This is a genomic window from Rheinheimera pacifica (assembly GCF_900108485.1).
GTDB lineage: Bacteria > Pseudomonadota > Gammaproteobacteria > Enterobacterales > Alteromonadaceae > Alishewanella > Alishewanella pacifica.
Genome location: NZ_FNXF01000002.1, coordinates 1 through 56,809, shown reverse-complemented (window position 1 = coordinate 56,809; position 56,809 = coordinate 1). Strand labels below are relative to the sequence as shown.

Annotated in this window: 54 protein-coding genes (1 of these 54 cut by a window edge); 20 read left to right on the top strand and 34 right to left on the bottom strand. The window is 50.7% G+C overall.

Features of this window, described 5'->3' with window-relative positions; all coding sequences use genetic code 11:
• Nucleotides 1-438, bottom strand: the 5' portion of a protein-coding gene (locus BLW68_RS02800) for an acyltransferase family protein (RefSeq protein WP_092790008.1). 780 nt of this gene lie to the left of the window's left edge; 438 of the gene's 1,218 nt are visible here — the first part of the coding sequence; the start codon lies at nt 436-438; its stop codon lies beyond the left edge, outside the window.
• 105 nt (nt 439-543) lie between these two features.
• Between BLW68_RS02800 and BLW68_RS02795 the strand changes: the two genes are divergently transcribed.
• Complete coding sequence (locus BLW68_RS02795) at nt 544-1,425, top strand: LytR/AlgR family response regulator transcription factor (RefSeq protein WP_092790006.1); 882 nt, start codon at nt 544-546, stop codon at nt 1,423-1,425.
• A gap of 27 nt (nt 1,426-1,452) precedes the next feature.
• Here BLW68_RS02795 and BLW68_RS02790 read toward each other — a convergent pair whose 3' ends face one another.
• The 5 genes from BLW68_RS02790 to BLW68_RS02770 form a co-directional block, all read right to left on the bottom strand.
• Nucleotides 1,453-2,115 (bottom strand): DUF4097 family beta strand repeat-containing protein, encoded by a 663-nt coding sequence (locus tag BLW68_RS02790; protein ID WP_092790004.1) that lies wholly within the window; start codon nt 2,113-2,115, stop codon nt 1,453-1,455.
• Nucleotides 2,116-2,274: 159 nt separating this feature from the next.
• Entirely contained in the window at nt 2,275-2,679 is a 405-nt protein-coding gene (locus tag BLW68_RS02785; protein WP_092790001.1) for a GFA family protein, read from the bottom strand.
• 123 nt (nt 2,680-2,802) lie between these two features.
• Nucleotides 2,803-3,609, bottom strand: coding sequence for a hypothetical protein (locus tag BLW68_RS02780; RefSeq protein WP_092789999.1), 807 nt, complete (start codon nt 3,607-3,609; stop codon nt 2,803-2,805).
• A 91-nt stretch (nt 3,610-3,700) separates the two neighbouring features.
• Entirely contained in the window at nt 3,701-4,552 is an 852-nt protein-coding gene (locus BLW68_RS02775) for a PA4780 family RIO1-like protein kinase (protein WP_092789997.1), read from the bottom strand.
• An 83-nt stretch (nt 4,553-4,635) separates the two neighbouring features.
• On the bottom strand, nt 4,636-5,034 hold the full coding sequence (locus tag BLW68_RS02770; protein ID WP_092789996.1) for an MAPEG family protein: 399 nt from the start codon (nt 5,032-5,034) through the stop codon (nt 4,636-4,638).
• A 156-nt stretch (nt 5,035-5,190) separates the two neighbouring features.
• On the opposite strand from BLW68_RS02770, the gene BLW68_RS02765 reads away from it, so the two are divergent.
• Both BLW68_RS02765 and BLW68_RS02760 read left to right on the top strand, forming a co-directional pair.
• Entirely contained in the window at nt 5,191-5,979 is a 789-nt protein-coding gene (locus BLW68_RS02765) for a polysaccharide deacetylase family protein (protein ID WP_092790638.1), read from the top strand.
• A gap of 100 nt (nt 5,980-6,079) precedes the next feature.
• Nucleotides 6,080-7,972, top strand: coding sequence for a methyl-accepting chemotaxis protein (locus BLW68_RS02760; RefSeq protein WP_092789995.1), 1,893 nt, complete (start codon nt 6,080-6,082; stop codon nt 7,970-7,972).
• Between the two features lie 98 nt (nt 7,973-8,070).
• Here BLW68_RS02760 and BLW68_RS21535 read toward each other — a convergent pair whose 3' ends face one another.
• The 5 genes from BLW68_RS21535 to BLW68_RS02730 all read right to left on the bottom strand — a co-directional run bounded on the left by BLW68_RS21535 (nt 8,071) and on the right by BLW68_RS02730 (nt 11,284).
• The gene (locus tag BLW68_RS21535) at nt 8,071-8,202 is read right to left on the bottom strand and encodes a hypothetical protein (protein WP_281246192.1); all 132 of its coding nucleotides are present in this window, start codon (nt 8,200-8,202) and stop codon (nt 8,071-8,073) included.
• A 59-nt stretch (nt 8,203-8,261) separates the two neighbouring features.
• Nucleotides 8,262-8,867, bottom strand: coding sequence for a hypothetical protein (locus BLW68_RS02755; protein WP_143039913.1), 606 nt, complete (start codon nt 8,865-8,867; stop codon nt 8,262-8,264).
• Between the two features lie 385 nt (nt 8,868-9,252).
• On the bottom strand, nt 9,253-9,747 hold the full coding sequence (locus tag BLW68_RS02740) for a hypothetical protein (RefSeq protein WP_092789988.1): 495 nt from the start codon (nt 9,745-9,747) through the stop codon (nt 9,253-9,255).
• Nucleotides 9,748-9,926: 179 nt separating this feature from the next.
• Nucleotides 9,927-10,667, bottom strand: coding sequence for an endonuclease (locus tag BLW68_RS02735; protein WP_092789986.1), 741 nt, complete (start codon nt 10,665-10,667; stop codon nt 9,927-9,929).
• 116 nt (nt 10,668-10,783) lie between these two features.
• Nucleotides 10,784-11,284: an Mpo1 family 2-hydroxy fatty acid dioxygenase gene (locus BLW68_RS02730; protein ID WP_092789984.1), complete on the bottom strand. Its 501-nt coding sequence runs from the start codon at nt 11,282-11,284 to the stop codon at nt 10,784-10,786.
• 254 nt (nt 11,285-11,538) lie between these two features.
• Between BLW68_RS02730 and BLW68_RS02725 the strand changes: the two genes are divergently transcribed.
• Nucleotides 11,539-12,963 (top strand): alpha-amylase family glycosyl hydrolase, encoded by a 1,425-nt coding sequence (locus BLW68_RS02725; RefSeq protein ID WP_092789982.1) that lies wholly within the window; start codon nt 11,539-11,541, stop codon nt 12,961-12,963.
• Between the two features lie 11 nt (nt 12,964-12,974).
• Here BLW68_RS02725 and BLW68_RS02720 read toward each other — a convergent pair whose 3' ends face one another.
• A complete protein-coding gene (locus tag BLW68_RS02720; RefSeq protein WP_092789980.1) occupies nt 12,975-16,178 on the bottom strand; it encodes a DEAD/DEAH box helicase in 3,204 nt (1,067 codons plus the stop codon).
• A gap of 205 nt (nt 16,179-16,383) precedes the next feature.
• Here BLW68_RS02720 and BLW68_RS02715 point away from each other — a divergent pair, with 205 nt between their 5' ends.
• Nucleotides 16,384-16,950 (top strand): SRPBCC family protein, encoded by a 567-nt coding sequence (locus tag BLW68_RS02715; RefSeq protein WP_092789978.1) that lies wholly within the window; start codon nt 16,384-16,386, stop codon nt 16,948-16,950.
• 4 nt (nt 16,951-16,954) lie between these two features.
• Here BLW68_RS02715 and BLW68_RS02710 read toward each other — a convergent pair whose 3' ends face one another.
• From BLW68_RS02710 to BLW68_RS02700, 3 genes are read right to left on the bottom strand one after another with little or no spacing between them, the layout of a single operon-like run.
• On the bottom strand, nt 16,955-18,595 hold the full coding sequence (locus tag BLW68_RS02710) for a FimV/HubP family polar landmark protein (protein WP_092789976.1): 1,641 nt from the start codon (nt 18,593-18,595) through the stop codon (nt 16,955-16,957).
• Between the two features lie 18 nt (nt 18,596-18,613).
• The gene (locus BLW68_RS02705) at nt 18,614-19,408 is read right to left on the bottom strand and encodes an outer membrane lipoprotein-sorting protein (RefSeq protein WP_092789974.1); all 795 of its coding nucleotides are present in this window, start codon (nt 19,406-19,408) and stop codon (nt 18,614-18,616) included.
• Entirely contained in the window at nt 19,401-21,701 is a 2,301-nt protein-coding gene (locus BLW68_RS02700) for an efflux RND transporter permease subunit (RefSeq protein ID WP_092789972.1), read from the bottom strand. Before BLW68_RS02700 ends, BLW68_RS02705 begins: the two co-directional genes overlap by 8 nt.
• A 184-nt stretch (nt 21,702-21,885) precedes the next feature.
• Between BLW68_RS02700 and BLW68_RS02695 the strand changes: the two genes are divergently transcribed.
• On the top strand, nt 21,886-23,388 hold the full coding sequence (locus tag BLW68_RS02695) for a YifB family Mg chelatase-like AAA ATPase (protein ID WP_092789970.1): 1,503 nt from the start codon (nt 21,886-21,888) through the stop codon (nt 23,386-23,388).
• Between the two features lie 214 nt (nt 23,389-23,602).
• Here the strand turns inward: BLW68_RS02695 and pyrC are convergent, their stop codons facing one another.
• Entirely contained in the window at nt 23,603-24,634 is a 1,032-nt protein-coding gene (gene pyrC / locus BLW68_RS02690; RefSeq protein WP_092789968.1) for a dihydroorotase, read from the bottom strand.
• A 145-nt stretch (nt 24,635-24,779) separates the two neighbouring features.
• Between pyrC and BLW68_RS02685 the strand changes: the two genes are divergently transcribed.
• Nucleotides 24,780-26,573, top strand: coding sequence for an SLC13 family permease (locus BLW68_RS02685; RefSeq protein ID WP_092789966.1), 1,794 nt, complete (start codon nt 24,780-24,782; stop codon nt 26,571-26,573).
• A gap of 51 nt (nt 26,574-26,624) precedes the next feature.
• Complete coding sequence (locus BLW68_RS21060) at nt 26,625-26,780, top strand: hypothetical protein (protein ID WP_156420328.1); 156 nt, start codon at nt 26,625-26,627, stop codon at nt 26,778-26,780.
• Here the strand turns inward: BLW68_RS21060 and BLW68_RS02680 are convergent.
• Nucleotides 26,777-27,970, bottom strand: a complete 1,194-nt coding sequence (locus tag BLW68_RS02680) for a Bcr/CflA family efflux MFS transporter (protein WP_092789964.1) — start codon at nt 27,968-27,970, stop codon at nt 26,777-26,779. The genes BLW68_RS21060 and BLW68_RS02680 overlap by 4 nt on opposite strands.
• A 238-nt stretch (nt 27,971-28,208) precedes the next feature.
• Between BLW68_RS02680 and BLW68_RS02675 the strand changes: the two genes are divergently transcribed.
• Nucleotides 28,209-28,883 carry a DUF3334 family protein gene (locus BLW68_RS02675; RefSeq protein ID WP_068236101.1) on the top strand — a complete coding sequence of 225 codons (675 nt, stop codon included), beginning with the start codon at nt 28,209-28,211 and terminating at the stop codon, nt 28,881-28,883.
• A 17-nt stretch (nt 28,884-28,900) separates the two neighbouring features.
• On the opposite strand, the gene BLW68_RS02670 is transcribed toward BLW68_RS02675, so the two are convergent.
• The 4 genes from BLW68_RS02670 to BLW68_RS02655 are packed head-to-tail and all read right to left on the bottom strand — an operon-like array spanning nt 28,901 to nt 32,065.
• On the bottom strand, nt 28,901-30,139 hold the full coding sequence (locus BLW68_RS02670) for an ATP-binding protein (RefSeq protein ID WP_092789963.1): 1,239 nt from the start codon (nt 30,137-30,139) through the stop codon (nt 28,901-28,903).
• 2 nt (nt 30,140-30,141) lie between these two features.
• Complete coding sequence (locus tag BLW68_RS02665; protein ID WP_092790636.1) at nt 30,142-30,834, bottom strand: response regulator; 693 nt, start codon at nt 30,832-30,834, stop codon at nt 30,142-30,144.
• Entirely contained in the window at nt 30,834-31,214 is a 381-nt protein-coding gene (locus tag BLW68_RS02660; RefSeq protein ID WP_092789961.1) for a DUF3019 domain-containing protein, read from the bottom strand. The genes BLW68_RS02665 and BLW68_RS02660 overlap by 1 nt, the downstream gene beginning before the upstream one ends.
• Complete coding sequence (locus tag BLW68_RS02655; protein WP_092789959.1) at nt 31,214-32,065, bottom strand: MipA/OmpV family protein; 852 nt, start codon at nt 32,063-32,065, stop codon at nt 31,214-31,216. The genes BLW68_RS02660 and BLW68_RS02655 overlap by 1 nt, the downstream gene beginning before the upstream one ends.
• A gap of 316 nt (nt 32,066-32,381) precedes the next feature.
• On the opposite strand from BLW68_RS02655, the gene BLW68_RS02650 reads away from it, so the two are divergent.
• The 4 genes from BLW68_RS02650 to BLW68_RS02635 all read left to right on the top strand — a co-directional run bounded on the left by BLW68_RS02650 (nt 32,382) and on the right by BLW68_RS02635 (nt 39,344).
• Nucleotides 32,382-33,413: a LacI family DNA-binding transcriptional regulator gene (locus BLW68_RS02650; protein WP_092789957.1), complete on the top strand. Its 1,032-nt coding sequence runs from the start codon at nt 32,382-32,384 to the stop codon at nt 33,411-33,413.
• Nucleotides 33,414-33,535: 122 nt separating this feature from the next.
• On the top strand, nt 33,536-35,839 hold the full coding sequence (locus BLW68_RS02645; protein ID WP_092789955.1) for a toxin-antitoxin system YwqK family antitoxin: 2,304 nt from the start codon (nt 33,536-33,538) through the stop codon (nt 35,837-35,839).
• Between the two features lie 132 nt (nt 35,840-35,971).
• Nucleotides 35,972-38,125 carry a TonB-dependent siderophore receptor gene (locus BLW68_RS02640; RefSeq protein WP_092789953.1) on the top strand — a complete coding sequence of 718 codons (2,154 nt, stop codon included), beginning with the start codon at nt 35,972-35,974 and terminating at the stop codon, nt 38,123-38,125.
• Between the two features lies 1 nt (nt 38,126).
• Nucleotides 38,127-39,344 (top strand): PepSY-associated TM helix domain-containing protein, encoded by a 1,218-nt coding sequence (locus BLW68_RS02635; RefSeq protein ID WP_092789952.1) that lies wholly within the window; start codon nt 38,127-38,129, stop codon nt 39,342-39,344.
• Here BLW68_RS02635 and dauA read toward each other — a convergent pair.
• Nucleotides 39,332-41,080 (bottom strand): C4-dicarboxylic acid transporter DauA, encoded by a 1,749-nt coding sequence (gene dauA, locus BLW68_RS02630; protein WP_092789950.1) that lies wholly within the window; start codon nt 41,078-41,080, stop codon nt 39,332-39,334. The two genes, BLW68_RS02635 and dauA, sit on opposite strands and share 13 nt — an antisense overlap.
• Nucleotides 41,081-41,236: 156 nt before the next feature.
• Here dauA and BLW68_RS02625 point away from each other — a divergent pair, with 156 nt between their 5' ends.
• The gene (locus tag BLW68_RS02625; RefSeq protein ID WP_177172143.1) at nt 41,237-42,088 is read left to right on the top strand and encodes an endonuclease/exonuclease/phosphatase family protein; all 852 of its coding nucleotides are present in this window, start codon (nt 41,237-41,239) and stop codon (nt 42,086-42,088) included.
• Nucleotides 42,089-42,136: 48 nt separating this feature from the next.
• Here the strand turns inward: BLW68_RS02625 and BLW68_RS02620 are convergent, their stop codons facing one another.
• Nucleotides 42,137-43,849: an alpha-amylase family glycosyl hydrolase gene (locus BLW68_RS02620; RefSeq protein ID WP_092789946.1), complete on the bottom strand. Its 1,713-nt coding sequence runs from the start codon at nt 43,847-43,849 to the stop codon at nt 42,137-42,139.
• A gap of 219 nt (nt 43,850-44,068) precedes the next feature.
• Between BLW68_RS02620 and BLW68_RS02615 the strand changes: the two genes are divergently transcribed.
• Nucleotides 44,069-45,535, top strand: a complete 1,467-nt coding sequence (locus BLW68_RS02615; RefSeq protein ID WP_092789943.1) for an MFS transporter — start codon at nt 44,069-44,071, stop codon at nt 45,533-45,535.
• A gap of 5 nt (nt 45,536-45,540) precedes the next feature.
• Here BLW68_RS02615 and BLW68_RS02610 read toward each other — a convergent pair whose 3' ends face one another.
• Nucleotides 45,541-46,701 carry a GGDEF domain-containing protein gene (locus BLW68_RS02610; RefSeq protein WP_092789941.1) on the bottom strand — a complete coding sequence of 387 codons (1,161 nt, stop codon included), beginning with the start codon at nt 46,699-46,701 and terminating at the stop codon, nt 45,541-45,543.
• Between the two features lie 99 nt (nt 46,702-46,800).
• The gene (locus BLW68_RS02605) at nt 46,801-47,082 is read right to left on the bottom strand and encodes a hypothetical protein (RefSeq protein WP_092789939.1); all 282 of its coding nucleotides are present in this window, start codon (nt 47,080-47,082) and stop codon (nt 46,801-46,803) included.
• A gap of 155 nt (nt 47,083-47,237) precedes the next feature.
• Here BLW68_RS02605 and BLW68_RS02600 point away from each other — a divergent pair, with 155 nt between their 5' ends.
• Nucleotides 47,238-47,666, top strand: a complete 429-nt coding sequence (locus BLW68_RS02600; protein WP_092789937.1) for a DUF2231 domain-containing protein — start codon at nt 47,238-47,240, stop codon at nt 47,664-47,666.
• Complete coding sequence (locus BLW68_RS02595) at nt 47,663-48,985, top strand: PQQ-dependent sugar dehydrogenase (protein ID WP_092789935.1); 1,323 nt, start codon at nt 47,663-47,665, stop codon at nt 48,983-48,985. Before BLW68_RS02600 ends, BLW68_RS02595 begins: the two co-directional genes overlap by 4 nt.
• On the opposite strand, the gene BLW68_RS02590 is transcribed toward BLW68_RS02595, so the two are convergent.
• The gene (locus BLW68_RS02590; protein WP_092789933.1) at nt 48,960-50,237 is read right to left on the bottom strand and encodes an FAD-dependent oxidoreductase; all 1,278 of its coding nucleotides are present in this window, start codon (nt 50,235-50,237) and stop codon (nt 48,960-48,962) included. The two genes, BLW68_RS02595 and BLW68_RS02590, sit on opposite strands and share 26 nt — an antisense overlap.
• A gap of 285 nt (nt 50,238-50,522) precedes the next feature.
• On the opposite strand from BLW68_RS02590, the gene BLW68_RS02585 reads away from it, so the two are divergent.
• Nucleotides 50,523-50,969 carry an SRPBCC domain-containing protein gene (locus BLW68_RS02585; protein ID WP_092789931.1) on the top strand — a complete coding sequence of 149 codons (447 nt, stop codon included), beginning with the start codon at nt 50,523-50,525 and terminating at the stop codon, nt 50,967-50,969.
• Nucleotides 50,966-51,283: an ArsR/SmtB family transcription factor gene (locus BLW68_RS02580; RefSeq protein ID WP_092789929.1), complete on the top strand. Its 318-nt coding sequence runs from the start codon at nt 50,966-50,968 to the stop codon at nt 51,281-51,283. Before BLW68_RS02585 ends, BLW68_RS02580 begins: the two co-directional genes overlap by 4 nt.
• A gap of 31 nt (nt 51,284-51,314) precedes the next feature.
• Here BLW68_RS02580 and BLW68_RS02575 read toward each other — a convergent pair whose 3' ends face one another.
• From BLW68_RS02575 to BLW68_RS02565, 3 genes are all read right to left on the bottom strand, one after another.
• Nucleotides 51,315-51,821, bottom strand: coding sequence for a YdeI/OmpD-associated family protein (locus tag BLW68_RS02575; RefSeq protein WP_092789927.1), 507 nt, complete (start codon nt 51,819-51,821; stop codon nt 51,315-51,317).
• Between the two features lie 120 nt (nt 51,822-51,941).
• Nucleotides 51,942-52,769, bottom strand: a complete 828-nt coding sequence (locus BLW68_RS02570; protein ID WP_092789925.1) for a bifunctional transcriptional activator/DNA repair enzyme AdaA — start codon at nt 52,767-52,769, stop codon at nt 51,942-51,944.
• Nucleotides 52,770-52,780: 11 nt separating this feature from the next.
• Complete coding sequence (locus BLW68_RS02565; RefSeq protein WP_092789923.1) at nt 52,781-53,545, bottom strand: SDR family oxidoreductase; 765 nt, start codon at nt 53,543-53,545, stop codon at nt 52,781-52,783.
• A gap of 222 nt (nt 53,546-53,767) precedes the next feature.
• Here BLW68_RS02565 and BLW68_RS02560 point away from each other — a divergent pair, with 222 nt between their 5' ends.
• Nucleotides 53,768-53,905 (top strand): DUF3096 domain-containing protein, encoded by a 138-nt coding sequence (locus BLW68_RS02560; protein ID WP_092789921.1) that lies wholly within the window; start codon nt 53,768-53,770, stop codon nt 53,903-53,905.
• A gap of 72 nt (nt 53,906-53,977) precedes the next feature.
• Here BLW68_RS02560 and BLW68_RS02555 read toward each other — a convergent pair whose 3' ends face one another.
• From BLW68_RS02555 to BLW68_RS02535, 5 genes are all read right to left on the bottom strand, one after another.
• Nucleotides 53,978-54,337: a nuclear transport factor 2 family protein gene (locus BLW68_RS02555; RefSeq protein WP_092790634.1), complete on the bottom strand. Its 360-nt coding sequence runs from the start codon at nt 54,335-54,337 to the stop codon at nt 53,978-53,980.
• 111 nt (nt 54,338-54,448) lie between these two features.
• Nucleotides 54,449-55,486, bottom strand: a complete 1,038-nt coding sequence (locus tag BLW68_RS02550) for a fatty acid desaturase (protein WP_092789919.1) — start codon at nt 55,484-55,486, stop codon at nt 54,449-54,451.
• A 134-nt stretch (nt 55,487-55,620) separates the two neighbouring features.
• Nucleotides 55,621-55,911 (bottom strand): type II toxin-antitoxin system RelE/ParE family toxin, encoded by a 291-nt coding sequence (locus BLW68_RS02545; RefSeq protein WP_092789917.1) that lies wholly within the window; start codon nt 55,909-55,911, stop codon nt 55,621-55,623.
• A complete protein-coding gene (locus tag BLW68_RS02540) occupies nt 55,912-56,181 on the bottom strand; it encodes a type II toxin-antitoxin system Phd/YefM family antitoxin (protein WP_092790632.1) in 270 nt (89 codons plus the stop codon). It lies immediately after the preceding gene.
• Nucleotides 56,182-56,235: 54 nt separating this feature from the next.
• Nucleotides 56,236-56,649 carry a DUF5655 domain-containing protein gene (locus tag BLW68_RS02535; RefSeq protein WP_092789915.1) on the bottom strand — a complete coding sequence of 138 codons (414 nt, stop codon included), beginning with the start codon at nt 56,647-56,649 and terminating at the stop codon, nt 56,236-56,238.
• Nucleotides 56,650-56,809: the final 160 nt, after the last annotated feature.

The following is a 56,809-nucleotide window of genomic DNA, read 5'->3' as shown; positions in this document are numbered from 1 at the left end:
CAGGCCAATAGGGCTGTGATGATCTCTTAATAACTCTGTATTGGGGTTAATATACTGCCACCAAAAGCTCAGATAACCCGGTTCAATCAACTGCTGCGATAGCGCTTCAAAATATACCTGCGGCACTACCACAATAAACATGCCGCATAAAAGCGGAATAAGTAAGCGGTTACTGCGCAGGCCAAACAGGCCTAACCGGCTGCTGCGTTGCTGCGCCAAGGCCAGCGCCATAGCACTGATAAAAAACAACAGCGACATACGCCATTGGTTGGTTAAGATCATCAGGTTTTGCAGCGCTTCACTGGTCACGTCACTTTTAATATGCCAGCCCCAGTCGGCAACATAGTACATGCCAATGTGATACAAGATCAGCAGGCCAAAGGCCAGCGTGCGCAGCCAGTCCAGGTCGTAGTGGCGCTGATAAGGTGTGGTTGTCATGAGTGTGCTCCGTTATTACTGTTGCGCTATAGTGCGTTGCTGCACTAGCATGAGAAACCGCAGAATGACTCACCGGCGGCGTTTGGGGATAACAGGTGGCACAGTGTGACGAACGGTAAAACAAAAAGTCTGTTTGCGCGGTTTGACAGGCATCCGCAATTATTCAGCTATCTGCTACTGGCAGCATATTTTTTTATTAATGCCGCTATTAACGCCAGCTCTGTCTGGATGGAACACAACAGAAGCAGCAACAATACGCTGCAGTTGTGGGAGCCCATAGTGTGGGAATACAGCAGTGCTGTAAGCACCTTATTGCTGTGCCCGCTATTTTTCTGGTGGTTTAGCCGCCACCCGCTGCAACTAACAGGTATACGCCGCCAGTTACTGCTGCATTTGTTCGGCAGCCTGGTGTTTTCTGTCTGCCATGTGGCCATTATGGTAGGCCTGCGCGAGCTGATTTACTACTGGCACGGCTGGAATTACAACTTTGGCCCACTGCTGCGCGAGTTTTTCTATGAGTACCGTAAAGATGCCTGGGGCTATCTGTTCTTTTTACTGGGATACCAGCTGGCGCAGTTTGTTTACAGCCGGATCAAAGGCGAGGCGCATCAGTTAGATAATGCTGAAGACAGTGGTGCCACACAGTCGCTAAAAGCACCTGAGCATTTTCTGGTAAAAAAGCTGGATAAAGAGTTTTTAATCCGGGTAGATGATATTGAATGGCTGGAAGCGAGCGGTAATTACGTTAATTTGCATAGTAAAGGCCGTATTTATCCGTTGCGTGCTACGTTAAGTAATACACTGGCTCAACTTAGCAGCAAAGGCTTTAGCCGTATTCACCGTAGTTTGGCAATCAACCACAATGCGATAGACAGTATTAGTTATGACAGCAGCGGTGATGGTGATATTTTGCTAAAAAGCGGCCAGCAACTGGCGTTGTCACGCCGTTATAAAGAGGCGTTCAGAGCAGCATTGCAGCCAGACTGACATCAGATCTGGCTGCAGGTATTACTATTAACGGCCGTCGTTAATCTGTTGTACCACTTTAGCCTGCATAGCCGGGTTTTCGATTTGCAGTTCTACCTCTTGCTGCAGAATAATATTACCCTCTACCACAGCATCAGCGCCGATATACAGGGTTGGCTTATTGCTATTATTCCAGCCAAAAAAGGCTTTTTTCTTACCACGCGGTTTGTATACCACATCACCTTTTACTACCGTCTTGCCAGTTAGTTTAATATCACCATTTACTGTTGTTACATCGCGGCCTGCCTGGCTGTTGTCCAGCACAATATCGCCATTCACAGTGGTAACATTGCCACCAATTACCGCATTACTACCGGGCAAAATTTTACCGTTAACGGTGCTTAGTTCATCTGCTACCTGTAAGCCGCTGCCACTTTCTATACTGCCGTTTACGGTGCTGGCGCTGTGCAACTTTACGTTGTCACGTAGCGCTATGCTGCCGTTTACCGTAGAAACGGTTTTGGCACTGCTGTTACTGGCCATTTTTACACTGCCATTTACCAGGGAAATGTCGTCATAGTGCTGGTTGCTGCCCACTGAAGCTGAGCCCAGTACTTTATCAATACTGCCATGCTCTGCGGCATAAGCATTAACCAGACAACCTGATGCGATAACTAAACTTACAGTGGCAACAATTTGAGATAATTTCATGGTGATGTCCTTTTTATAGTTAGGTTGCCATAGGTTTTGCAAAAGCTTTGCCAATTTTAATTTATTGAAATATATAGAGTTATTTTATTTCGGTTCGGCTGTAAACAGTCATTTTCGCCACATTGTAGCGAAAATGACTAAGTGCTGAGGGCGGTGGTTTTACAAATGCCGGGTTTCGGCCGGTGGTTGCCACCACAGGTTGTCGCGGCCATTGGCATAACGCACCTCCGCGCGGATAAGTTCTTCAGGCGTAGCAGTGTCCAAAGTAGCCAGCTGTATTGAAACGAAGTCACCGCCGATTTCTTCGACATAGCCTTTGCTAAACGGATGAATACCACAGTGACGACAAAACAGATGATGGCAGGACTTGCCGCCAAACTGATAATCGCTCAGCGCGTCCTCACCGCTTATCAGGCGAAAATCGGCTGGTTTAATTACAGCATTCCAGTTGCGCATCTTGGTACATAAAGAGCAATTACATTTGCCGCTGCCGGCTGTTAAATCAATATCCGCTTCAAAACGCACTGCGCCGCAGTGGCAACTGCCGGTATAAGTTTGTTTCATGTCTGGTCCTTCTGTCAGGTTTAGGTGGGCGGCTCTTTCATGGGAAAGGACCTCAGCCGGGTTTAATCTTAACGCCACCGTACTGACAGAAGTTGTCAGTAGCCGTTAAGGTTTATAAATCGGCTAGGTTGAGCTGATGCTATAGTGGCGAAAAGCAATATATTTGCTCATAGCAAAATGCAGGGTGAATTTACCATGTGCCGATTTACCGGCATGGCCCAGCAGAATAAAATCGGCGCCGCTTAGCGCATCCAGGTCGGCCAGGTTAAAGCGTTTAACCAGGCTGCGGCGCAGATCGGCGTCGATAAACACACTCGGTTCTTTGCGGTAGTCACCAATATTCAGCCACAGCTCGTCATCATCCGGGTTGTCAAATTCGCGCTCGTTAACGTTGTTGATCCGGCCCCAAAAAATATACAGCGCCTCTAAATGCTTATCGCTGATATCATTCACATGCACTACATAATCGGCCAGTTTACCGGCAATCAGCTCACGGCCGGAGGCGGCCAGTAGTTGTACTTTCTGACCCTGCGCAGCAAAATCCGCATTGCGGCATAAATGGCTTAATAACTGACGCAGCGCGCTGTTAACATCATAGCCGTCGCTGCCACCCAGTTGCGGCGCTTTAATGCTTTGCCATAAACCGGCCGGAGCATATCGTGCGCTGGGTTCACGTACGGTATCTGCTTTCTGGCCCGGGTTTACGTCATTCTCTGCGTTCAGGCGCAAGGTGGCCGCTTCGCAACCGTCTTGGTGGTGCGCGCCAAAGCAGGCCGCACGGTTTAGGCTGTCGCTGTTAACCGCTTTAATAAACCAGGCTTTTTCACTACACAACGGGCATAGCAACAGGCCACGGTAGTGCTCTGCAGCGCTAAGGTAGTCTGTAGTGTTAATTAAACGCTGGTCGGTAAGAAAACGGGCCTGCTGCAAAAGTGTATCCTGCGCTTAAATGGGTTAGTTAAGCTAAACATAAATACAGTGGCAGGCAACAGCTTTGTTGGCCCGGGTTCAGGCGGGTGTGTTAATCGTCTTGCTCAAGCGCCCGGGCTTTGCGCTCTTCAGCTTCGGCAAAGGCGGCTTTTATTTGCTCCAGTACCGCGTCGACATCGGTTTCGCTGGTGTCGGCAATAAACTCGCCGCTTAGTTCTACTGCGGGGTGTAGTTCACCGGCTTCATACAGCGCCCAGATTTCTTCGGCGTATTGGGTGCTAAGTAGTGCCGGGGCATATTGGCCGTAATAGTCGCGCATATTGTTTACATCGCGGCAGAACATCCATTTGGCATTGTTATTGGCGGCGGCATCAACGGCTTGCGGCAGGTCAATTACTACCGGGCCGTGGTCATCCACCAGCACGTTAAATTCGGATAAATCGCCGTGCACCAGGCCTTCGCACAGCATAATGACAATGTAGTGCAACATGGTGGCGTGGTCGGCGATGGCTAAGTCGGCATCCATCGCCACATCGGCTAAACGTGGCGCTACCATGCCTTCATCGTCGCACACCAGCTCCATTAGCAATACGCCGTCGTAACAGCCATAGGGCTGCGGCACACGTACACCGGCTTTAGCCAGTTTAAACAGGGCATCTACTTCGGCATTCTGCCAGCTTTCTTCTTGTTGCTGACGGCCAAACTTAGAGCCTTTTTCCATTGCACGGGCACGGCGGGTGCTGCGTACTTTACGGCCTTCCTGATATAACACCGCTTGCTTAAAGCTGCGTTTGTCGGCTTCTTTATACACTTTAGCGCAGCGGATATCTTCGCCACAGCGGACGATATACACAGAGGCTTCTTTGCCACTCATCAGCGGCCGGATAACTTCATCCACCAGGCCTTCATCGACCAGCGGCTGAATACGTTTTGGTATTTTCATTGCGCCGTTATACCTTAGTTAACGGCGCATAGAAATAGCTGAAAGGGGCTCTGACCTGAAAATAATTGCTGCACCGCTGCCAATTATCTGGCTATGTAGAAACGGACAAAATACAGCACAATAATAGCCAGCGCAGACAAAGCAATAACGCCGAATGTCACTAGCATGCCAAACACACGAAATTTAAACGGTTCTTTTATCTGACGCACGCCCCAGGCGTGGCTTAACCGGGCCAATAGCAGCGTAATACCCAGTAGATGCAGATACAGCGGAGCTAAACCGCTGTACTCGGCCAGAAACATCAACAACAGAGCAAAGGGTACATACTCAGCAAAATTAGCATGTACCCGGATAGCGCGCTCCAGGCACAGTTCACCTTTGCTGCCTATACCTATCTGAAAACGGCGGCGCTTCGCCACCACGTTAACACTCAGCACCAGAAAGAACAGGCCGAGTATTGCGGCATATAAAGCAGTTGTCATAGCGTATCCTCAGAAATTATAAAGCCCGTTACGGGCACGGGCTTTAGCATAGCGTTGTTTTAGCCAATTTACAGCATCTTACTGTGGGTGGCGAAATAGTGTAGCAGCCGACAATACGGTATGCTTATTTATAGTCGCTACTGGATCGGGGGCAGTATGCAAAAAATATATCTGGTGCTGGTGTGTGTATGGCTGACAGGCGCGGCTGGTGTGGCAGCAAAGCCTTTTAGCTGGCCAAATGGCGCTAAAGCGGCTGTAAGCCTGGCGTATGATGATACGCTGGCCTCACAGCTGGATGTGGCACTTCCTGCACTAAATGCACAGGGCCTGAAAGCCAGTTTTTACCTGCAGTTGTCCAGCCCACTGTTAACTGCGCGTTTAAGCGAGTGGCGCGCGGCAGCGGCACAGGGCCATGAACTGGGTAACCATACGCTGTTTCATCAATGTTCTGCGGACAAGCCCGGCCGCGAGTGGGTTGCAGCAGAAAATAACTTAGATACCCTCAGCGCCGTGCAACTGGTGCAACAAATTCGTTTAGCTAACAGCATGTTATTTGCCATTGACGGCAAAACCGAACGCACCTTTACCGCGCCCTGCGGTGATGAGTTAGCTGGTGGCCAGCCTTATTTACCGATGATATACAGCGATTTTGTCGCGATAAAGGCCAAAACAGGGTCTATTGTTGCCGATATGGCGCAGTTAAATGTGCACGCCGTAGAGGTGATAGCACCGGTGGGCAGCAGCGGCGCCGAGCTAATCGCGCTGGTGAAACAGGCTGCGCAGTACGGCACTATGGTGAATTTTACTTTCCATGGCATAGGTGGCGATCACTTAAGTGTGTCGGCAGACGCTCACGCCGAGCTGCTGGCTTACCTGGCCGCCAACCGCGATACCTACTGGACTGACACCTTTATTAATATTATGCAGTATGTAAAAGCAAATTAGCCTGAGCCTTTGCCCAGCTCGTTGTTTTTTAAATTAATCTATACTTGCAGTACTCATTCTGCCCTAATGTTTGTCAGAGCTACAGCACAAGGAAATCTTCATGCACTCTACGCTAAAAATGCGGCTGTTATTTAGCAGCCTGACCGCCGTTTTAGTTACCGTGATTACACTGGTTGGCCTTACTACCTACTTTATCCGCCATCATGCTTTGATCGACACCCAGGAAAAAATAGACCAACTGGCCATTACCTTTGCCGGTGGTGTAGGGCAGTGGATGGAGGACAAAAAAAGTAACATCAGCAGTTTGAAATCCATCATTGAAGCAGACCCGGAAGTAAATGTGCGGCTGCATTTACTGCAAACTCAAAATGCCGCCCGGTTTGGCTCTACCTTTTTTGGTAGCGAAGCAGGGGTAATGATGTATCAGGACGCAGCATTGGATAACGCCAACCTTGACCCGCGCACCCGGCCCTGGTATCTGGATGCAAAAGCTGCAGGCACTATTGCTATTACCGCGCCTTACATTAGTTCATCGTTAAAAAAACAAGTTGTTACCATCGCCGAACCGGTAATGGTTTCCGGCCGGCTGCATGGTGTGGTTGCTGCCAACCTAACTATTGAACAGTTAACCGATGCCGTTTTAAAGCTGAAAGTACCTGGCGATGGCTACGGCATTATGGTGCAAAAAACTGGCCTGATTATCAGCCACCCCGACAAAGCACTGAATGAAAAACAAATTACCGACATAGACCGCAGCTTTACGCTGCCGTGGTTAGCCCAAACTATGGGCACCGCAACGCTGACAGAGCACAAGTTGGATGGTGCCACCAAATTGGTTTACACCACTGCTATTCCACACACCGATTGGGCCTTAATTTTTGTTATGGGTAAGCAGGAGATTATGGCGCAATCTACCGGCCTGGCCTGGATTATGTCATTCGCCGGCGGTGCTTTAATGATATTGTTCGGCATTATTCTTATCGCCATTTTTAAACTGCAGTTCCGCGATTTAGAGCGCGTGGCCCAGGCACTTAACAATATTGCCGAAGGTGAGGGGGACCTTACCGTAAGCATTAAAACAGCCAGCCAGCACGATGAAATTGGCATACTCGCCTCTGGTTTTAACCGTTTTGTTTCGCGTTTACACGGCATGATTTCACGTATGCACGATATTGCCGGCCAACTGGAAGTTCAGGCCAAAAGCAGCAGTAACTCTGCCATGCAAACCAGCCAACGTATTGAAGTACAGCAAGATGAAGTCACCATGGTGGCCACTGCTGTTACTGAAATGGCTGCCGCGACTGAGGAGATTGCCAGCAATGCCGATCACACGGCGCAAACGGCACAAGATGCCGTCGGCTTGTCTGAGCACGGCAAACAGCAAGTAACAAAAAGCCAGACTTCTATTCGCGATCTGGCCCATGAAGTAGAAACAGCCGGTACCATTATTGGTGAATTAAACGCCCACTCGCAAAAAATCAGCAGCATTTTATCCACCATCAGTGGTATTGCCGAGCAAACCAACTTACTGGCGTTAAACGCCGCTATTGAAGCCGCACGCGCCGGTGATCAAGGCCGGGGCTTTGCCGTGGTAGCCGATGAAGTGCGGGTGCTGTCGCAGCGCACGCACTCATCAACGCAAGAAATTCAAACCATGATTGAAACTTTGCAACAAACTGCTGCTAAAGCGGTGAAGTCGATGACGCAAAGCCACCAAATGGCAGAAACCAGCGTAAGTGACGCCCACTCAGCCAGCGAGAGCCTGGTAAAAATCAGCCAGGCCATTCACGAGATTTCAGGTATGGCTATTCAAATAGCCACCGCAGCCGAAGAGCAAACCTCGGTTACCAGCGAAATTAACCGCAACACGGAATCTATCCGCACGGTATCAGAAAGTTTATCAACTGAAGCGCAGGCTGCCAAAGCGCAAGCGCAGGAACTGGCAAACCTTGCCGCATCACTGCAACAGGAAGTAGGCCGCTTTAAATTGTAGGGTTTAATAAAAACGCTGTGTCAGGATAAATGCCCCTCTTTACTCTTCGCAAGGAGTTAACGGGGGGCATTTAAATGTAAAGCAGGCTGTCTCTTGTGTTATTCGCGTACAAAACGGCACATACCTTTACCAAGCTCCACACCATCGCGCTCAATAAAACCGTAGTGACGGTAAAATGGCTCTTTGCCTTTGGCAGCCAATAGCCCAATGGTAGTGCAGGTGGAGGCCAATGGCTTAGTTGCTTATTGATCGAAAACAGACCGGCCGCTAACGTAGCCACAAAAGGCCATTACTCATGGCTGCCGCAACTGGTGACTACTGAGCGGGAATAATCCAGCTGCACGTCCAGGCTAGGATCATTAAACTCAGCGCGATAGGTCTGGTTAAAGAGGTTCGCCAAATCCTCAGATGACTTATTCGTTGTGCCATTGCTGGTGCCTAGTATCTGAAAGATCTCCATTATATTGCCGTGCAGGCACTCAGCTTCCGGCTCAGCTGATTCGCTGCAATACTGCGTCAGCTCCTCGCGGGCACCATTATTGTTGCTGCCGTTGGCGGTGGCCAAAAAGCGAAGCACACTAATGTAGCGGGCGGTAACTTGCTCTGGATCATCAGGCAGCGGCTCCATCGCGTCCAGTATGGCATTGGCTTTATCAAAGTCATTAGTGTTTTGGGTTTTAGCACCGCGCAGAATTAAAAACCGCGCAACATTGTTGCCTACAACATACTCGCGGTCGTTGCCGACTTCACGCATGGCGGCGATCGCCGCGTCAGCACCCTCGGTGTTATAGCGATACTCTGCACTGCAAAGTTGTAGGTGCATACGGGCATTATTATCGCTGCAAGCGGCGAGGATAGTAACAAGGGGCAAAACGAAGATTTGCCAGTAGCGCATACAGGAGTCCATTTTCTAAATCGTTGCAAGGCGCATACAAGCGACAGGGTAGTGTGTTGGTGGATGGCAAACTTATATGGGGTGCAGGGTGCTGTCAATATGGTGTATCTCTAGCATTGGCTTACTTTTAAACCATAACCCGTTGGCTTATAGCCTAAATTCCACTCATGCTTGCCGCTGACAAAGGGATTGTCGTGACCTATATGTTGCTGGGTGCATTGGTTTAGCTTAGTCCCTTGTGGGGTTACCGGGTCTTGTTTATGTCAGGCGATATACGGTTGTTGCTTGGGGCGGGACAGGTTGGGGTTGTATTTGTGGGCATATAAAAATATATCAGGAGAGGACAACGAAAAGAGAACTAAAGTCTCTTTTCGTTGTTGTTTAATTAGGCTGTGGCAACCTTTTCTGCACCGGCCTGTTCCAAAATGTCTTTGATTCGGTCTTTGTTTTGGCTGGTATATTTTACACCTACCAGAACAGAGCCTTCTTTAATGGCATCTTCATAGTACTTTATTTCATGTTCAGGAATAAAAGCACCGATGATTGCACCCAGTGAACCGCCAACAGCGGCACCTGCACCACCGGCGGCAAGCGCGGCAACTAAGGGGCCTGCTACAACAAGGCCTGCACCGCCGGTTGCTACTGCGCCGACCGCGGTCATGCCAGCGACAACTGCCGCTACAATACCGGTTGACGCTGCACCGATTACTCCGCCTTCACTGGCTTTAGTGCCTTCATCTACGGCAAAATTTTCTTTAGAGTGAGTGCCATTAGCAATAACTGAAATATCATTGTGGGTAACACCGGCACTTTCTAAACGAAAAATAGCGTTGCTGGCAGCCGAAGAACTTTTAAATAAACCTGTAATAACTTCGCTCATTTTAACTTTCCTTATGGGTAAGTGGTTTTTTGCATCCATGTAGATAAAGCAAAGAAGGTGCCAGCGCCGAATTTCTATAAAACATGATATATATTATATGGTTACAATTTGTCTGCTGTCAGCGCTGTCGTACCGTCAAGGTAACTATTGCTTGCGACTGGTAAAAGTTACCCGTCACTTTACCGGCTGACTTTCAAGCCATAGCCCGTTGGCTTATAGCCCAAATTCCACTCGCGCTTGCCGCTGACAAAGGGGTTGTCGTGGCCCATATGCTGTTGAATGCGCTGGTTTAACTCAACCTCTTGCGGCGTTACCGGGTCTTGCCTGTGCCAGGCAATAAACAACTGTTGCTGGGCGCGGGACAGGTTTAGGTTATATTTGTCGGCCATATAAAAGTAGATACGGGCTATATCACCACGCACCGGCGGGGCGGGCTCGAATACCTGTTGTTTAAAATCTACCTTAACAGGGCAGGCGCCGTATTGTGCCGGGGTAGATGGCAGTACCCCAAAGCGGAAGTTGCTGCGATCGCCGTTTACCTCGCCAATGGCTGGTACCAGGTTGTATAAATCGGCTTCCATAGCGCGAAATACGCTGTCGGTTTTTACGCAGTTTTTGCGCCCGCCGTCTTGCCAGCACTGGCGCTGGTGGCCAAAGTGATGCGCCGGCATAACGTGTTCCCACTCTATCCGGTTAGCGCGCGGGCCGTTTTTACGCACCTGGTAACCACAACCGGCTAAATCGGGAATACCTTTACCGCCTTGCCAGCGGATATCGCAATCGCAATAAAAGCTTTTCGCTTCAGGGGCATGAATGCGCTGGGCTAAACGTTTGGCCTGGTCAAAATTGGTGGGTGCAGCTAAAGCAAATACAGAAAACAGCAGCAAAAAGCTGCCGGTACAACAGGATAAAAACTTCATTCACTACCACTTACTTCAGTGAGAACAGCGTTGTAGCTGCTATCGCAGAGCTCGCCCTGCTACGATCATTTATTTTCGCCGCTCAGCTTAATCAGCCGCGCTGAACAGCAACTGACTTAATGCGTTTTACCGGCAATTTGCTCGATGCGGTGCTGCAGCGGTTTGCGCAGGCCAAGTTTAAAACCCAGTTCGGCCATAATAAATAACGGGCCAATCAGTAAGCCTGTTAAGTCATCGACAAAGGCCGGTTTTTTGCCTTCGTAATAATGGCCAATAAACTGCAGCACCCAACCGACAACAAAGAGGGCGATTGAACTGCTAAGCCAAAGCCCGAAGGGTAAGGCGGCTAATTTGCCTGCCAGCAGCAGGCTAATACCGCTAAAAACAAACATAACCAGGCCAAAGCGCAGGTCCAGCCGCAGGTAAAACGCCATACTGCCAATAAACAACAATAATGCCGGTGTAATAACCATGCCTGCCAGCGTAAATAACGGCCAGTACAGCAAGGCAAATACCGCCACCACTATTAGCGGTATGCCGGCGTAGTGGGTAAGAATATTGCGCTCATCGCGGTGGTACAAAGCGTACTGGCTTAAATGTTCGGTCAGGTTTTTCATTGTTATTCGCTGTTAGGTCAGGTGTTGTTAAGCCTAAATCCGGCATGGCAGCGGGTCAATGAGATACTTTGTTCCCAATGTAGCTAAGTTGTAAAATTGGCGTATATAGGCAATAAATTTTGCAGTTAAAGGCGTAGGCTCGCGGTGTGTTAACGGAGCTTGTTGTCAATAACACTTAGTGGTGTGAGCTTAACCACACTGCTGCCCATTCACGGATGGCTTGCATAAACCAATGAAAAATAAAGGATAGACCAATGCAAGTAATCAGTACCATGTTAAAGCGTCAGCTATTGTGGCTGACATTAGTTGTTAGTTCAGGCGTATTTTCGTCAGCTGCTGTTGCCGATGCGATTTTACATGCGTTTGACTGGCACTATGACGAAGTTGCCGCCAAAGCGACTGAAATTAAAAATCTGGGTTACAAAGCGGTATTGGTGGCACCGCCGCTAAAATCGAACGCGGGTAACTGTGCCTGGTGGCAGCGTTATCAGCCGCAGGATATCCGCGTAATTGATCATTGCAAAGGCAACAAACAGTCGTTTGTAAATATGATTAATGCCCTGAACGATGCCAACCCGGCGCGTAAAGTTGATGTGTACGCCGATATAGTATTAAACCATATGGCAAATGAGCGGAACGGCGCGACCGATTTCCCCGGCCAGGCGGCAGTAAATAGCTATGGCAGTAACAGCAGTTACTGGAATAACCAGCGCTTATTTGGCAATTTAACCCAGGGCTTGTTTGGCGCCAGCGACTTTAACCCGGCCAACTGTATCAGCAACTATAACGATGTATGGCAGGTACAAAACTGGCGGCTGTGTGGCGGCGCGGGTGATGCCGGTTTGCCGGATTTAAACCCCAACAGCTGGGTGGTGCAGCAACAGCGTAACTACTTAACGGCACTGAAAGACTTGGGCGTAAAAGGCTTTCGGGTTGATGCGGCCAAGCATATGACTATCTGGCATATTAATGAAATTTTCACCAACAGCATTAAAAGCGGCATGTACGTATTTGGTGAAATTATTACCAGTGGTGGCGCCGGTAATAATGAGTACGACAGCTTTTTATCGCCTTACCTGACCTATACCGACCATAAAGCCTACGATTTTCCGCTGTTTAGCGCGATTCGCAGCGCCTTTGGTTTTGGCGGCAGCTTAAGCCAGCTGGTTAACCCGTTATCTAACGGTCAGGCGCTGCAAAACAGCCGGGCGGTAACCTTTACTATTACGCATGATATTCCTACCAATGACGGCTTTCGCTATCTGATTATGGATGCTACCGACGAGTATCTGGCTTATGCCTACATTATGGGCCGTGATGGCGGTAAACCGCTGATATTCAGCGACAGCACCGGCACTGATAACAACCGCTGGGTCAATGCCTATAAAGCTGATCATATTGGCAAAATGCTGAATTTCCATAACCGTATGCAGGGGCAGGGCATGGAAATGCTGGCCTGGAATGATTGCGCCATTTTGTTCCGCCGAGGCCAGGAAGGGGTGGTGGGCATTAATAAATGCAGCAGCAACCAGAGCTTTAACATTAACACCAATGGCCGTTTTTACTGGTATCGCAATTACCGCGATGTGCTAAGCGGCGGCAATCTGGTTTATATCAATGGTGGCAGCTACAACTTCAGCATTCCGGCGCGCCAGGCCAGAATGTGGTACGCCGACTAAGTAGTGTGTGCTTAGTCAGCACTGAATAACGCCAGTAAATCTTCGGCCTTGCCCTGCCATGGCTGGCCCTGGCCGCCGGCAAATAGCTGGTCGGCTAGCTGGCGTTTGTGTTGCTGCAGCAGTTGTACTTTTTGCTCCACCGTATTGCTGGCGATAAGCTTATAAACAAATACGGCTTTTTTCTGGCCGATGCGGTGGGCGCGATCGGTAGCCTGAGCTTCTGCAGCCGGGTTCCACCAGGGATCGTAGTGAATTACGGTATCGGCAGCAGTAAGGTTTAAGCCGGTGCCGCCGGCTTTTAAACTGATCAAAAATACCCGGGTTTCACCACTTTGAAAGGCATCAATCTGTTGCTGGCGGTGTTTGGTTTGACCGGTGAGTTTGCTGTAGCTGATGCCCAGAGCGTTCAGCTCATCTTCTATCAGCGTCAGCATGCTGGCAAACTGGCTGAAGAGTAAAATATTGCGGCCTTCTTCCAGCATTTCCGGCAGGGTGTCGCGCAGCCATTGCAACTTGGCATTGCTTTGCACCGAACGGGCATGCTCAACCGGCACCAACCGCGCGTCGCAACAGGCCTGGCGCAGCTTTAACAGTGCATCTAAAAACTGGATCTGGCTGGCGGCCACGCCTTTTTGCACAAATAATTCGCGCACTTTGGTTTCCATAACCAGGCGGATACTTTCGTACAGGTTGCGCTGGTCGCTTTCTAATTCCAGCAGCTGCACTATTTCGGTTTTATCCGGCAACTCGCTGGCTACCTGGGCCTTGGTACGGCGCAGCATAAAGGGCGCGATACGGGCTTTTAACGCATGGGCGCGCTCGGCATCGCCATGTTTTTCAATCGGTTTGCGATATACCTGGTTAAAGTGGGCGTCATTACCCAGCAGGCCGGGCAGCACAAAATCAAAAATAGATTTTAACTCGCCTAAGTGGTTTTCCAGCGGGGTACCCGACAGCGCCAGTTTAAAATCGGCTTTTAATAAGCGCACGGCTTTGGCCGCCAGGCTGCCGGCATTTTTAATATGCTGGGCTTCGTCCAGAATAACGGCGCTCAGCGGCTGGTTCTGATAATACTTATGATCACGCACCACCAGCGGATAGCTGGTTACGATCAGATCATAATTGGCCAGTTCATTAAACAGAGGTTGGCGTTTATTACCATGAATTTGCAATACCCGCAGTTGCGGCGTAAACCGCTCAGCTTCAGCCAGCCAGTTACCCAATACACTGGTAGGGCAGATAATTAGCGCCGGGTGTTGCAGTTCACCACGCTGCTTTTGCAGCAGCAGCAGGCTTAGCGTTTGCAGTGTTTTACCCAGGCCCATATCGTCGGCCAAAATGCCGCCTAAACCAAACTCGCGTAAAAAGCTCAGCCAGCTTAAGCCCTGCAACTGGTAATCACGCAGTGATGCTTGCAGGCCCTGCGGCACGTCGCACGGCGTAATACCATTAAAATTATGCAACAGGTGGCTCAGGCGCTGTACACGCTGGGCGTTTAAAAACTGAATGTCCTTCGCGGTTTCTGGCGGTAATAATGCCGCTTTAAAGGCGGGTAAATCCAGGCTGAACTGCGGCTTATTCGGGTTTAGCAGTTCAATAATGGTGTCGATAAACGGCTGGATCAGCGCCAGCGGTAACGCCAGCTTACCTTGCGGCAATGACAACCAGATGGGTTTACCGGCGTCGGGCAGGCCGTGCTGGCGCAACCACTGGCTGATCAGCGGCAACAGCGGCACCTGGGTGCCGTCGATATCAACCTGTATGGCCAAAGCAAAACCGCCGACACTGTTGTCCTGCACCTGCAGGTAGGGCGCGTCGCTTAAGATATCCAGATTAAAATTATCATCGCGGGCGATATGCCAGCCTTGTTGTTCCAACTGTGGCAGCGCGTCCAGCAAGGGTTGCCACAGTAGCGGGTTGTCTGGCCCTTCGCCGACACCAAACGCACTTTGTTCGTTATAAGGTGGTGGCAATGCCGGCAGTTGCAGCAGTTCAAGCTGTAACAATTGCTCCAGTGCGCTGGTTTCTGTCGCCCGGTGACGTTTTATAAAAACGGTGGTGTTGTCCTGTACCAGCTCAGTTTGTGCTTGTGCCAGATTAAGCGGCAACAGGTAGCTGGCATACTGAAACTGCAGCACAGCAGTGGGTTCGCTGCGGCCTTTAGCTTTGTGTGGCAGCATTTTTAGCTGCAATACCGGCCGTGGTGTGCTGCTGATTTGCTTTAACCCGGCAGCGCTGGGTAATGGCAGGCTGGTTTGGTTAAACAGCTGCTGCAAGCGGCTGATGCTGGGCGCCAGTGCCTGCTGCGGTATCGGCGGCATTTTGTTTAACAGCTTTAACTGCGCACTGCTAAGAGCGGTGTCCAGTTCGCCTATCTGGTAGTAACTGGTGTCCAGGTAACAGGGCGGATCGGTATATACCAGTTCGAAGTCGCGGTCATCGTCGTCCAGCTGCCAGCCCAGTTGCTGGCCTGCTGCGGTATCCTGCCAGGTAAAGGCCAGGGCCCGTTTCGGCCCTTGCTGCACCGCGTAGCGCGCTTCAGAAAAAAAGCAGCGGCCACTACCCAGTAATTGTTGCAACAACTGATAACCCCAGTCACCTTCCAGTAGTGGTAAATCGCGCAGGCTTTGGGCACGGAAGTAACTGAGCAGGCGGTAATCCTGTTCATCAATCCAGTGCGGTATGCCGGGGGTCACTAAATCGTATTTGCCAATGGCAACGCCTTTGGTATAACCGCCTTTTTTGCTTTCGCGCACCCGGCGCGGGCTAAGTTGCAGCCCGGCCTGGCCGTATGACAACAGATATAGCACCACATCTTTTTCATCCTGCGCCGGGGCAAGTGATTGTTCTACCTGTTCAAACCACTGGTTAAGCTGGCGTACCGGTTGTTGTTCCAGTTGCAGCTTGTGTTGCTGGTAATCGCGTTGCAGCCGCAGTAATACGGCCAGCACATGCTTGCAGTTAGCGCCTACCGGGCAAGTACAGCGGTTTTGCAACTGCCAGGTGCTGCTGTTGTGTTTCAGGCTGATAAATTGCCGGTACGGCGTAAAGGCGGCGCCCCACACCTGAGCACTGATCTCAGATAAGTCGCTGTTGTATTCCAGCTTGACCACTTTACCGGCCTGCAAATACGCCTGAGCCCGGTGAAAGGTCACGGCATCAAACCAGTGTTCCAGCTGTTGCTGGCTAAGTGGAAACGCAGTATCGGTTGTCATAACGCCTGAATGTTGAACACAAAGGCGTAATGCTACCGCAGTTTTGCCTTAAGCCAAATGCGATAGCGTGAAATAAAATAAATTTGTGCAGATTTACCGCTCAAAGCCGCCACTGGAGTGTTAACAAAAAGCCAGCTATGTTTATTGCGGCCCGGAGCAACTTAGCCCCGTTAACACAACAAAATAACTACAGGGGTATCAAATAATGATTAAAAAACTACTGCTCGCCATAGTTGTGCTGCTGGCAATACCACTGGTAGCGGCATTATTTGTAAAGCAGGATTATAAAGTAGAAACCCAGGTGGTTATTCAACAGCCTGTGCCGGTGGTGTTTGATTACATTCGTTTTTTAACTAATCAGGACAACTTCAGTGTATGGGCCGCCCAAGACCCGAATATGCAAAAAACAGATCGCGGTGTTGACGGCACTGTGGGTTTTGTTTCGGGCTGGCATAGTGAAAATTCAGACGTCGGCACCGGCGAGCAGGAAATAAAAGCCATAGTGGAAGGCTCGCGGATAGATTACGAGCTGCGTTTTTATCAGCCTTTTGCTGCGGTGTCGCCAGCTTATATGCAAACAGAAGCCGTTAGCACAGAACAAACCCGGGTGACCTGGGGTTTTGCCGGCCATATGCCTTACCCAATGAACCTGATGCTGCTGTTTATGGATGTTGAAGCGATGATAGCGGCAGATTTACAACAAGGCCTGGAAAACCTGAAGTTAATTCTGGAAACTCCAGCGGCAGAGCCGGCAGAAACGCCGCTTAGCTGAGGCGTTAGAAGTAAAAATCCAGGCTCAGCTGCAGGTAGTCGTCACGGCGCATAAAGTACAGTGGGTCTGATGTCAGCTGGCTTTGAAAGAACCAGGCATCCAGTCTTAAACGCAGGCTGTTCGACAAACGCATAGAGGCTTCGAGCTTGCCACTGCGGCTGTTGCTGTTCCGCAAATCCTGCATAATTCCCAGCAGAATTTCGCTGCCTGCCTCATCATTGGCCACAATACGGCCACCGATAAACACATCATTCTGCCCTGGTACTGGCGCCTGCCGGTCGCGGCTGTCGTACTGGTATTCGGCTATCCAGCCCAAATCCCAGCTACTACCGAATACACCGACCTGGGTATATTCAAAGCCGGCAGTGCTGGCGATAAAGTCTTGCTGCCGGGTTTTGCGATAAATGCTTTCCAATTTCCAGGCCCAGCTACCGCTAAGCCACTGGCTGTCCAGCCCCAGTTGCTGCATCTGCAGATACACCGGCTGCAGGTTGCCAGCTGAGGTTAGCTGTAACTGCGGATCACGATTATTGCCTTCAAAATAACTCAGGCCTAAATCCAGCGCGCCAAACTGCCGGCTCCAGCGTAAGGCGAAGTCGAGGTTTTGCTCAGCCTGTGCTGACTCATAAAGCGGATTATCGCTATCTATAAGTAGCGGCGGCCTTAGGCGGCCATCAGGGCCAGGCAGGGTGCGCTCGCGAAAGTAAGGCAGCAGATACAGCGAAAAAGTACCAGCGTCGCCATACAGGTTCCAGTTTAACATCGGCTGCCCTAACTTGGTTTCGCCATCCACACTGGCGACCAGATCGGTCTGGTTAATAACATCTACCAGATGCTGCGACTCCGTCACGCCCCAAAACACGATGTCAACACCGGCTTTAATATCATAGCCTGTGCCGGCATACTGCCAGTAAGCCTGGCGCAGATCGGCCAGGTTGCGCTTGCTATCACGCTGATCCAGCCGCAAAAAAGGCTCAATGGCGACCTGGTGAGCACGGTTATCACTTTGCCAAACCCACTCGGCGCTAACGGCCACACTGCTGTGTGCTTTGGCCTGGCCTTGCTCTCCCTGCTGTGGGTAATAGCGTTGCTGCAAAGTCAGGCTGTAATCACTGCTAAGATTTTGCTGCCAGCTGTTTGGTGTAACTTCCGGGTTGTGGCCGGGTTGTGCTGTGGCTATTGCCCGGCGCTGTAATATTGCTGCGCCACTAAGCTGTGCCGCCGAGGTGGGCAGTTCTGTGTCGGTAGTACTGGCAGTATTGATAGCGTCGTGGCGGTTTTCTGCTACTGGCGCCGCAGCAACATTGATGTACTGTGCTGGCGTAACCACACCAAGCGGCTTATCGGCAATGGCCTGATAATACCATTGCCGGGCCTGCGATACCGGCGTAGCCAGCATTTGCGCCCGCTGCGGCACCTTTAATACAGCGCCGCGCTGCAGAGCGTTGATATTGTTAGCGCGAAAGGCCTGCGGGTTAGCCTGCCACAGTGCATAAACCACCTGCACCATCGCCACCTGTTCATCCGGCCGGGCTGCGGTTGCCAGTTTCCATAAGGTATCTGCCGGCTGTACCGGAGGCAGTTGCTGCGGCTGTGCCTGAGCCAGCGCAGTACAGAATACCAGAGCAGAAATCAGCTGATGCATCGCTAAAGTATCCTTGTGCTAGCGCACCCGTTGCAGCGCATTGGTGTCAAAGTCTGCCGCCGTGCGGCCAGTATTAAAACTGATCTGATGGATTAACAGATCGGTGCTTTTTCCGGTTTGGTGATTCACCATACTGAGCTTATGCGGTCGCCAGTATTTATCCAGATACAGCTGATAGTCGTGCAATGTCAGTGTTTTTAGCAGCGTATTTTTGCGGTCGTAATATTCGGCTTTATGTAAACGGTAATGCTGCTGGTCTACCCAAACCACTGTTTTGCTATAGCCGGAAAACTCGTCAGCAGGCACTTGCTCCAGTACAAAGCAAGGCTGGTCATTACAGCTTTCGTCACGCAGGTAGCTAAAACGGTATTTTTCGATTTCAAACGAGCTTAAATCTTCGTAGGCAAATTCACTGCCCATAAAAGGTCCGGATTTATTGCGCGAGGCGATACGTTTCACCCGTTTTACGGCGGGTAGATACAACCACTGATCATCTTCTGCTGTCGGATGTGAGTGGTTTAAAAAGGCGGTACCCCTTACATCACGCGGCTCGTCAAAAATGGTCAGCCCTTTATCGCCATCGCCCTGCACTTCCAGTGCGGCAGTACGGATTTCCCGCTGGCTTTCATCCCCTTTGGCATTACGCAGTACCATAGTGGTGCGGCTTTCACTGTCACCCCAACCGGCATCGCGCACTTTGCGCTCCTGGGCAATAGCCAGACCTTTGGTTTCGTCGGCTACTGCAAAACCGGCTAGCCAGACTGCGCCGGTCAGGCCCAGTATTAACAGCGGTGTGGGTAAAATATTACGCATGATGTTGGCTTTCCTTAGTATCAAATTTAAGCAAAAAGGCTGGCAAGAATAAAAAGTCGATTACCAGCGCGGTAAAAATAATGATAGCGGTTAACAGCCCCATATCCGAGTTGAGCCGGAAACTGGATAACATCAACACGCTAAAACCAATTACCAGTACGGCAGTGGTGATCCAAAGCGCCCGGCCGACACTGTTGAAAGCATAGCGCACAGCAGCTTCAGCATTATTACCTTCGTGGCGTGCATGCTGGTACTTGGCCAGAAAATGCACGGTATCGTCAACAATAATACCCAGACTTATGCCGGCGACCACCGATAATCCCAGATTAATTTCACCGCTATACAGGCCCCAGATGCCAAAACCAATAGCCGCGGGGGCAATATTAGGCAGCAGGCTGATTAGCCCCATGCGCCAGGAACGCAGACTAAATACCAGCAACAGCGAGATCAGCACCAGTGCCAGTGGCAGCGTTTGCAGCATCGACGCCATATTACGCTCACCAATATGGGCAAACATCAGCGCTGTACTGGCCGCGCTGGCCTGATACTGCGGAAACTGACTGGCAAAATACTGCAGGGACTTTTGTTCAAAGCTGGTAATCTCTTTACTGCCCATATTTCTCAGGGCAGCGGTCAGGCGGGTGGCACTTTTATCCAGATTCAGCTGGTTATTCAAGTCGAGGCCGTAGGGCAACGACATTTCATACATCAGCAGATATTGTGCTGCTTCGTCCTGGGTTTGTGGTATGCGGTAAAAGGCCGGGTCGTCGGCATGCATATTTTTGTTCAGGCGTTTAAACACGTCACTGATGCTATTAACATGCGCCACTTCTGGCTGCTCTGCCAGCCACTGACTGAAGTTTTCCACTGCCGCAATAAATTCCGGCTGGTTTACGCCACTGCTTTGGCCGCTGTGCAACACAAAGTCCATCGACATTGATGCCGTCAGATGCTGATCAAGAAAATCCATCGCCTGACGAAAATCAGTCGCGGGTGAGAAATATTTAACCGCTTCATCATTCACTTTGTTCAGGCTGATAAAACCGGCAAAAACGATCATCAGTAGTGCCATTGCCGGTAATAACAGGCGTTGGCGCAATATCACGAAACTGGCCAGTTTATCCATTGCAGTATCCTGCTGGTGCTGCGGTTTTACTTTGCCTGGCCTTACCGGTAACACTGCCAGCAGTGCCGGCAAGGTGACGACACTGAGTAAACACGCCAACATCACGCCAACCGCAGTCATATTGCCTAAGTCTGCCAGAATGGGCACCTCAGAGAAATTCAGCGTTAAAAAACCAATGGCAGTCGTTGCACTGGTAATAAAAATGGGCATTAAATTGCGCTGCATGCTGTATTCAATAGCACTTTGCTTATCATGGCCCCGGCTTAGCGCAAACTGCACCGACGCTATAACATGTACACAGTCGGCCACCGCCAGTGTCATCAGAATAGTGGGTACATTGACGGTAGCGGTACTTAAAAAAATACCGGCCGCACCTGCCAGACCAAGGGTACTGGTGATAGTCACCACAATAATAATGACAGTAGCCAGGGCAACAACAACTGAGCGCAGTAATAACGCCAGCATAATTACGATAACGATGAACATCACCGGGATCAGCGTCCGGGCGTCGTGCTCGGCTTCATAGGCAAAAGAGTGGTTCATTGCTATTACGCCGGCCAGATAGAATCGGACATCCGGATAACGTTGGCTAAATTCGTCTGTTAATTGGCGGGCAAAACCAAAGGTATCAAACACCTCTTTATTTTTATCCAGCTCGGGCAACTGCACAGTGATATTAATAGCCGTAACGGTGCCATCTGCGGTAATCAGCCGTTTTACCAGTGTTGGCTCTGCCAGCGCAACACGCCGGATGTGAGCTATTTTTGCCTCATCCAATTGCGCTGTATCGAGCAGCAAATCGGCCACCAGCAAATCATCGGCATCGGCTTCAGTATGCTGAAAATTACTGATCGAGTCGACCCGGATAGAATAAGGCGTCTGCCAGGCGGCGTCAGTTATTTGCTTAACCAGTGTCAGATTGGTTGTGTTGAAGATCTGCCCGTCTGCCGGCGCGATACCAATAAGAATGTTATCGCTCTTATTAAATTCGTCCTGCATTTGCTCAAACATGAGCAATTGCGGGTTGTCAGCGGCGAAAAATACCCGGAAGTCACCGCGAAAGTACAACTTGCTCATGCCGCTGCTCATCAGCAATACCAGCACCAAAGTACCCAGTAACACCCACCACGGATGTTTCAGCACCCAGCCAAGCCAAAGTTGCCTCATCTTTTGCTCCCTAAGACAATTTATCAATCTGACCAACAGCTTGGGCTGAAAATATAGCGCTCCGTGCTGTGTTACCCAGTGTAGCCGATTTAGCCTGTGGCTTAGCAGATTATTTAACCTTGCTAATATTTAACAATATGCTAAATATTAATTATCTTTTTATTTTGTCCACGCAGGAGACAGGATGTCACTGGCCGTTGTTTTCAGTCGTGCCCGTCATGGTTTAGATGCCCCTTTAGTTACCGTTGAAGTGCATATCAGCAATGGTTTGCCTGCTTTTCAGCTGGTTGGCCTGCCCGAAACCTCGGTAAAAGAATCGCGTGACCGGGTGCGCAGTGCCATGGTAAACAGCGGTTTTGCTTTTCCGGATCGCAAAATCACCGTTAATTTAGCCCCGGCTGATTTGCCCAAAGAAGGCGGCCGTTTCGATTTGCCAATAGCGCTGGGTATTATTGTCGCTTCCGGCCAGTTAGCCGAAAAAAGCCTGCAAGGCTATGAGTTTTGTGGCGAGCTGGCGCTGTCGGGCGAGATCCGCAGCATAGTAGGCGAAATTCCGGTAGCCATAGCCTGCCGTGATGCCGGCCGTGAAGTGGTGCTGCCGATGTTAAATGCCCAGCAGGCGCAGCAGGTACCCAAGGTAGTAGTGCACGGTGCTGAACATTTATTGCAGGTGCACAGCTTTTTATTGGCTCAGCAACCATTGCCTGCTATTCCGGCATTACCAGTGCGTGAACAGCAACATTTGCCGGATTTAGCTGACGTGAAAGGCCAGGCCCATGCCAAAAGGGTGCTGGAAATTGCGGCGGCCGGTGAGCATAACCTGTTAATGCTGGGCCCGGCCGGTACCGGTAAATCTATGCTGGCGCAGCGTTTACCTGGCATTATGCCGCCGCTTACAGAGCCGGAAGCATTGGCTACTGCCGCCATATACTCTATTGCCGGGTTAAAGCGTAACTTAACCGACTGGCAGCAAAGGCCGTTTAGATCGCCGCATCACACCAGTTCTGCAGTGGCCTTGGTTGGTGGGGGTTCTGTGCCCCGTCCCGGAGAAATATCGTTGTCGCACCACGGAATTTTATTTTTGGACGAGCTGCCAGAGTTCCCGCGCAAGGTGTTGGATGTGTTACGCGAACCGCTGGAAACCGGTGTGGTACATATTAGCCGCGCTGCACGGCAAGCAGAATTTCCGGCACAGTTTCAGTTGGTAGCGGCATTAAACCCCAGCCCGACCGGGCACCATCAGGATGGCCGGGCCACACCCGAGCAGGTAATGCGTTATTTAAACCGGCTGTCAGGCCCTTTTATTGACCGCATAGAGCTGCAAATTGAAGTACCGTTACTGCCCAAAGGCATGCTTAGCCAGCATACGCAGGAAGAAAGCAGCGCCAGTGTGCGCGAGCGGGTACTGGCAGCCAGGCAGTTACAGCTGGCACGGCAGGGTAAAGCTAATGCCCGTTTAAGCGGCAGTGAAATTGCCGATTTTTGCCCGTTGCAACAAGCCGATGCGCGCTTTTTGGAAGACACCATTCACCGCTTTAAACTGTCGGCCCGTACTTACCATAAGATCATCAAAGTGGCGCGCAGCATTGCCGATTTACAGCAGCAAGCCCAAATAAGCCGCGCCCATTTAATGGAGGCACTTAGCTACCGCGCGCTGGAGCGGTTGCTAAGTTATTTGAAGAACTGAGCTAATCATCCAAACCGGGGAGAACAGTAACCGGTTTGCTCACACCAACACGCCGTAAATACGTCCCTGTAGGCTCGATTATAAACTTCATCCATGAAGTTTATCCTGCGGACCAGCTTCGCTGTTCAAATTCGCTCCGAGCGAATTTGTCAGCATCCTGGCCTGCAACGGTTGGCTTAGAGCAAACCGATTCCTGTCAATCGGAACATCAGCGTTACACCAATTTCCAGTTTAACGTTTCGCCGGCATAAAACGGTACAATCGGGTTGCCGTTGGGCAGGGTAATCTCGTTTGGCACCTGCCACTGCTGCTTTTGCAGTGTCACTGTGCCGCTGTTACGTGGCAAGCCGTAAAAGTCAGCACCGTAGTGGCTGGCGAAGCCTTCCAGCTTGTTCAGGCAACCTAAATCATCAAATACCTGAGCATACAGCTCTATCGCGCTGTGGGCGCTGTAACAGCCGGCACAACCGCAGGCGGATTCTTTGCGGTGTTTTTCATGCGGCGCAGAATCCGTACCTAAAAAGAACTTGCTGGAACCACTGGCCACAGCTGCACGCAGCGCTTCCTGATGAGTACGGCGTTTTAATACCGGCAGGCAATAGTTATGCGGCCGTACACCGCCAACTAATAAGTCGTTGCGGTTTAGCAGTAAATGCTGCGGTGTAATAGTGGCCGCCACATTGTTTGATGCTTGCGCGACAAAGCTGGCGGCATCGGCGGTGGTAATATGCTCAAACACCACTTTCAGGTCAGGTAAGCGCGCAACAATATGCTGCAGGTAGCGGTCGATAAATACTTTTTCGCGGTCAAAAATATCAATATCGTGATCGGTAACTTCGCCATGAACCAGCAGCAACATACCTTGCTCTGCCATGGCTTCAAATACCGGATACAGGCTGCCCAGCGCACTTACCGCAGCGCTGGAGTTAGTGGTGGCACCGGCCGGATACAACTTAGCCGCAACCACACCGGCGGCTTTGGCTGCGCTGATATCGGCAGCGGTAGTTTTATCGGTTAAAAATAAGGTAACCAGCGGCTGAAAATTACTGCCAGCCGGGCGGGCAGCCAGAATGCGGTTACGGTAGGCTACTGCCATGTCTGCTGTGGTTACCGGCGGTACTAAGTTCGGCATCACAATGGCACGGGCGAATTGCCGGGCTGTGGCCGGTACGGTTTCGCGCAGCATATCGCCGTCACGAAAGTGTAAGTGCCAGTCATCCGGGGTTTGTATGGTAAGCGTGGTCATGGAGGCTCCTGCAACTGCTGCGGCAAAAAAGTGGCGCTATGATATCAAGTAACCTCGCCAGGTGAAATTGCTTCAGTGCGTATTGTGGTAAGTTGGCGTTCAGCGTAGCTTAGCCATCATTGATATTTACTTACCGGAAACCGCAATGACATTAGAACAGGGAATGCTATTTGCAATTTTGCTTTGCACTATAGCGTTGTTTATTTGGGGCCGCTGGCGGCACGACACCGTCGCGCTGGCAACACTGATGGCGGCAGTTGCAGCCGGCCTGGTGCCAACCGACACCGCCTTCAGCGGTTTTGGCCATCCGGCAGTTATTACCGTTGCCTGTGTACTGGTGTTAAGTTATGCGCTGCAAAATAGCGGTGCGGTTGATTTGTTAGCCCGCAAATTGCTACCCGCCAACAGTGGTGTGATGGCCACTATCGCCCTGTTAACCACCTTAGTTACGCTACTATCGGCATTTATGAATAACGTTGGCGCTATGGCGCTGATGATGCCGGTGGCTATTCAGGCGGCAACCCGGCTTAAGTTAACGCCGGGGCAAGTGCTGATGCCGGTGGCCTTTGGCTCGATACTGGGCGGTATGACAACCTTAATTGGTACGCCGCCTAACCTTATTGTTTCGGGCTTTCGGGATAGCAGTCAGGGCAGCAGTTTTGCCATGTTCGACTTTAGCCCGGTGGGGGTGTTGGTGGCACTTGCTGGCTTGGCCTTTATTACCCTTGTTGGCTGGCGTTTGGTGCCTAAACGTCAGCAGGGCGGGGTTGAGGGTTTTGATACCGCCAGCTATTTAACCGAGGTGCGGGTAGACGCTAAAGGCAAAGCCGATGGCCTGCGGCTGGCGGCACTTGAGCAGTTACTGGAAGAGGCCGATGCGCAGGTAGTAGGCCTGGTGCGCAATAAATTCCGCGTGTCGGCACCTACCGGGTATCGCATGTTAAAAGCAGACGATGTGCTGGTTATTGAAGCTGAGCCGGAATCGCTGGGCAATATATTGTCTGAGCTGGGGCTGACGCTGGAAGAAAACGTTAAAGCCGATGTCGACATCACAGATGCTGAAAAAACTTCAGGCTCTGGCAAAGAAGAAGTACTGCTGGAGCTGGCAGTAATGCCCGATGCCCAGTTAATTGGCCGCTCAGCGGCAGATCTTAGTTTACGTAGCCGGTTTGGTATTAATTTGCTGGCGTTATCGCGCCAGGGTAATCGCTCAATCAAGCGGTTGCGCCGCACCGAGCTGGTTGCCGGCGATGTACTGCTGATGCAGGGCGATGCCGAGCTGCTGTCTGCTTTTGCCAGTGAGTATGGTTGTGTACCGTTGGCAGAGCGGTCTATTCAGGTACCAGACAAACGCCGCATCTGGTTAACCAGCATTATTATGTTAGGTGCAGTAGCCGGTGCGGCCTTTGGTTTGGTGCCGGCAGCAATCTCGTTTGCTGCAGGTGTGCTGGCCAGTATGCTGTTTAAAGCGCTGCCATTAAGTAAGGTGTATCAGGCTATCGACTGGCCGGTAGTGGTATTGCTGGCGGCGTTAATACCAGTAGCTGAAGCGATGTTAAGCACCGGAGCGGCAGCCTTGTTAGCTGAGTTAATGTTGTCACATTTGTCGCAAGGCAGTGCGGTAATAACGCTAATTCTGCTGCTGGTACTAACGATGACATTGTCTGATTTTATGAATAATGCTGCCACCGCTGCGGTAATGTGCCCGATAGCATTAAGCATTGCCAACCAGCTGGATGTCAGCTCAGATACCTTTTTAATGGCTGTTGCCATTGGTGCCTCTTGTGCCTTTTTAACGCCGATAGGCCACCAGAATAATACCCTGATCCTGGGGCCGGGTGGCTTTAAGTTTGGTGATTACTGGCGACTGGGTTTACCACTTGAATTACTGGTTGTCGCCGTGTCGGTACCGGCACTTTTATACTTCTGGCCGCTTTAGCCTGGCCGTAGCCTTTGCTACACTATCAGGGCTATTTAACTGAGGGTAATAATGATGTCTGAGCTGGATTTTGATTTAGACCATCTGGACTTTGCTGAAGCAGAACAGAATGTAGAGCGCCAGCAACAAGCCGAACTTAGCCGTGCTGAGGCGCCACAATATGGTGATGATGACGATGAATGCAGTGGCGGTGCCTGCAAAATTTAGTCTGGGCTGGCTGCTGTAGCGGGCAGCTCAGCAGGTTTATGCCATAACTGACTTACCGCAATACACAGCACCCCTGCCAGCATCAGCAATGAAAATGGCAGCGGGGTGCCGTTATAAAACAGCGCCAGCAACGGCCCTGCCAATGCACCTATACCAAAGCGCAAAGTACCTATTACCGCCGTTGCGGTGCCGCTGTTATCCGGAAATTTCATCAGGATCATCGCATCAGCGTTTGTGGCTATCAGGCTTAAGCTGGCCATTAGCGGGGCTATCGACAATACCGTATACACCAGCTCAAACTGCCAGAAATTAAACAAGGTTAGCGCGCTGGCGCTGACAATGGCCACAGCCAGGCCGGCACGCAGCATACGTTGTGGGCCAAGGCGGGTAACCAGGCGGCTGTTTATCAGGTTTGCCAGCATCAGCATTAACACATTAAAGCCAAATAACAGGCTGAACAGTTGCTCGTCTACCCCAAAGAATTTGATATAAACAAAAGGCACCGCGGTTAAAAAGCAAAAGAATGAAAACGAGGCAAACATCGAAGTAGCAATATCCGGCCGGGCAGAAACCCGCGAAAACACCACTTTATAGCCGGCAAAAAACGCCAGCTTTTGTGGCGTTCCGGCCGGTTTAATTTCGGGCAGATAACGCCAGCTAAGCAACAGGATCAGTAAACCGTACACTGCCAGTGTAACAAAAATCATCTGCCAATTTGCCAGCCACAATACGCCGCTGCCAATGGCCGGGGCCAGCAGTGGGGCCAGCATCATAATCATCGACACATAAGACATACCTTTGGCGGTATGTTCCTGATAAATATGCCGTACTATACCCGGCACCACTACTGTAGCTGCCGCGCCGCACAATGCCTGAATAGCACGCCAGAATAAAAACCACTCAATAGTGCTGACTAAACTTAACGCAATACTGGCCAGCACAAAGCCGGTTAAACCAAAAATAGCCAGTGGCCGGCGGCCAAAGTTATCGGCCAACGGGCCGCAAATCAGCATGCTGATACCAAAAAAGGCCAGGAAAATACTGAGTGATTGCTGCACCATGCCAATAGAGGTATTCAGTTGTTGCGCCATAATGGGCATGGCAGGCAGGTACATATCAATGGCCAGTGGCGTGGTGGCGACAACAGCTGCCAGTAATATAATGATCCAGCCAGCGGGTTTATTTGACATAGGTTAAGGCTCTTAATGTGGCAGCGCACTATAATACGCGGTTTTGTTAGCCTCAGCTAATAGCTGAGTGTAAAAATAGGTTAGCAAATATGTCTGGTAGCTCAGGGAGTTGTAGTTAACGCAGCAAACTAATGTACAGGCTGCAACAGTTGAATCGCAGTGTAGCTATCGGAACAGAATAGCCTAAGCCAGGGTATTACGCTTATACTGAACAAACTCAGATTGTTGGATCCGGATAATGAAAAAAACCAAAATAATTACTACAGATGAAATATTACTAACGTTGTGTCAGTCGGTAACCAAAGTATTATCGGGTGCAGGCAACAGTAATGTGGCTTATTCGCCAATGGTACAAAAAATACAAAAAACCTGTCTGCGGCCTGATCTGGGTTGCTTTGTATTGTTTGACGGCGGTTTTTCCGGCCTGGTGATTATTAATTTCACCGCTCAGGCAGCAATGGAAATTTATAAAAAATATTTAATGAGCATGGGCATGCCGGAAAGCGAGCTGGCACAGTTTCATACCTCTGACGAAGTAGGCAACGTCATGGGTGAGCTGATGAACCAGATCGTTGGCGACTTTACCAACACGGTACGCTATGACCTGCAAACGTCAATCAACCAGAGCCAGCCGAAAATGATGGCGATTAATAAGCAGGTGCAAATTTTAATTAATACCCAGCTTGATCAGCCACAGGCACGCCGCGTTACCTTTAGTACGCCAGAGCATAATATCTTTTATCTGGAACTGGCGATGGATAAAACCGAGTTTATTCAGCTGCATGAGTTTGACAAAGCCGAGCAGGAACACCCAGACGATATTCTGGCCAATGCCCAGCAATATACACCGGAAAACACCGTTAGTGCCTCGGCAGAAGTGGATGATGATTTTCTGAAAACACTGGGCTTATAAATACGCCCAGCCCTAAGTTACGCATTCAAAGGTGTTGCCTGGCGAACCGGCAGGCGCAGACAAAAACGGGCACCACCCAGGGTAGCAGATTCACTTACGCTGATGCTGCCCTGATGCCACTGCATAATACGCTGCACTATGGCCAACCCCAGGCCAAAGCCGCCACCTTGCTTATTACGGCTGGCTTCAAGGCGAAAAAAAGGTTTGAGTATTTCTTCACGCATGGCCTGCGGAATACCGGGGCCGTCATCTTCAACGTCGATATGCCAGTAATTTTGCCGTTGTTGCAGTGTCAATGTAATGCGCTGCCGGGCGTACTTTTTGGCGTTAACCAACACATTTTGCAGTGCCCGTTCCAGGTAATGGCCATCGCCAAACAGCAGTGCCTGCTGCGGCATAGTTAAATTGATCGCGGCGCCAGGTATCGGCGACAGTTTCTCGTTTAAGTTGGCAATCAGCTCGGTCAGGTTTATCTGTTGCAGCTGCAGTGGTAGCTGGCCGGTTTCCAGCCGGGCATAATCAAGAATTTCATCGACCAACTGCTGTAGTTCACGCACGTCTTCACACATTAGCCGGCGTTCGTCTTCCGGTAGCTGGGTTGCCATTTCCAGCGCAAAATTCAGCCGGGCAATAGGCGTGCGCAGCTCGTGCGATACGGCATGGGTCATTTCACGCTGCAGGTTTAGCAAGTCGCGGATTTGCAGGCTCATCTGGCGGAAACTTTGCGCAATGGGCGCAATAAAGGAATGTGCCGGTACGGCAATTGTGCTGTCGCTGTTACCGGCAAACTGCTTCAGGCTGAGTTGCAGGGTACGGATATCACGTGCCACCGGCCACAGCCACAGCGCTACCGCAACGGCTAACAAAACAAAAAACAGCAACGTAAACCAGGTGGCGCCTTCTTGTTGGATCAATGGCAGCGGGCCCAAACGCCATAATTGCCCGGCCTGCTGATAGTAAAAATATACGCTGTCGGCTTCAAATAAGGTAACAATGTCGCCTTGCTGCAATAACTGCTGTTCTTCGGGTAACCAGCTGATGCTGTCCGGGCTCAGTTCAGTGTAAGGCAGGCTGATATGGCTTTGCCATTGGATGGCGGGCTGTTGCAATTGCTGCTGCAATAGCTGGGTGTAGCTGTTAAGCCAGGGCGGTGCGGTGTCGGGTTGCCATTGCTGCCACAGCTGTTCTACTGCCCAGCCAATACCAAGCAATACCAGAAACAAAAACAGGTAAAAATGCCAGAATAGCCTTTGCATACTCAGTGCCAGGCGTCTGCGACAAATAAATAGCCTTTACCCCAGACGGTTTTAATACGAAACGGTGTTTCGGCGTTGTCGCCCAGCTTACGGCGTAAATGCGAAATCCGTACATCTACGGTACGGTCCAGGCCGTCGTATTCACGGCCAATGATCTGCTGGTGAATAGCTTCGCGTTTTACGGTCTGGCCGGCATGTTTGGCCAGCATCCAGAGTAAATCAAATTCATAGCTGGTGAGTTCTACACGCTCGTTGTCATACCAGGCTTCACGGGCACGTTGTTTTAACATTAAACGGCCAAACTGCAGCTCTTGCTGCTCGGTTTTAGTGTTGCTTTGGCTGCGCCGTAGCAAAGCGTTTATGCGTGCCACCAGCACACGTGGCTCTACCGGTTTTACCACATAGTCGTCTGCACCCAGCTCCAGCCCCAGCACCTGATCAATATCACTTTGTTTCGCCGTTAACATTAACACCGGGCCTTTATACCAGGGACGGATCTGGCGGCAAACACCAAAGCCGTCCAGGCCCGGCAGCATCAGGTCCAGCACTATCAGATCGGGCTGAAACTGGCGGCAGTGTTCTGCCACCGCGTCGCCCTGGCTTTGTTGCTGTACGGTAAAGCCGTGTTGGGTCAGAAAGCTCTGCACCAGAGAGGCCAGGCGGGCATCGTCTTCTACTAACAATATTTTGGCCATCAGAAAATACTCCATGGGCTGGCGATCCGGCGCCGCATTGGTTTGCGGCTTAACACTTTCAGTTCTGTTTGCAGCAATACAACATTATTGCTATTACGCAGGCTAAGCTCGGTATGTTGCCACGACAGCGGCTGCTGCCATTGGCCTGTTGTGGCGTCTTGCCAGCATTGGATAAGCTGCTCTGCCAGGAACAGGCAGGGGCTTAGCTTTTGCTCGCTGTACCACTGCACCTGCAAGTCAGACTGGCAGGGTTGATTGGGTTGTTCGGTCACACAAATTTGTGGTTTTACGTTCCAGCATAGCGCAGCCGCACAGGGGGCGGGTGCAGCCTGTGGTGCAGTGACTCCGTTCAGTGCCAGTAACAACCAGAAACCGTGCATTAATAAAACCGGTAACTCACGCCTAAAAACCAGGTTGTTACATTATCAGACCGCACCAGCGGGCTTAGTGTCATAGCATCATCCAGATGTAGGTAGCGTACAAAAGCCAGTACAGAGACGCGTTCAGACACGGGCTTTTGCCAACTTAAACGCAGCTCAGGCTGCCAACTTGGCCTGCCATCGTAGCGTGGCAGATAAAACGGCTCATTATTATCAATGCCATAATAAGTATCAATCAGTTTGGCGCTTTTCCAGTTTAGTTTGGCACTGGCTTGCCACAGGCCACTATTTAGCTGCCAGTTGTGGCCGAGACTGATGCTGGCATGCTGGCCTTTATAAGTGTTGCTAACGTCTTGCCACAGTATCGCTTGGGCCTGCCAATCTTCATTAAACCAGTCCAGCTGCACGCCCAAATCAAAGGCAGTGGGCCGTTTACTAACCTGGCGTACAGAAACGACCTGGGCACTGCGCTCTTCTGCAAAGCTGGGCCCTACCATAGCGGTATGATTAAATTGCATCAGGTTGCCGCCAAACCATTTTTGGAAGTAGCCTTTTTCCTGATTAAACTGACCCAGCACACTTAATTGCCAGTTGTCTGACAATGCCAGGCTGCTGCCAAGTTTACCGTTGTCAAAAAACCAGTAGCGGCTGTAATAGTAAATATCTGGCAGGATAACCAGCGGCAACTCTTCGCCACCATATATAGGGTTGCTGCGTTGGCCATAGCCCAGCGCCCAGCTCAGGTATAGCCGCTGTTCTTCCACGCACTGAGCGCCTTGTGCGCACACTGGCGCGGGCTCGGCTTTCACCTGCCAGCTTAGCAGCAATAAAAGTATGATCAGGTAGCGCAATCTTCACCTTAGCTCAGCGGTTAGTTTACAGATATTTTTACGCTGTTAGTTTAGCAAGTTGTGCGGCAAGACATAAGCAGGCATAACAATGTTTCACAATTCGCTTCACTAAATTTAAGCTTCGCCAGACTGTAGCAAAGTGATCCTAAAACCAGCCGTTCAGGTATAAAGCAGGTGTGGCGCAAGATGTAAATTGAATCCCCTGCCAATTCACTTTATGATAAGGCCACAATAATTCTAAGATACCGGTAGCTGCTGCGGCGGGCGGCCGGTGTTGATAAGCGTAGTAATATCGCTGTCATAGCAGAGCGTTTTGATGAGAGACAAAGCTACTTCGTTCGACATTGCTTATATGGCTGGAGTATCGCAGTCCACGGTGTCGCGGGCGCTACGAAACAGCCCGCAGGTTAATAAAGAAACGCGCGAGAAAGTGCAGGCGATTGCACGGCAACTAAATTACAAAGTAGATAAAAACGCCAGTAACCTGCGCCAGCAACGCAGCAGTACGCTGGCTTTGCTGTTATTTGAAGACCCCACCACCGACGAGTCGCTGATTAATCCGTTCTTTTTATCTATGCTTGGCAGCATTACCCGCGCCTGCGCCAAACGCAGCCAGGACTTACTGGTGTCTTTTCAGCAATTAAGTGACGACTGGCACGCCGACTACGAAGATAGCAATAAAGCCGACGGCATTATTCTGCTCGGTTATGGCGACTACAAAGATTACGAAGAAAAACTGCATAAATTACTGGCACAGGAAACCCATTTTGTCTGTTGGGGCGCTGAAGTGCTGGGCCACCCGGAGTTTACGCTGCGCAGTAATAACCGCGAAGGTGGCCGCCTGGCCGGTGAGCATTTGCTGGCTACCGGGCATAAGAAATTTGCCTTTGTCGGTAATGCCTCTGAAGGCAGCCCGGAATTCAGTGCCCGTTATCTGGGTTTTATTGATGCGTTAAATAAAGCCGGTATCAGTGCTGCGCAAGTACCACACTTTGATGCCATTTCCACCGAAAGCGCCGGCGATAAGGCCACTGAGCAATTACTGGCTGGCCGCCATCAGGTTGACGCCATTTTCTGTGCCAGCGATCTTATCGCCATTGGCGTTATGCGCTGCCTGAAACGGCGCAACTTAAGGGTGCCGGAAGATATTGCCGTAATGGGTTTTGATGATATTCCCGTGGCGTCTTTTGCCACTCCGGCCCTTAGCACTATTCAGCAAGACACGACCCAGGCTGGTGAGCTGCTGGTAAATAACCTGCTGCAACTGATTAATAACCAGCCGATTACTGTCAGCCAGATTGAGCCCAAGTTAATTATCCGCCAGTCTTGCGGCTTTAACCGTACCTGACAAGCCAGCAGTAGCCGGCAACTACTGTGGTTTGTTTACCTGCCTATAACCTTGCTTACGCCACTGCTGCTTTGTGTTAATATCCTGCGCCAGAATATTGGTTTAAACAGGGACAAGTATCAGTGCGTTTATCTTCACTTCATTTTTTACTGTTGTTTTGCCTGCAATTAGCCGTGCCGGTTATGGCCAGCCAAACTTTAGCTGACCGCATGCTGGATGTGCGCAAGGTTGAAGGCGTTGATGTGTATTACAACCTCAGCAATGGCCTGGCGCTGCAAGGCGAATACCGCTTAGTGCGCGATAGCCAGGGTTATACACTGGCCACTTTCGATCAGGGATTGGTGCAAGGCAACTGGCAGGTGTTTGATCAACGTAATCAGCGTGTTTTAAGCGGCCACTATCAGGCCGGGCGGCAGCATGGTGAATGGCAGTACTTTGCCGCTGATGGCAGTGTGGAGCAAATAGAGCATTATGATGCCGGTGTCGCCAGCGGCCTGTGGCAGCGTTTTAACAGCCAGCAGCAAGTGATAGAAACCACTCAATTTGAGCGTGGCGAAAAAACCAACGTCAGCCGTTTTTACGATAACGGCAAAATACGCAGTGTTGAAACTTATCAGGACAGCCTGCGCCACGGCGTGTGGCAAACCTTTCATCTTAACGGTGAAGTGGCCGAGCAGTGGACTTACGCCAGCAACCAGCTCACCGGGTTATATCAAAGCAAAAACGAGCAGGGAGCGGTATTACTGCAGGGCGAATACGATGCTCAGGGCCAGCAGCATGGCCAGTGGCTGCAGTTTTATGCCGCCGATGTGGTGGAGGTTAAAGTGCAGTACCTTAATGGTAAGCGCCATGGCTTAACCGAGCAATTCAGCACCGATGGCACTCTGGTGCGCCAGTGTCATTATCAGCAGGGAGCGCAGCACGGTGAATGCCGCGACTTTTACCCTAATGGCCAGCTGATGAATGCCTTACTGTTTAAGCAGGGCAAGCAGCATGGTGAACAGCAGTGGTTCAGCGACCAAGGGCAACTGCTGCAGAAACAGCACTATATTGACGGCATGTTCGCCGGTGAACAACTGCATTATCACAGCAATGGCGAGCTGTCGAAACGCATTACCTACCACACAACAGAACGCAATGCTAATGGCCAGTTTCCGCTGCATGGTGCCAATGAAACCTATCAGGAAAATGGCTTGCCATTTGATCTGTCCAACTTTGTGCTGGGCGAACGTGACGGCGTGCACAAGCGTTTTATCGACGACAAGCTGGTAGAAGAGTCGTATTACAAAGCCGGTAAACGCCATGGTCTGAGCAAAACGTTTTACTCATCAGGTGAACCGCGAGAACATAACACCTATGCCGACGGCCAGTTAAATGGGCCCTTTAAAAGCTGGCATATGAATGGCAACTTACGTGAAGAAGGTGAGCGCAAAGACGGCCAGCTGACCGGGCGCTATCAGAGCTTTTACGACACCGGCAAACCGCAAAAGCTGGAACACTATGCCAGCGAGAAAAAACCAACAGAGCACAGGTTTGCCCAGGTAGGTAAATACCAGCAATGGACGGCAAACGGTGATCTTACGCAGGAGGGTACCTACGCCGACAACAAACGTCATGGTAACTGGATTAGCTATCAGCAGGGTGAAAAAAGCCGCGAGCAGGAGTTTGTCAACGGTAAGGCCGAAGGCCGGTTTGTAGATTATTATCAGGGGCGGCGCCGCAGCAGTGGTTATTACTACAACAACCAGAAAACCGGCGAATGGATTGAATACTATTATCAGGCTGACGATCCCACTTACGGTTTTATTCCGGAAGGCACCATCAGATATAAAACACAGTGGCAGGACAACAAGCAGCACGGTAAAGCCGAGTTTTATACGGCCAAAAATATCCTGCACAAAGTTGAGCATTGGGACAAGGGCGTAAAAAGCGGTGACTATCAGGAGTTTTATGTCAGCAACGGCGAACCTAAGCTGGCCGGCAACATGCAAAAGGGCGAGTGGTTTGGTTTATGGCAGGCCTGGTATGAAGATGGCACCCTGGCCCAGGCAGTGCATTACGATGCCAGCCGTAAACATGGCCTGGCGCAGGAATACTACGACAACGGCCAGCTGAAAAGCGAAATTGAATACGAGTACGACAAACCTCATGGCCGGTATCAGCTGTTCCATTTAAATGGCCGGCCTCAGCAAAAAGAAAGCTATGTTAAAGGCTTAAAAGAAGGCAAAGCTGAATACTTTCACCCCAATGGTAAACCGCTGCAACAGGGCGATTATCTGCGCGATCGTAAAGAAGGCGAGTGGCTGGAATATTGGCCCAATGGTCAGGTGCGTACTCAGGGTAGTTATATCAGCAACCGCCCGTCAGGCGACTGGCAGTATTTTGATCAACACGGCAAGTTAATTAAAACCGAGCATAAAGGCTAATTAAGATCCGCTGCTGCCGGCAATGGCAGCGGATTGCCTGACAGTTTTAGTGCATTTTTATTGTAATAGTAATTATTATCATTTACACTTCGCGGCCTGTTTAATTCCTCCTGCGATACAGGTCGTAATATAATGTTGCCTTTCTCTGCTATAAGTCTGCGTCTTTCTGCTGTCAGTTTATTCTGCTCTATGGCATTTTCTGCTACCACTTTGGCCGATACTGCACCGGCTGATACTTCCAGTACCGCACTGGAGCATATTGAAGTTAAAGGCCGGGCCCAAACACTGTACCGGGTTGACTCGTCTAATCTGGGCACCCGTACCGACACACCGCTGGATGAAGTACCACAAAATATTCAGGTATTGCCGCAAGCATTAATCCGCGATCAGGCCGCCCGGCAAATTACTGATTTATATCGCAGCATGAGTGGCGTCAGTGCTTTTAGCTACTCGGGTGTGACGTTGCGCGGTTTTCGCCAGGACGAAATTTTATATGACGGTGTGCGCGGTGATCCGTTTAACGGCTTTGCGGTACCGCAGCTGTTTAACGTAGCCGAAATTCAGGTGCTTAAAGGCGCGGCCGGCGCCCTGTATGGCAGTATGGCCCCCGGCGGCCTGATTAACTACAGTACAAAAAAACCAACAGCGCTGCCCGAGCGGCAGCTAAAAGTAGGCCTGGGTAACGACAGCTTTTACAGTGGTTCACTGGAGCTAAGCGGGCCGTTAACCGATGACGCGGCCCAGCGCTACCGGGCTGGTATTTACAAAGACAGTGAAAAACCATTTCGGCAAAACACTGATGTAGAAAACCAGATCATCGATTTAGGTTACGCCATAGACCTGACACAGGACACCACGTTGACACTGCAATATACCGACGTAGAGCAAGACTACGGTGGCGCCCGCTTACGTGGCGTAATTACCGATGCAGCCGGTAACTTTCTGGCAGACCGCAGCTGGAACCATAACGAAAGCACGGATTTTCAGCTGTTAACCGCCAAAGTGTATCAGGCCAGGTTAGAGCATCAGGTTAGTAGCCAGTGGAGCACTGATATTACCGTGCGTGGCTACCAGAACCAGGAGTTGCAAAACTACCATGAACCGTTTTGCAGTTATGACACCGACGGCGATGGTGTTATTGATTACTGCCGCCGCCAGTTTCGTGATCAAAATCGCGAGAATGACTCGCTCAGCCTGACCTGGAACAATATTGTTGAGCTAACCACCGCCGATATTGAGCATATGCTGTTAGTGGGTGCTGACTATTTACAACAGGATTCCTATTTCTCCGGCCGTAATGCTGTGCCGCTTGAAAACGGCGGTACTGTGCCAGGCCTTAGCCTGCGTGATCCGGTATATGGCCTGACCAGCGGGGCGGATTATAACCTGGCCGCCGTAACACCCAACATTACCGATACCGAAACCGTGCGTAAGGGCCTTTACCTGCAGGATCAGTTAACGCTGTCGGACAACTGGAACCTGCTGTTGGGCGTGCGCTGGGACAACTTTGAAGACACCAACAAGCGTGATGGCAGCAAAGTATCCGGTAACGATACGTCGTGGCGGCTGGGTACCACTTATCAGCTAACCGACTATGCCCGTGGTTATCTGGTTGCTGCTACCGGCTTTGTGCCGCAGGCGGCAGCGTCGCAGGCCGAGGCTGTGGGTGGGCCGTTCGAGCCGGAGACCTCGCGTTTATATGAAGCCGGCGTGCGTTTTTCGCTGCTAAACGATAGCGTGCGGCTCAATACCGCCGTGTACGAAATTACCCGGAAGAATATTCTGCAGGCTGATCCGCGTGGTGATGTGGCTAACGATGGCCAGGACGATTTACTGGCGCTGGGCGAAGTGCGTAGCCGTGGCTTTGAGCTGGATGTGTTAGGCGATTTAACCGACAACTGGGTAATGAACCTGAGTTACGCCTACAACGATACCCGGGTAGTACAGGACAACGACGGCATTACCAATGCGTTTAACGGCCGCTTTGCCAATGCACCACAGCATCAGTTAGGGTTGTGGAGCCGCTATGAACTGTCGGCGCTGCATTCATCTTTTGCTGCCGGTGTCGACTACGTTGGTGAGCAACAAAGTATTGGCGGCCAGGCGGTAAAAGCCTATACGGTGTTTGATATCAGCTGGCAAACCGAATGGCAAAGCTGGCTGGTGCAGCTAAACGTAAAAAACCTGTTTGATAAAACCTATGCTACCAGCGGCTTTATTGACCGTACCGGACATTTTCCGGGCGAGCCACGCCGGGTTTATCTGACTACCACTTACCAGTTCTGATATGACTAACCGGCAATGGTTTGCACTGCATTCCTGGGCAGGTTTTGTGCTGGGGGCGCTGTTGCTGCTGGTATGCGTTACAGGCGTATTAGCCACGCTTAGCTACGAAATACAGTACCTGAGCGACAGCAAATACCGCGCACTTAGCAGCCGCAGCGGGCCGGTTAACTGGACACAGCTGGAGCAAAACCTGGCCGCTGCTTACCCGGATAGCCAACTTATCAGCGTACAGGTGCATCAGCAGGCTTACCTGGCGGGCGAAGCGTCACTGGCTACGCCAGACGGCTTTCGCTTTGCTTATTTTGATCCGGCCAGTGGCAGCCTTACCGGCAGTGGTGACTGGGGGCGATTGTCACGCTTTTTGCGCAATTTACATATGTATTTGTCGGTTGAGGGCGTTGGCAAAGTTATTGTGACTTCGCTGAGCTTTTTACTGCTTATTTCGCTAATCTCCAGCTTTTATGTCTATCGTAACTGGTGGCGGCAGTGGTTACGTAACCCCGGTAAATGGCGCTGGGCAGTGCGCAGCAGCTGGGCGTCGTGGCACAAGCTTATTGGTTTATGGAGCTGGTGGTTTGTACTGCTGATGACGTTAACCGGCCTGTGGTACTTTACCGAGCACTGGCTGCTAAAAACACCGCTGCAATATTATCCGCCGGTGCCAAGAGCGACATTAAGCGCCGCAGCGCCAACACAATCCTTATCGCTAACCGAAATAACCAGTATCGCCCAGCAGCATAGGCCACAGCTGGATATCCGCGCAGTGTTGTATAACAGCAATGCCAAAGCGCCGATTGTGGTTAGCGGACAGGCGGGAGATTTACTGCTGCGCGACCGGGCTAACCGTATTTATCTGGATAGCGCGGGTAATGTGATGGGCAGCCAGAGCAGCGCCGATTTAGCTGCGTTGGCTTACCTTACCGATATGGCCGACCCGCTGCACTTTGGTAATTTTAGTGGCCTGACAGTTAAATTGATTTATGCGCTATTTGGTACCGGCCTGTGTATTTTGGTGGCCGGTGGTATGCGTATGCAGTGGCTGCGTACCAAACATAAACAGCCAAGTTTAGCCCGCTGGCTGGGCCTGTTCGGCTGGCTGGCTCTGCTGCTGGCGTTAAGCGGCATTGGCTGGACCAGCACGACATTCTCGCAGCGCGAGCTAAGCAAGCCACCGTTATCCCCGCTGCTGGGTACGCTGGCGGGGGCTCAGCCGTCTTGATCTTCTGCGGCCGCTGCTTGTTGATATAGTGTTTCCAGCGCTTCGCGTAATGTCGGGTAAAAACTAAGCTGGCCCGGCACGGGTTTTACCCCGGCTTTAGCCAGCGTTTTTAGTGGCTGAAACTGTAAATCGGCGATCACCAGCTGGGTTTTGCTTTTATGGCACTTGCTGATCAGCTTATTTAGCGCCGCCAGGCCACCTGCATCCAGCAAGGGTACGCCGTCCATATACAGCACAAGGCCACGGCTGCGCTCACTTAAACGGGCGATATCGGCAAAAATACGGTCTGCTGCGGCAAAAAACAGCGGCCCGCTGATCTTCAGCACCTGCCAGCCGGTGGGGATCGGTTGCTCAACCTGTTTACGGTTATGGCTGATATCGGTCACTTTGCTCATTTCGGCAATTTCTTTAACAAACAGCAAGGCCGCCAGCAGAATACCGGCGGTAATGGCAATCACCATATCAAACAGCACGGTAAGGGAAAAACAGGTAATAAATACCCAGATATCACTGCGCGGGGCGGTTTTCAGTAAATGCACGGCTTTGGGCGCTTCGCTCATATTCCAGGCTACTATTATCAGCAGTGATGCCAGTGCGGCCATGGGTACATAAGATAACACCGGCGCCAGCAACACCAGCCCCAGCAGTAATACCAGTGCATGCACCATAGCTGCTACCGGCGACTGGGCACCCGCCTTAAAGTTGGCCGATGAACGTGCCAGCGCGGCTGTGGCGGTAATGCCGCCAAAAAACGGCGTAATAATATTGCCAATGCCCTGGCCGAAGAGTTCGCTGTTGGCGCTGTGGCGCCGGCCCGACATGCCATCCAGCACTACAGCGCAGAGCAGGGATTCAATAGCGCCCAGCATGGCCATAGCAAAAGCGGCTGCCAGTAAATCTTTAACCAGTTGCCAGCTAAAGCCTAACAATTCGCCGTCGGGGCCGGGCCTTAGCCAGGGCCAGTCAAAGTAAGGCAGGTAAGGCGGAATGCCGCTGCCGCTGGCGCCATCGGGTGTAGTGTAACTAAAGCGCGAGCCTATGGTGTCGAGCTCAGCGCCAAAACCTAGTAGCAATAATGCCAGTAAGGTGCCAATAAACAGCGCCGGTAAATGCGCCGGTATGATAGTTTTTAGCCTGGGCCACAGTAGCATCACGGCCAGAGTAACCACGGCAACCAGCAAACTGGGCCAGGATAATTGCGGCAGCATTTGCCCCAGTATCAGCAGTTTGTCGACAAAGTGCTCTGGCATAGCCGCTATTGGCAGGCCAAAAAAGTCTTTAACTTGCAAGGTGGCAATAACCACGGCAATGCCGCCGGTAAAGCCTAAAGTAACGGATTCGGGAATATACTCAATTAGCCGCCCCAGCCGCATAAAAGCCATAACCAGCAGCAGCACACCGGATAGCACGGTGGCAATAAGTAAGCCGCTTAAACCATACTTTAATGCTACCGGATACAAAATAACCACAAAGGCTGCGGTGGGGCCGCTAATGCTGTAGCGCGAGCCGCCGGTTAACGCAATAACCAAGCCGGCGATAATAGCGGTGTACAAGCCGTATTGTGGCGCCACGCCTGAGGCAATTGCCAGCGCCATCGCCAGCGGTATGGCAATAATGCCTACGGTAATACCGGCCAGCAGGTCTTTACCGAGTTTATTCAGGCTATAACCTTCAGCCAGCACGTCACGCAGGGCATGGCCAGCACGCAGGGAAAACAGGTGGGAACGGTCAGACATAACAGCATCCGCTATAAAAGCCGCTAAGGGATGAACTTAGTGTAGCGCCGACAAAGGCTTACGCCTATGCGCTTTTAGTATGGTTGTGTTACTTTCACAATGGCGCAATACTGCCTCTCTACAATCGTTACCTCTGTCAAAACAAAAAGAGTCGTTATGATAAAAACCATTAAGTTTGTTTTGTTGTTCAGTATATTTACTGGTTGCAGCATGCTGGTAAAAGTAAGCGCCACCAGCCTGGTTGTTGAAAGCTTTAATATTCGTTACGACAACCCTGATGATGCAATCAATGCCTGGCCAAACAGGCAGCAGCTGATATATGCCCACTTAAAAACACTGCAGCCTGATGTGCTGGGTTTACAAGAGGTGTTGCACCATCAACTTAGCTGGTTAAACGAGCAATTGCCTGATTACAGCTACATTGGTGTTGGCAGAGACGATGGGGTTATTGCCGGTGAGTTTGTGCCGTTGTTTTATAATAAAAACACTATTACTAAACTGGATGGTGGCAATTTTTGGTTGTCTGAAACACCCGATGTTGCCGGCTCAATCGGCTGGCAGGCTCAGCTTCCCCGGGTTGCCAGTTGGGGGCATTTTGAAAAAGACGGCAGTGATTTCTTTGTATTTAATGTGCATTTTAGCCATGTAAGCGATTTGGCCCGGCAAAAAAGTGCAGAATTTTTGCTGACACATATTCCGGCTATTGCAGGTAACAAACCGGTTATTTTACTGGGCGATTTTAATATGCTGAACAATAGCGCAGCTTACAAAGCACTCACCTCCAGCCGTTTACTGCCGCTGACCGATACCGCAACTGTGGCAAACGCCGAAGATGTCGGTACCTACAACGGTTTCACTGCAGGCGACAGCAGCCGCATCGACTATATTTTTATCAGTAACGGCTTAAAAAGCCATGACTACCGCACTTATCAACTAGGCGTCGCCGGCGTATATATTTCCGATCATTTTCCTATTTCGACGGTAATTACCTTACCGCAAAAGCCATAATAGCTTGAAGAAAAACCGCCGGTATGGCCGGCGGTAACAGCGGGAGTGTTAGGGCGCGCTTTGCAGGAGTAGCAGACCATGGCCGGCCAGTTGACTGCCATCAAGGTCAAACGCCCAGCTGGCGGTTAAACCGCTGCGGTTAATAGCGCTGATATCCTGCGCGCTGTCACTCAGGTTTAAGATAAACAGGCTTTTACTGCCGTTTAGCTCACGGCTAATTTGCACCACACCATTTGCCAACTGCGTCACAGCATAGCTACCGTCAGTACCCAGCTCTGGCCGTTGTTTTTTCTGTGCAATTAAAAGTTTATAAAGTGACCAGATAGAATCCGGCTGCGCCTGTTGTGCCGCTACGCTGCGATCTTCTGCCTGCAGTTGCTTTGCCAGAAAATCCGGCCACCAGTTAGGGAAGCCTTCACCAAACAGGTCCATTTGTTCTACCCAGCTGCTGTCTGCTTTGGTAAAGCCAGCCTGTTTGCTGTTATCCCATTGCATTGGCGCGCGTTTAAATACGTCATGGCCGCTGCGATCCTGGGTTAGGCCAATCTCTTCACCATAATAAATGTAAGGTGTACCCGGCGAGCTAAATAGCATAGCGGCTGCCAGTTTGGCTTTGGCATCGTGCTGTTTTAACTGATAGGCAATACGTTCCTGATCGTGGTTTGTCAAAAACGGCGCAAAAAAGTGCAGCGGAGCCTCAGACTCAGTACGTTGTTGCACGTTTTGCTGTAATACCGAGGCATCTGCTACTTGTTGTTGTGCTGAGTGCATAGTGCCAAACTGCGCTTCGCCACCGGCGTTGGGTTGCAGTAAGCCAAGAATTTTATAGCCGACTTCAAAATCAAAACCCTGGTCCAGGCCTTTCCCCCCGCCGTAATAGCGCGCCGCTACCGGAATATCTACCCAGGCTTCGCCGACTAAATACGCCTGTGGGTTAACGCTTTTTACGTACTGGTTAAAACTCTGCCAGTAGGCGATAGTTTCATCGGTGTCGGCCTGGGCATCGGGGCCGCCTTCCATCGCAAAACGCACGGCATCCAGGCGAAAGCCGGCTACGCCTTTATCCAGCCAGAATTTAGCCATTTTTTCCATTTCGGCAATAACGTCGGGGTGGCGCAGGTTTAAATCAGGCTGGCTGGCGCCAAAGGCGGCGTAATACCAGGCTTTGCGCGTGTCGTTATAATGCCATACGGCTTCGGGCTTATCATTGTCGCTCCAGGCATGGCCCCAGCCGCTGCCCGCTGGCGGCATATCATCACGCCAGACAAAGTAGTCTTTGTACGGTGCTTCACCCTCGGCTGAGCGTTTAAACCAGTCATGTTCACTGGAGATATGGTTAATCACCAGATCCAATATCACCTTCATGCCTTTGGCATCAGCCGCCTGAATAAAAGCTTCAAACTCGGCCATAGTGCCGTAATCACTTTCTACCTGATAAAACTCGGTAAAGTCATAACCGTGGTATGAGGGTGCCTCAAACATTGGCGTTAGCCATAACGCATTTACGCCCAGTTCCTGCAAATAGGGTAGTTTGGCTGTCATGCCGTTAAAGTCGCCGTGGCCATCGCCACTGGTGTCATAAAAACTGCGTGGCCAGATTTGATAAAACACCGCATGCTGCCACCAGTCTTTAGCAGCCTCACTTTGCTGCACGGCGGTTACAGTTTGTGCAGTATTGGGCTCTGTATTGCTGATTGGTGCAGGCTTACAGCCGGCCAGTAATAAAGACAGCGCCAGTGCGCTTAAGGTAAAAGCTTTCATTGCGTCCCCGTCAGAGTATTATTTTATGCAGCGTGCCAGTATTTAGCACAGCGCGGCAATATGGTGCAGTTTTGCTAATTAATGGTTGGTAATAACGCCAAAACAGTGCAACAACAAGATGAATACGTATGCACAGTTTTGCGTAAAATGGCTGCTATCGTGTAGTTTAGGCCAACATAAGAAGCATCATAATAGAATAAAAATATCCGGGGACCTGTAATGAAACAACCTAAGCTCTCTTTCTGGCAGATCTGGAATCTCAGTTTCGGCTTTCTTGGTGTGCAAATTGGTTTTGCGCTGCAAAACGGTAACGTTAGCCGGATTTTGTCAGACTTAGGCGCTGATCTGTCGTCGCTGTCATTATTCTGGTTAGCAGCACCTATTATGGGTTTGCTGGTGCAACCTATTGTGGGTGCCGCGTCTGACCGTACCTGGAATAAACTCGGCCGTCGGTTACCCTTTATGCTGGGCGGTGCCATAGTCGCCGCGGCTGCCATGGTATTGCTGCCTAACTCGTCAATGATGGTGGCTTTTATTCCGCCAATGCTATTTGGCCTTATTATCTTTGCCATTAAAGATGCCGCCTTTAACGTTACCTTTCAGCCGTTTCGTTCGCTGGTGTCCGATATGGTGCCGGCAGAGCAGCGTAACCTGGGCTATTCGGTGCAAACTTTATTGATCAATATTGGTGCGGTATTTGGCTCTATTTTGCCTTTTGTTTTAACCAATGTGGTTGGGCTTGAAAATGCTTCTAAAGCCGGTGAAGTGGCCCCTTCGGTTATTTGGGCATTTTATATTGGTGCTACGGTATTGCTGGGCTCTGTGCTGTGGACAGTATTTCGCACCAAAGAATACGCACCTGAACAATATTACGCCTATAAAGGGCTGGATTCAGAAGCCCAGACTTTGGCCGAACAGGTGCGCCAGTCGCGTTCACTGGGCGAGAAGTTAACCGATTTCTGGCAAACCATGAAAAGCATGCCGCGTATTATGAAACAGCTGGCGCTGGTGCAGTTTTTCTCCTGGTTTGCCCTGTTTATTATGTGGACCTATTTCCCGGCGGCTATTGCGCAAAATACCTGGGGCGTTGGCGTTGAGTGGTATGACGGCGCTTATATTGCCCAAATGGGTGGGGTGCCGGCGCATATCGCTGCCGCTAAAGGCGCTGCCGGTGACTGGGTAGGTATTTTATACGCCGGTTACTCGCTGTTTGCCGTGCTGTTTTCATTGGTAATGGCCAAACTGGCTAACCTGTTTGGCCGCAAGTTTGTTTATTCAATATCGCTGTTGGCCGGTGGCCTGGGTTATTTAAGCTTTGTGCTGTTTACCGACCCGACCATGACCCATGTAAACCTGCTGATTACTCAGGTAGAAATACCCAAAGGCGCACTTGGCCTGATGATCCCGATGCTGGGCGTGGGTATTGCCTGGGCGGCTATTCTGGCCATGCCATATGCAATACTGGCCGGTGCCTTACCGGCAAATAAAACCGGCGTTTATATGGGTATTTTTAACTTTACTATTGCGGCGCCGCAGATTATCTCCGGTTTAATTGCTGGTTGGATCTTAGGCTCGGTATTCCAAAACCAGGCAGTATATATCGTGATGCTGGCCGGCGCCGCTATGGTGCTGGGGGCGCTGTCGGTATGGCTGGTTAAAGAGCAGGACGATACTGCGGCTGATTAAGCCTGTCAGCGGGCGCTGTAAAAGGTAACGGTATTGCGCCCGCTACGTTTGGCTTCATACAATGCTTCGTCGGCTTGTTTTAGCAAGGTTTGGAAATCCAGGCCACTGAACTGCTTAACATAGGTTGCACCAATACTGATGGTCAGGTTAAGTGGTTTACCATCAACCATACCTGCGTGCTGCTCAACTTGCTGACGCAGGCGCTGGCCAATACAGCGGGCTTCTGCCTCTGAAGTATTGGGCATCACTATGGCAAATTCCTCTCCGCCCATACGGCCGATTAAATCTGTTTTACGCAGCACCTGTGTCAAAATTTGCGCGACCTGCTTTAACGCCGTATCTCCCACGGCATGGCCAAAGGTGTCATTAATGCTTTTAAAATGATCCAGATCCAGCATCATCACCGCCAACTGCGCATTAGCACCATCTTGTGCCAGATAAGCTGACGATTCGCGCAAAAAATGCCGCCGGTTTGGTAGCAGCGTTAGCTCGTCTAAATCAGCTTGTTGCATTAGCAACTGTTCACGGGCGATAAAAAACAATAATGGCAGCAGCACCGCTGCAACGGTGGTAAGCAGAATATGGCTGAGTAAAATCAGTTGTAATAAAGTTACCGCTTGCTGGGGTAACGCTGTATGCCAGTGGCTAAGATACAGATAGATTTCTGCCAGCATGGTTAAAGCGTGCAGTGCCAGCACACTTTGCAGCAACCGGCTGGCGAATTGCGGCTTTGTTAAGGCTTGCAGCAACCGAATACACCAGATACAACTGGCGGTAATGGCAATAGCATTAAGTACGGCAGTACTGTGTGAAACCGTGTAACTGGCGCTTAATAGCAGCAAATAAACTGTGGCACAAATGGCAATGGCTTTTAGCGGCTGCGCTGCTAAAGGGCCGCGGATAAACCGGACTAAACCGGTACCCACCAGTAGAGGCGGCAGTGCCAGCAGCGCATGCGCCAGCAACACACTGAATATAGGTGGCACCTGATGCAAGCGGCTAGCCGCCAACAGGCTGGCGACAACAAAAATCAGGCATGACAGTGCCCAATGCCAAAATGCGCTTTGCTGCGGCTGTAATTTGGCCAGTAACGCCATATAACCGGCCACTAACAGGTTAATTGTCAGTGTCAGAACGATTAATGTGGGTAAATCCAGACCTGGCATATTAAGGCTTGTTAACGGAAAAACACTGAGATTGTAAACACATAGGTAACAATTAGCCAGTGTTTCTATTGTAACTACGTGGCCTGACAGCTAGCGTTATTATTTAATAGCCACGCCGGCAACTTCGGTTACGGTATTGGCATTAGCGCGCTCTATTATTTTCACCAGCACAGACTGAATAGTTTCATCTTCGCGCACATCTTCAGTACTAACAAAGCGTTGCTGTTGCGGCGCTTCACCCTCAGCAGACATAAAACTCACCACCACTTCAGTGGCGCAATCGGCTGTGGCACCAAAATAGGCCAATGAAATATGCGGGTAACCGTCAAAGCCTTTGCTTATCTGCTTTGCAATGCGTTTTTTTGCTTTATCCAGCTTCATACTCAAATCTTGCGCTAATGGGGGCTGGCGAAACTATAACACCAAACTTAACCGGTGGTGGTAGTTAGCGTTTAACTAATAGCCTCCGCGGTTAAACCGGCGCTTTCTTCTCAGGGTGCTACACTTACCTGCCAGTACAAAGTGAGGAGGAAATTGTGATTGTCAGCGATGATCGAATACATCAACCCAGGCTTCATCCTATGCATGGGGTGCTGCTTGCGGGCACTTTAGTATTATTTTTCATCGGTTTGCTCAGTGATCTTGCGTATGCATCCAGCTATCAGATCCAATGGAGCAATTTTGCCTCCTGGCTAATTGCAGCTGGGCTGCTCTTTGGCGGCTTGGCACTGCTGTGGGCCATTATTAATCTGATCCGTGCGGCTGAGCATAGCAGGCCGCTTTTGCTGTATACCGGGCTGCTGTTGGCTTTGTGGGTGCTGGGTTTTTTTAATGCTTTAATCCACGCCAGAGATGCCTGGGCTATTATGCCTGTGGGGCTGATTTTGTCAGTAATTGGCGTTTTGCTCGCTGGCACTACCACCTGGCTTGGCTTCGTCAGGTTCGGCGTGGGAGGTGTAAGATGATTTACCTGCTGTTATATAAGCGCTTATTTGTCGCGGTTGCTGTTGCCGGGCTATTGGCTGCCTGTAGTGGCGAAGATCCGGATCCTGCGCAATATGGCCCAAACCCGACACTGCCCGCGCCGCAGTATGGGCTCTTGCCCGATATGACAATCGCCGAACCGGCGCCATGGGGCGATCTGCTGCCAATGGTGCCGGAGGGGTACACTATTTCGGCTATAGCTACAGATTTAAAGGTGCCGCGGCAGATGTTGCTGCTGCCAAATGGCGATATCCTGATCGCCGAAGGTAAAGGGGGCAATGCATCGGCGCTAAAACCCAAAGATGTGATAGCCGGTTACATTAAATCAAAAGGCACAACCAGCGTTGAAAGCGGGGATCGCTTGACCTTATTACGCGATGCCGATGGCGACGGACGTTATGAGTTCCGCACCGTGTTCGCTGACAACCTTAACGCTCCATACGGGCTGGCGCTGGTTGATAACAAGCTGTATGTGGCGAATCAGGATGCGCTGGTGCGCTTCGATTATCAGGAGGGGCAGACAGAAGCCACAGCGCCGCCGGTCAAGGTTACCGATCTGCCATCACTGATCAACCACCACTGGACTAAAGCACTGGCTGCGAGTGCCGATGGGCGTTTTCTTTACGTCGGTATTGGCTCTAACAGCAATATTACTGAGCGGGGCATGGAAGCTGAAGCAGAGCGCGCAATGATCTGGCAGATTGACGCTGAAACCGGAGCGCACCGGCCCTACGCAACGGGTTTACGCAACCCAACTGCGCTGACGATACAGCCAGAAAGCGGCCAATTATGGGCAGTGGTGAATGAGCGTGACGAGATGGGGCCAAACCTGGTGCCGGACTATCTGACCTCTGTTAAAGAAGGTGCATTTTATGGCTGGCCCTATAGCTATTGGGGCCAGAATATTGATGACCGTGTACGGCCGCAAGATCCGCAAAAGGTGGCATCGGCAATTAAACCTGATTATGCCTTGGGTTCACACGTAGCCGCGCTCGGGCTCGATTTCTCTGTAGCCGCCATGGGAACCGAATTCGCAGAAGGGGTATTTATTGGTGAGCATGGTAGCTGGAACCGTAAAAATCCGGTGGGCTATAAAGTGGTATTCGTACCGTTCCGTAATGGTGTTCCCGCCGGGCCACCGGTAGATTTTGTCACAGGCTTTCTTGGTACCGACGGCAAAACCCGTGGCCGACCTGTCGGAGTAACAGTAGATCCAAAGGGCGCATTAATTGTTGCTGACGATCTGTCCAATACTATCTGGCGCGTGGTGCTTGCTAATGCGGTGCAGCGGGCTGATTAATCATGTCTACCACGACATTGGCTGATTGCACAGCCGATTCCAGCAGCGGCACGCCCTCATAGGCCCAGGAGCCACAAAAAAACACCTGGCGGCCGCTTTGGCAGTGCCATTGCTGAAGGGCCCTATGCACCTGTGCAGTGCCTGGGGTAACCACTGCGCGTTGCAGTGGTATGCGTGCCAGTACGGTATCCGGCTTGGGTTCAAACAGCGGGTTCCAGGTTTGAAACACCGGCGCGCTGTCACTAAGCGTAGGTTCTACCCTGTTAACCCAGACAGTAAACATCGGTTTTGTTAGTGTTCTATCCAGCTGAAAGTTCAGTGCTGTCCAGTCTTGTTGTTTTAGCGGCATAAAGCGGCTGTCCTGATGCACCCAAAGCTCGCCTGAATCAAAGCCAATGTTTTGCAGCATGTCGCGCTCAGCGCCAAACTGGGCGTCATCCAAAAAACTTAGCTGGTTAGCCTGGGTGGCAACAATTACCCGGTCAAACACGCCACCATTGCCACGTTCGTTATAAACCTTTACTCCTTGCCCGCCTGTTTTAACCTGTACTACAGGGCTACCACTATGCAAAGGCAGGCCTTTAGCCAACGCCTGCACCAGTGCTGACGTGCCACCTTCCAGCCGGCAAAGCTGGCTGCTGTACAAAATGCCATTCAGTAATAACAATAACTGCGCTGCCGGCCATTTCAGCAGGTGTTTTTCCTCGCAGGTGCAAATGGTGGTAAGAATGGGTAGCACCAGGCCGCGCCAAAACAGTGGGTCAAAGTTGTGTTGCTGCAAAATGTCAGCCAGCGTGGCATCCTTCAGTGTGGCATCTTTGCTATGGTGCTCAAGCTGGCGGGTTAACCGCCGCAGCTGCCAGATACCCAGCCCTATGCGCAGGGCGTTGCGGTTCAGATAGCGCCACGAGCCAATAAAGGGCCAGCCCAGCAGCGGCACTTCGCCACTGCGAAACCAGGTATGGCGGTTAGTCCAGCTGCAAGAGGTATGGGTTTGCACGTTAAAAGTGCCCACGCCCACTTCTTTGGCCAGCGCAAGCAGGCTGGGCCAGCTTTCGGGGCTCATTACGCGAAGGGGCACATCCACCAGGCCGCTGTTTACGCTAAGGCTGTGAGCATCCATACCATGGTTGTTATGGGTTTCAAATACCGTAACATTATGGCCGGCACAGCGTGCCCGATAAGCCGCCGCTAACCCCGCCATACCGCTGCCAATTACAGCAATAGAGTATGTGATCCCACGTTCAGCCATCAATGCCCTCCCGGTTCGGCTATAAAAGCAACATCTGGCGACGTTGTTTTTAGACAATAGGGCACAGTAAAACACATTTTGGCTTTGTCTGTCGCCAAAGGGCAAAAATGGCAGGGCTGGGTCGGGTTAAAGTGTGCCTACTTCTGTGCGCGATAATAGGCTACCAGCGCATTCGACATGGCAAATAAAGTATTATCAAAAAAATGCAACCGTTTGGTTGCATGTTTGGTTATGCTGTGCTTTAGTTAAGCCGTAGTAAAGCTAAACTCAGATACGGAGCAACTTATGCAAAACACTATTCAGCGTGACCTTACTATTAACGCCACAGCAGAGCGCATATACAACGCCATTGCCACGCCGGAGCAGGTGGTAAAGTGGTTTCCCGATACGTTAACAGGCGAATACCGGCAGGGGGCACAAGCCGTATTCAGCTTTGGTGAAAAACACAGAAGCAGTGTTTATATTGAAGCGGCTAGCCCTTACAACTACTTTGCCTATCGTTGGGTGCCAGGCGGCAATAATTTCATTGGTGAAGTACTCACTGTGCCGCATACTCTGGTCGAGTTTCGTATTACAGAGCTGAAACCGGGCCGCTGCAAAGTCAGCTTAACTGAAACCGGCTTTGCCGATTTACCGTCTGACATCGCCGCAAACAGTCTGGCACAAAATAGCAATGGCTGGGACTTTATGCTGGCGCGGTTACAACAATACTTCAGTGAGGAGGGCAAGTGAGCCAGGCTGCTATTGCACAGATATTTAAAGCATTGGGCGACCCGGTACGGTTGCAGATAGTGCAGCGCTTATCGAATGGCGCAGCACTGTGCCTGGGGGAACTGTCTAAAGATCTCGGCATTAGCCGCCAGGGGGCACGTAAGCAAATTCAGGCACTGGTGTCAGCAAAAGTGGTACAGTTGCACCCGACTGGGCGCGAAGTAAAAGTGCAGCTGGATGCCGCCACACTGGCACAGAGCAAGGCATTTATTACCGCGCTGGAAGCACAGTGGGACGAGCGCTTACAGGCATTAAAGCAGTTTACCGAGCAATGAATGTCAGCTTTGGCGCTACCCCAGCGCCGGTCTATTCGTTCCAGGAGCGCGCCAGAAAGCGCGCCTTACCGCCAGCCAGCACATATATCGCCAGTTCGGTATTGCGCGCCTGTGCCTCAGCGGACTTTAGCCGGGCCAGATAGCGTAAAATTTCTTTTTGCAGGCTTGGCACAAGGCTGTTCCAGCGCTGGCTGGCTGCTGAGTTCTGTTCTAACGCTATGCGAAACCAGTCTGGCATCGGATCAACAGGCCCGGGTACGTAACCGGCATCAAATTGCAGCGCTACCTGCACCACGTCACCAACCCCGGTGCCGGATGCGTTGAGTACATCGGCATGCAGATATAAATAGAAACTGCCGTCACCAACCGGCATCATATTAATCCGCCACGGTGGCTCGGGCTGGCCGTTTACCTGCACCAGTACCGGCAGTGGTTTGCGCCACTGCTCTTTTAGCTGCTTAGCCAGCTCGCCGCTCACCAGTACGTACGGATTAATACCGCGGATGGTGATTGTTGCGTTAAAGGTAATGCCAGTCATTGTCAAATTTCATAGTATTGTTGGCTCCTGCTTGCCCGATGTTTTGCACAGCGGCGGTGCTCATTTGTTGGCTTAATTAAATTGGATCTGAGACAAAGAAGATACCATTAGAAGGTCTGCCTAGATAAACATGGTTTCCCATGTTTGTGCCATTAGCTTCTTGGTCGGCCCCCAGCGGTAACCACCCAGAGCACCACTTTGCTGTATAACCCGATGACAAGGGATCAGCATCGCAATCGGGTTCGCCCCAATGGCGTTACCAACTGCTCTTGCTGCCTTAGGATCCCCGAGCATTGCAGCGACCTGTACGTAGCTGGCCACAGCGCCAGGAGGTATTTTAAGCAGTGCACGCCATACCGCGAGCTGAAAATTGGTGCCTGCTACATGCAGCGACAGAGGCCCCTGCCTGGACGCTGCATGTTGGCCAAAAAAAGCGTCAATGGCATGACGTGTAGCCGGGATGCTTTCTTTGATCGAACTTAAAGGCCAGACGTTATGCAAGTCGTCCAGTAACGCTTCCACAGTATTAAAGCCGATGAACTCTGCCCGGCAAACACCGCGCTGGGTTACTGCTACAAACATAGGCCCCAGCGGGGTAGAGTGTACGCCATATTCTACATTGACCTGCTTTCCCCGATTTTTGTACTCGCCCGGAGTGACTGCTTCAATCTGCACAAAATGATCATGTAGCCTTGAGCTGCCACTTAATCCAATCTCATGTGATACGTCGAGCAGGGAACGGGATTCGTCCAGTAACTTTTTACCCCGTTCCAATGTCAGGACCTGCAAAAAGCGCTTTGGAGTTGTGCCTGCCCAGCGGCAAAAAAGCCGCTGAAAGTGATAAGGGCTAAGGTATATATGGGCGGCAATCTCTGCCAAACTGGGTTGCTCAGCTGCCTTGTCTACCATATAGGCCATAGCTTTCTCAATACGGTCGTAGTCTGACATGACACCGCCTTTTAAACCCGATTTATGGATACACCACCGTCTACCAGCATCGCTGAGCCCGTAGTAAAGCTGGACGCATCGGAAGCCAGATAAAGCGCGGATTGGGCAATCTCCTCTGGCTTAGCAATACGTTTAAGCGCGTGCAGGCTGCAGACAAACTGCCTTTCTTCAGGCGTAGGGGCAAATTCCTGCGCCGCCGCTGTATCAGTTCCACCTGGCAATAATGCATTTACCCGGATGTTATGCGAGCCATACTCACAGGCAAGTACCTGGGTAAGGCCAATCAAACCCGCTTTGCTGGCGGCATAGGCAGACATTCCTGGCATACCCGCTGTATAGCCCACAAAGGTAGAGGTAAAAATCAGGGACCCACCACCGCCAGCCAACATAGCGGGAAGTTGGTACTTCGCCGCCAGAAAAGCACTCGTCAGATTCGTGGCGATAACCTGGTTCCAATCGTGCAAAGACATCTCGGGAACTGGCCCTCTGGCACCTAATATGCCAGCATTATTAAATGCAACGTCCAGGCGGCCAAATTTGGCTAAAGTCTGCTCCACCAGAGTTTTAGCAAATGCCTCTTCGCCAATATCACCTGCTATCGCCAGCACCTGGCCTCCTTCTTCAGTAATAAGATTAGCCAAAGCTTGCAGCTCAGGCTCTCTTCTTGCCGCCAGCACCAACGAAGCACCTTCTCTGGCGAACAGGCGTGCGGTTGCACGACCAATACCTGCACTGGCGCCAGTAATAATAACGACTTTATTCTTCAGCGTATTCATATTCGACCTCTTGGCTCTGTTTGAAATGGGTATCTAGTTGAAACAGAGCCAATTCTAAAAGGTCGCGTCCAGCCTGCCGACCCGGATCTTGCTGAGTTGAAGTGCAGCGTAAGGCTTTAATTAGCTAAGCCGCCTTTTCCTAATGAATTGCTATATTTCCTGTCAGGCAGCAGAATGCTTTAGTTCACCCACCACTCAGCTCAAACATAAAAGGACAGGATTATGACTTTGCATATTGACCTTATTCCAGTGCTCTCCATCATTGCCGGTATTCTGATATTGATCCGGCCGAAGATCCTAAACTATGTTGTGGCTATTTATCTGATTGCCATAGGCGTAATCCAGATTTTTGGCTTGTAAAGTGGATTAACGGGGGGCAGATTAAAATTCAATCTGTAAAGAGACTGATGTTAATCAGCCCCTGATAGTTTGCTAAACCATATATTTTGGCTGGCCAACAGCGAAAGAAGCGGTTTTAATTAAGCCGTTTTTCACTTCGTAAACACATAACATTTCAATTTCGCCTTTGCCTTCGGGAAAATTACGGGTAATCACTTCGTGATCTACTACGATATTTTCCATAACAGCACGGCTTAAAAGGCGGGCATGCAGGTCGGGCTCTGTAAACCGAACCAGCATGCGCTTACGCATCTCCTCATGGCCAGAAGCCAGACATTCGCCGTGTAAAGCAAATTGCTGTGCATCTTCGGCATAGGTACTTAACCAGGCTTCAATGTCTTTATTATTGTAAGCATCCAGCTGGCGCTGAATTAAAGCTGCGTAATCGTTCATTTTACTCTCTCTGATGCAAAGTCTTGATGGGGGGGCGGTCAAAATAAATCCAGGTAACAATGCTGGCTCAATATCGTCAATAATAGCGGCAATCAGGGCAAAAATAAGCAATCAATTTGCTCTGACTGTTTGCTCTTCCTTCCAGCGATTGCCGCTAACAAAAGTGGACAGATCATTGCTTCTTACTCCCTGTTCGCGCAGCACCTTAAGGGCTTTTCTGGCCACCAGTTGGCGTAAATAGAATGGCTGATTCACCACAAAATGATGGATAGTATGGGTACTGCCAAAGTTAAAACAAAATAGCTGCAGCGGCAGAAAATACCAGCGATCCAGAATTTGGGTTTGTTGCAGCAAGTTATGTACGTTGCCATAATAATGCATATGAGAAGTGATAAAGTTTAAACAGAACGAGCGAAGAACGTTAGGGGCGATCAGCACTACCACTGCGAAATCAATGCCTTGCATCAGCCATATTAAGCTGTCCGGATAAGGTGCTGCGCTAATGCCGCCGAAGAGGGCATCATAGGCGTGGAATAACAAAAACACATACCAACAAAGAAAATACAGGCTGGCCAGCGGAAAGCTCGCTTGCAGCAGCTTTTGTACTGAGAAGTTGTCTACTTCGCGGCGCAGAATAGCGCGACGTATAAACAGACCCGATAACCCATCAAACATCACGATAAAACGGCTCAAGCCATAGGCGATACCATTGCCTACCAGGCGTTCTTCCATATCATTGGCGGTGCCGGAGACTTTGTGATGTAACAGATGCATATCGCGCCTGTACCAGGGGCTAACTGTGTTAGGGCGCATCAACCAGGTTACTAGCATCATGCCATGGTAGAGGATTGGCGTATTACGAAAATATTGGCGATGGATTAGATCATGTTCAATTTCATGCGACAGGGATGCACACAGTGCGGCCACGATTATACAGGCCCAGGCTGGGATCAACTGCAGATAATATAAACCAGCGGCAGTTACCATACCCGTTAGTGCAAACAATAAGATACCCAGCCCAAGCCAGTCCTGGTAGCGCAGGATGGGGTAGCGTTCGCGCCAGTATTGTTCTTCGGCACGAATAGCCTGAATGATGCAGCGGATGCGTTGCTGCGGCGATAGCTCATCTGACACTTTGCTTACTGACATATATGTCGCCTTTCCAAATAGACCAGCCTGACAGCTGGAATTAACTAACGGTGGGCTCTTTCTCTGTGCCTGACACAGCGCTGAAAGCAAAGCTTACCGGAGCAGGATTTTAGCCAGCGTTTTATGCTGTTCGATCATTCGGGTAGTTGCAATTGACGCTCACTACGCCAGACGCGGATCAGGCTGATACAATCTGCTTCGCGCAGGTATACCACACGAAACGGCGGCAGGATAATTTCACGGATATTGGCCTGATTAAACTCCGGCACCATCCGGCCGGAATCAGGCTGATTTGTCAGGCGCTGGGCAGCTGCCATAATGTCTGTAACAAAACGCTGACCAATATGCGGCACGCCTTGTTCGAGGTACCAGGCTTTTATTGCCAACAAGTCAGACAGCGCGGACTGAGCAAGCTCTAACCTCACTCAATCAATTCCCAGCAGTTGTTTAGCCTGTTCGGCAGTTACGGTATTGCCATCACGAATATCCGCCAGGCCAGTGGCAATGGCTTTAACAAAGCGCAGTTCTTCAGCGGTGTTTTCGTAATCTTCCAGTGCCTGCACCACGGCAACGCCGCGGCCACGGCTGGTAAGCAGCACTGGCCGGTGGGTGCTATTGGTTTGCGTTACCACTTTACCGGGGTTTATTTTTAAATCCGATAACGGCACTACGTCTTCAGAGAATTTGGTTTGCATCATCAGCTCCTGCTGTTAACAGTAGCCATTAATAGCACCTGTTAAGAGGTGCCGTCAAGCGAGTGAAAACTGCCAGGCCTCTTTAATCAGCGGTTCAATGTGTTTAAACTCAACCAGATTGGTAATTTTAGCGACATGAGTAACTTGTTTGCCGTTAGCAACAATTTTAATAAAAATCGGGTTGTCGATTCGGCGGCTAAGATGTATTGCTACCCGCACTGCGTTTTGCATGACCGACAGGTCGACAAAGATGCGGCGGCTGCGAAACAGTACATAGCGGTCGCGGGCGACTGTTTCTACTTTGCCAAGCTTATTAATAAAGCTTTCTATCGCCCGATAAACCTCAATAACCGCTTGCGGCCTGTCACGCAGCACATCAGCACTATTGCCGGTGCCACAAGCATGGCGCTGATTTTTTCGGCTAAACTCGCGTGCACATTTCGGGCATTGCCATATTTCCCTGGGCATTCCTACCTCTGATAAAAGGCATTAGGGGAGTTTGAGTTTAGCTTGTGGAGCTAATTAGCTACGACCCTGAGGTATCCCCACAAAATTGCTAGTTAAAACAAAAAGATGAAATCAGAAGGAACATTCATGGCGTTCAGTGATCAGATCTATCGCCAAACAA

Excerpts from the sequence above, each read along its gene's own strand:
- BLW68_RS02790 (WP_092790004.1), bottom strand. The coding sequence starts at position 2,115 with ATGAAATTATCTCAAATTGTTGCCACTGTAAGTTTAGTTATCGCATCA.
- BLW68_RS02785 (WP_092790001.1), bottom strand. The coding sequence starts at position 2,679 with ATGAAACAAACTTATACCGGCAGTTGCCACTGCGGCGCAGTGCGTTTT.
- BLW68_RS02775 (WP_092789997.1), bottom strand. The coding sequence starts at position 4,552 with ATGAAAATACCAAAACGTATTCAGCCGCTGGTCGATGAAGGCCTGGTG.
- BLW68_RS02770 (WP_092789996.1), bottom strand. The coding sequence starts at position 5,034 with ATGACAACTGCTTTATATGCCGCAATACTCGGCCTGTTCTTTCTGGTG.
- BLW68_RS02765 (WP_092790638.1), top strand. The coding sequence starts at position 5,191 with ATGCAAAAAATATATCTGGTGCTGGTGTGTGTATGGCTGACAGGCGCG.
- BLW68_RS02760 (WP_092789995.1), top strand. The coding sequence starts at position 6,080 with ATGCACTCTACGCTAAAAATGCGGCTGTTATTTAGCAGCCTGACCGCC.
- BLW68_RS02755 (WP_143039913.1), bottom strand. The coding sequence starts at position 8,867 with ATGCGCTACTGGCAAATCTTCGTTTTGCCCCTTGTTACTATCCTCGCC.
- BLW68_RS02740 (WP_092789988.1), bottom strand. The coding sequence starts at position 9,747 with ATGAGCGAAGTTATTACAGGTTTATTTAAAAGTTCTTCGGCTGCCAGC.
- BLW68_RS02735 (WP_092789986.1), bottom strand. The coding sequence starts at position 10,667 with ATGAAGTTTTTATCCTGTTGTACCGGCAGCTTTTTGCTGCTGTTTTCT.
- BLW68_RS02730 (WP_092789984.1), bottom strand. The coding sequence starts at position 11,284 with ATGAAAAACCTGACCGAACATTTAAGCCAGTACGCTTTGTACCACCGC.
- BLW68_RS02725 (WP_092789982.1), top strand. The coding sequence starts at position 11,539 with ATGCAAGTAATCAGTACCATGTTAAAGCGTCAGCTATTGTGGCTGACA.
- BLW68_RS02720 (WP_092789980.1), bottom strand. The coding sequence starts at position 16,178 with ATGACAACCGATACTGCGTTTCCACTTAGCCAGCAACAGCTGGAACAC.
- BLW68_RS02715 (WP_092789978.1), top strand. The coding sequence starts at position 16,384 with ATGATTAAAAAACTACTGCTCGCCATAGTTGTGCTGCTGGCAATACCA.
- BLW68_RS02710 (WP_092789976.1), bottom strand. The coding sequence starts at position 18,595 with ATGCATCAGCTGATTTCTGCTCTGGTATTCTGTACTGCGCTGGCTCAG.
- BLW68_RS02705 (WP_092789974.1), bottom strand. The coding sequence starts at position 19,408 with ATGCGTAATATTTTACCCACACCGCTGTTAATACTGGGCCTGACCGGC.
- BLW68_RS02700 (WP_092789972.1), bottom strand. The coding sequence starts at position 21,701 with ATGAGGCAACTTTGGCTTGGCTGGGTGCTGAAACATCCGTGGTGGGTG.
- BLW68_RS02695 (WP_092789970.1), top strand. The coding sequence starts at position 21,886 with ATGTCACTGGCCGTTGTTTTCAGTCGTGCCCGTCATGGTTTAGATGCC.
- pyrC (WP_092789968.1), bottom strand. The coding sequence starts at position 24,634 with ATGACCACGCTTACCATACAAACCCCGGATGACTGGCACTTACACTTT.
- BLW68_RS02685 (WP_092789966.1), top strand. The coding sequence starts at position 24,780 with ATGACATTAGAACAGGGAATGCTATTTGCAATTTTGCTTTGCACTATA.
- BLW68_RS21060 (WP_156420328.1), top strand. The coding sequence starts at position 26,625 with ATGATGTCTGAGCTGGATTTTGATTTAGACCATCTGGACTTTGCTGAA.
- BLW68_RS02680 (WP_092789964.1), bottom strand. The coding sequence starts at position 27,970 with ATGTCAAATAAACCCGCTGGCTGGATCATTATATTACTGGCAGCTGTT.
- BLW68_RS02675 (WP_068236101.1), top strand. The coding sequence starts at position 28,209 with ATGAAAAAAACCAAAATAATTACTACAGATGAAATATTACTAACGTTG.
- BLW68_RS02670 (WP_092789963.1), bottom strand. The coding sequence starts at position 30,139 with ATGCAAAGGCTATTCTGGCATTTTTACCTGTTTTTGTTTCTGGTATTG.
- BLW68_RS02665 (WP_092790636.1), bottom strand. The coding sequence starts at position 30,834 with ATGGCCAAAATATTGTTAGTAGAAGACGATGCCCGCCTGGCCTCTCTG.
- BLW68_RS02660 (WP_092789961.1), bottom strand. The coding sequence starts at position 31,214 with ATGCACGGTTTCTGGTTGTTACTGGCACTGAACGGAGTCACTGCACCA.
- BLW68_RS02650 (WP_092789957.1), top strand. The coding sequence starts at position 32,382 with ATGAGAGACAAAGCTACTTCGTTCGACATTGCTTATATGGCTGGAGTA.
- BLW68_RS02640 (WP_092789953.1), top strand. The coding sequence starts at position 35,972 with ATGTTGCCTTTCTCTGCTATAAGTCTGCGTCTTTCTGCTGTCAGTTTA.
- BLW68_RS02635 (WP_092789952.1), top strand. The coding sequence starts at position 38,127 with ATGACTAACCGGCAATGGTTTGCACTGCATTCCTGGGCAGGTTTTGTG.
- dauA (WP_092789950.1), bottom strand. The coding sequence starts at position 41,080 with ATGTCTGACCGTTCCCACCTGTTTTCCCTGCGTGCTGGCCATGCCCTG.
- BLW68_RS02625 (WP_177172143.1), top strand. The coding sequence starts at position 41,237 with ATGATAAAAACCATTAAGTTTGTTTTGTTGTTCAGTATATTTACTGGT.
- BLW68_RS02620 (WP_092789946.1), bottom strand. The coding sequence starts at position 43,849 with ATGAAAGCTTTTACCTTAAGCGCACTGGCGCTGTCTTTATTACTGGCC.
- BLW68_RS02615 (WP_092789943.1), top strand. The coding sequence starts at position 44,069 with ATGAAACAACCTAAGCTCTCTTTCTGGCAGATCTGGAATCTCAGTTTC.
- BLW68_RS02610 (WP_092789941.1), bottom strand. The coding sequence starts at position 46,701 with ATGCCAGGTCTGGATTTACCCACATTAATCGTTCTGACACTGACAATT.
- BLW68_RS02605 (WP_092789939.1), bottom strand. The coding sequence starts at position 47,082 with ATGAAGCTGGATAAAGCAAAAAAACGCATTGCAAAGCAGATAAGCAAA.
- BLW68_RS02595 (WP_092789935.1), top strand. The coding sequence starts at position 47,663 with ATGATTTACCTGCTGTTATATAAGCGCTTATTTGTCGCGGTTGCTGTT.
- BLW68_RS02590 (WP_092789933.1), bottom strand. The coding sequence starts at position 50,237 with ATGGCTGAACGTGGGATCACATACTCTATTGCTGTAATTGGCAGCGGT.
- BLW68_RS02585 (WP_092789931.1), top strand. The coding sequence starts at position 50,523 with ATGCAAAACACTATTCAGCGTGACCTTACTATTAACGCCACAGCAGAG.
- BLW68_RS02575 (WP_092789927.1), bottom strand. The coding sequence starts at position 51,821 with ATGACTGGCATTACCTTTAACGCAACAATCACCATCCGCGGTATTAAT.
- BLW68_RS02570 (WP_092789925.1), bottom strand. The coding sequence starts at position 52,769 with ATGTCAGACTACGACCGTATTGAGAAAGCTATGGCCTATATGGTAGAC.
- BLW68_RS02565 (WP_092789923.1), bottom strand. The coding sequence starts at position 53,545 with ATGAATACGCTGAAGAATAAAGTCGTTATTATTACTGGCGCCAGTGCA.
- BLW68_RS02560 (WP_092789921.1), top strand. The coding sequence starts at position 53,768 with ATGACTTTGCATATTGACCTTATTCCAGTGCTCTCCATCATTGCCGGT.
- BLW68_RS02555 (WP_092790634.1), bottom strand. The coding sequence starts at position 54,337 with ATGAACGATTACGCAGCTTTAATTCAGCGCCAGCTGGATGCTTACAAT.
- BLW68_RS02550 (WP_092789919.1), bottom strand. The coding sequence starts at position 55,486 with ATGTCAGTAAGCAAAGTGTCAGATGAGCTATCGCCGCAGCAACGCATC.
- BLW68_RS02540 (WP_092790632.1), bottom strand. The coding sequence starts at position 56,181 with ATGCAAACCAAATTCTCTGAAGACGTAGTGCCGTTATCGGATTTAAAA.
- BLW68_RS02535 (WP_092789915.1), bottom strand. The coding sequence starts at position 56,649 with ATGCCCAGGGAAATATGGCAATGCCCGAAATGTGCACGCGAGTTTAGC.